Here is a 57,671-nt window from a genome sequence, read left to right on the forward strand (position 1 = left end):
TTATCTCCACCGGGAGAAACACCGTCGGCTGGTCGGCATAGCTGAATGATTGCCGCCATAAGCGGATCTGGCCCGGATGAATGTCATGCCGGCGCGCCACGTCACCAATGCGAGCCCCGGGCTCATCAGCTTCCGCAAGTATCCTCAGCTTCGCCTCGTCCGACCAACGCCGCCTGCGTTCGTTACTGGAGTGCACCCCGTTTCACCGGACAGGTCGGCTAGTTTGATTTAGCCCTGATGAACTGCCGAGGGGAAGCCATCTTGAGCGCGGAATGGGGATGGATTTCGTTATAGTCTTCGATCCATCCGTCGATGAGCCGGAGCGCTGTTTCTGCGTCTGGCAGTGCTGCGATGCGGATATAGTCCCGCTTCAGGGTTTTGACGAAGGCTTCCGACATGCCGTTCGACTGCGGACTGGCAACCGGCGTGAAGCAAGGCGTCAGATTGAGCGTCTGGGCAAATAGCCTCGTGTCCCTTGCGGTGTAAGCAGAACCATTGTCCGAGAGATGCTCGATGGCTTGTGGGGCTCGGGTGGCTGCGAACCGCTTTTCGACCGCCTCCAGCATCATGTCGCGCACGTCAGAGCCGGAGATGCCCGCGTTGGCGACTGCCGTCCAAGCGATGATCTCGCGGTCGAAGGCGTCGATGATGAAGGCGAGACGAATGACCTCGCCGTTCCAGCAGGTGAACTCCAGACCGTCCGAGCACCAGCGCAGGTTCGAGCGCATCACCATCACCTTGCCGTCGTGGAGGCGGCCCTTGCGAACGGCCGTGTGCTTCTCCAGCAGCATGGCGTGGTTGCCCATGATGCGATGAACCCGTTTGGCGTTGACGACAGGCTTATCGGCGGCTCGCCTCTCGCGATTTAGGAGCGCGGCGATCCGCCGATAGCCATAGGTTGGCCTTTGATCCACCAGCCTGCGAATGATGGGCAAAAGCTCTGCATCCTCGGCCTTGTGATAGGGGCCGCGCTGCTTCGATCTGCCTTTCAGGCGCTCGATCAGATTGGAACGGGAAACGCCGAGCGTGTCGGCGACGGCCTTCACCGGGAACCGTCCTTCGGCAACAAGATCGGTCGCGATATCCGTTTTTTTGAGTCTGCTTTGGACAGGGCTTCCCGGAGGATTTCGACTTCCATCGTCTTGCGACCGAGCATGCGCTCCAGCTCGCGGACACGATCCTCCAGCTTCTTCACTTCCGAATTGCCGACAACCGGCTCGTCAGAATCCACGGCTGCAGCACCTCCCTCACTCAAGAGCCTGCGCCACCGGTAAAGCAGATTGGGCGCAACGCCATGGCGGCGAGCGGTGGACGATACCGTCTCGCCTGGTTCGAAACTCTGCTCAATGATTGTCAGCTTCTGCTCGGTTGTCCACCGTCTACGGCGGACATCACCCGTCAGCAATTGAACGTGTCGATACTCGTTAGACATAAGCCTGTCCTCAAGCCTGTGCTTGAGCCTTTCTGCTTATGCCGACTGTCCGGTCGAAATGGGGGGCAGTTCAGTTACCGGACATGATCTCCATGCGAGCCATGAAACCTCTTTGTTCTGGTATTAATGTCAGCATTAATGCTGGTTCGAATGCCAGAACATCGCCTGATTTGCCCGATCAGCAAAAACAGCTCACCGGACGCTCACGCTGAAGGAGCATGACCGGCTGGTGCTGGCGCGGCAGATGATGATGCGCAAGCTGGAGGGACGCCGCACGTCGTCCAGGCTGCCGGAGCTTGTCGACCTTGTCATGGCGCGGCCGCTGATCTCAGCCGGGATGGTGGCGAAAACGCTCGAGGTGACGCCGCAAGGGGCAAGGCGGATCGTGCAGGAACTGGGGTTGCGGGAGATGACGGGCAGGGGGAGGTTTCGGGCATGGGGAATTTTGTAAAGGTCTTTAACCCTGCGTTGAATACTTACTGCTGTCGTAAATCACGCTGTTAAGCGGTCGGCGTATCGTTCCAACAGAAGGCGCAGGACTTGGGCGCTTGAGTAAGCCGCATACTCTTGATAGCCATCCGCTTTGTCAGGATCTGCAAAGTCACACACACCCTTGAGTGCTATGTACGAGGGCTGAGGTTCAGAGGCACCGTAGGCAGCTGCGTACAGCCCGTATATTTCCATCTCAATCCCAATCAGCTCCTGGTGCTGGTTTCTAACGTCGTTGATGATGATGCCATCGGATAGAACTGCAGAGCCAGATGCGAGCGGGCCAGGCATTATCCGACTTACGTCGGGCTTCTTCCCAGAAAAGGCTGCCCATATGGCTTCGAGCGCTGCGCGATCGCTACGTAGCTGCTGAACATGCGCACGTACTTTTGTAGGCGCAGGAATATGATGCGGGCGATGTAAGAAACGTCCAGTTTCACCGTCCCATTTTCCACTTTGAAAATCCCATGCGGGATCTGCGAAGAGCACATCGCCGAGCTGAACTTTTCCCCGCACTCCAGCACATATGCCCGTCATCGCGACGAGCTTAGGCTCAAGTTGCTGTATTATTGTGTTTGTGGCGAGTGCTGTCGCGACCATACCCATTCGGGGCAGGCATGTAGCAACTACTGAATAGCGACGAGCCCCGACTTCGAACCAGCCTTCATGGATAAAAATGGTATCGTCTAGTGGACGTGATGCGCTCCAGTTCCACGGTAGTTTTAGAACCTCCGAAAGCTCTGGTGTCTCCAACGCACATACAATAGCGACATCGACCCTTTCAACTGGCTTTGCAACGTGAACAGACTTCGACCGCACGAAAGCCACGCAATTGATTGCGCGGCGCATCCATTCATCGGTGGACCGGGAGTAGTCTAAGACTGTCCAGCACCACTCTTCAAACTGCTTCAGGGCTCCACCTGCAGCTTGTCTGTCCGCAGTTACCCCAAGTACGTGTGGAACATTGGCTATTAACTCGCCTTCTCGGATTTCAAACAGAAGATCAATTGCGTTTTGTGGGTCTTCTTCATCCTCAGGATTAAGAGGAATCAAGATATCAAGCATTATGAGGCTGTATTCACCGCCAGACAATTTAGCTCGCGCGTCTGCACATGACGTCACGATATCAACCGTATCCCTTTCAACTCCAATTAGCTTCAATTCTTGGATAAATCGGTCGTATCGCCGTGGTTGGTCATCAACGATCAAAATTCGCATGTTAGTTGTCCAGCAAGCCGAGTTCTAAGAGAGTAGCGGAGAGCGTGGTTTTCCACTCGTCATAGGTCGAATTATAGTGGAGCACAGAGCCCAGCGTTCCTTCGAACTCTAACATCCACTCTTGTCTGAGTTGTTCAAGGTCAACTGTGGTGCCGCCTTCGTGGGCGAAGCCTTCGTATCCAGTGATTATGACAACTGGACAAGAGATTTCTGCCATACGCATGAATCTAAGGATTTCGGCTCCACCGAATCCTTGAGGTCGCCCCCCGTTCTCACGGTCGCCGGCATCAAAAGTGGGCAGGGACATGTCTAATAGCATTAGGTCTGGTGTTGCATTTTCCAGAGCATCTAGGGCTGAATTCACCGACCTCGCGGCCATGATTTCGACGCTACAGCGCAGTTCTCGGAGCAGGCGTTCAATGTGCTCCCGTTTAGGAGCTTCATCTTCAACCAATAAAATCTTCGCTTGTTTAAGCATTCAGCTGTTCAATTTTCTGCAGGAGAACGGCATATGTTACCTCGAGCTGAAACCTACCGTCGGATTGGAATCCGAATTCGATTTTACCTCGATCAGATTGGGCAACAATTGCTGCAAGCTTAGCGAACCCGCTCCCGTCATCCTTGCGCGTGTGACGAGAATAGGCCCCAGTCGCTATTAGCTTTTGGACCTCATTGGCCCTTTTCGCATTCTCGGCTCGGGCGCTCGGTTTACAATCGCTGACAATACTTATTGTAAGTGTACTCGATAGGTCGTTCCATCGGGCGGATATGTCTATACGCGGAGATGAAAGGCCGGAGTGCTTCCTCGCATTTCCTAGTCCAACAAATAAAACATCGTGAACAAAAACGAGATTTGCTGCATCAAGAGAAAGATCGCCAATGGTGGTCTTAGCAATCCGCGGGCTATATCCTCTCTGGGTCGTTAAGGTCGCCTCCAAGCCGACCTCAAGTATCTGCTCTAGCGAAAATAGATGTTGGCTAGCCATCGCTCCGCTGTGGACAAACCACTGTGCGGCCTCATCCAGCTTTCCCTGCACTTCGGCTGACCGCTTCCCTACCTCGGAGTCAAACTCGAGGAAAGCTGGATCGGCTTCCCCCACCTCTCGGACTAAGGCGCGGAGTTTGTCGAATTCCTCGACGAGGGCTCCCTTTAGCTCGATCGATATAAGTTCCCTCACTCTACGGAGCGACTGTTCAAGCGAAAGCCAGAATACGTTAATCAGAAACCGAAAGAATGTTTCAATATCGAGTTCGAGTGTTAGCCATACACGTACGACAGAGTAAAGAGCGTCACTGTACGGGATGAAAAGCATCCCAGCGGGATGTTCGGAAGTCCGAACATGGAAGTACTTGTCTTTAGTATCTAGCAGGATCTCATCAAATCGTGCTGAAAAGGTTTTCAACGCCACCTCAACCGCGAGCGAACTATCAGAGTCGAGGGATTGAAATTTATTCAGCCATACTTTGTTAGCGTGATATGGACTGGTCTCTGTTTCTCGTGTGGTAATCAGGTCGCTGACTTCCAGCGGCCCGCGTATAAGACCAATGAAGGAGTGGTGCCTGACATTCTTTGCTAGATAAAAATCAAGTCCAAAGGTCGAGTTGATTAAGAATTCATCACCAGCGCGGCGGACAACGCTCATTAGTACAGCGTCAGCCTCGTTATCTGGTGAGAACGACCTGCGCGCCGAAGTTATGTCGTCCAACTCTCGCAGCACGTCCTCAAACGTTTGAGGGCCCTCAATATTGACCGGCTCCAAGTCACGGTATCTCTCGTAGTCTTCTGCTAGCTCTCTGGATGCCCACCTAACGAAGGCTACGTCTTCGACGTGAATTCTGGTCCTATCAACTATCCAGCGTCCTTCATCCAGCGCGAGGTTGTGGGAGATGAGGACAGCTTCACCCGTAAATTCTTCAGCACGTTCTGGACGAAGATCACTCAGAACCAGGTAGATTTGTTTACGTTCTTCCAGAACTTCGCGAGAGCCTGAGAAGAGGCGTGTCACATCGAGAATCTCTGGTACACAGACTTGATGCAGGAAGTAAAAAATCTCCTCGTGGTTAAGGTTTGCTGCAGAATCAGGGAGTAAACTTGGCCGGTTCACACCAAGCCTTCTCAATACCAATCCGGTTGCGAAGCGAAGCTGGGATGCTGTCTGGCTATTCTCAGTCCGGGTCCATAGCAGATGCAACGCAATTGGTGCTGCCAACGGCGCAGCAGCATTCTTATAGTCTTCCCAGGCGCAATCCTCGAGGCTTTCAACCACCGGAAACAGACTGAAGTACGCTTTACCCAGCGCACCCTCAGAGGCGACGAGCACTATTTTCTGAGACCGATCTCCAAGAGCATGCAACGCGTGAAGCAAGCTCATCTTCCAAATGGCATGCAGCGGCTTGGGCGGTTCTTCACTACTTAATATATCATATGCTTTGTCGGGGCAGCCAGTTGAAAGATAGAATATCGACGTCGCCAATCGAGACGGTGCTGCAGTATCAGCAATTTTACTGGAACCAGTAAGTGCGCGCATCCATACGGCTGAAGTTTTGCTTTGCGAAAAAATACTGCTGATAGTGGTTGCTGACGCTGTGACATCCTCAATCCCGATCGCATCGCTGTAAAGGCCTACGATCCATTGCCGCCACGCATCGTCAGGCCTTGAACGCCTCAACTGCGCAAGGAATTCACCAACTCCAGCCGCAACCGAGAGGCCGCGGAAATTCAGACAAAGCTTCGCCGCTAGGGCAGCATAGTCCCCGTTTTCGCAGTCACAAGACATCGCGGCAGCGATCCACTGATTTAGCGTTGAAACGCTCAACCCGCCTCGTGGGGATTTGCCTGAGGACGCAAGTGCAAATGCGGAGTAAATTACGTCCCAAGGATCGGTAGATGATAGCCTGCGTGTTAGTCTAATTGCGTGCCTTGTGCGACCGGACAACAATGCATCCGACAGATGCGTCGGCCGAAATGGCAGAGCCGGCGTAATTGAGGGGTTCAAAACGAGCCGCAATTTCTCAAGCCTGAAGTCTGCAACGACTATAACATCTAGACACTCACCAATGACGCCGTAGAGCTCGGAGGCACCTTCTTTTACAAGGTCTTGCAAGATGGAGACGAATGTCTCGTAAACGTCCAAGATTCCGTGACTTTGCTCTATACGCAGTATATCACTAAGCGCTGATGGTGACCGAGGAAATTCGTTTTTTAGACGATAACGCATGTAGGCACGCGTAGCGTCGTCATAATAGGAATGATTAGATATTCGCCGCTCTATATCATCCAAGTATTTAGTGATTGTGGTGCGTTCTTCATTGCGGACACTGGTGTGATATGTTGTGAAACCGAGAAGGCCGTGACGATAAACAGACCTTACCTGCGCAGAATACTTTTTCTGCTGCTCCAAACCTCCAACTTGTTGCTCTAATGCTAGCCGTAGCTGCACCGACCATAAGGTGGCTCCGTAGGCTTCGAAGAGTGTGTCTAATGCAGCTATTGCGGCAATGTAGTTTCCGTCCACCACATACCGCGTGATGATACCTTTTACGGTCAGAAAATTTTGGACTTTTTCGGCTTCAGCTCGTATGCGCTCAGCGACCCATCGGAGTTCATGCTGAAGCCCGATAATTGGCGCACGGGGTGTTATGCCAGTTAGGTTGTCATATCGAACAGGAACGTGCGTCAGATCCGGCAGCTGTGTAGACAGCATCTCCTGGGACCAGCTCAAAAAATCACGGTACTGGCCAGGCGCGAGCGACGCTCTAGCTTCTAAATACAACTCGTTCAATGCCATGCGGAAGCGTCTGCTTGGCGGCACGCTTCGCTTTTCTACGAAGCGGCTCGATCTGAACTCAGCGATGATCCCGCGGAGCCGATGCTGTTGTTGAACAAAATTCTGAGCTGAACCTGCCTCAGCCAATGTAATCGGTCGCACCATACAATTCCAACGAGAATCGATTCCGTTTATGTCTCATGGAGACCACTAGCATCTCTTGTGTTGGACCAGAATCACTAAAAGAGACGAGCGTTCTAGAGAGGAGCATTTCGATAGGTAGCCTATCCACGCTGCGCCGGTCGCCGCAACTTTATTCGGTTCACTGCCCGAGTGAGTCATCGGGGGGCACTCCACAGGGCAGTTGCGCGACGTATGCTCGGGCGACCAGCAATGGCTGAATACGCCTCCCTATCTCCATATTCGCTGTCGACCAGATTCCCGCGCCAATCCTTGCCACCAAATTGACCGAGTGAGCCGACAACTATAGAACTGTGACTGTAGGTCACCGGGGGGGATGGTCCTCCCCTGAATTGGAGTTCGGCGTTGCATATCGCTGACGGAACGAGGACGCGGCGTTACATTGACAAAAGCCTGTCACTCAGCGGCACTTACGCTATGAATACCCACACCGCTGTCCATGGCGACCTTTCCTGTGAAATCCAGGCAGACGGCGTGGTCAGCCGGTATACAGGAATTTTGCGATACAAAATGTTCGAGATCGGCCGCATCACGGCGTCGGATATCGGTCTTTTACGTTCTCAGTTTCGCGCTATTTGTGAAATGACCGACACAGGGGCTATGGTTCGTCACGGCATCATCCTGACAGGGTACCACAATCGTGATTTTAAGGGAGACGTTCTCTTAGTCGACGGCGAGTTTATAGGGGAGTGGGCATCCGATGAGTTTGAGTGGTGTCACTTCACAGGGTTTGGAAGCACTGAGGTAACCCTAAGCGCACCCTCTCCGTGGATGCTGCACGATGCAATCGCGGAATGGAAAGAGCCTGGCGATCCGTCCGGCCATGCTGCCAGTTCAGATTGAAGGTCGTAAGCGACGGTGTTGATTTAGAGGCCGATTATTGACTTCAGATCCTTCAGATCTTGCAAGAGCTCTTCGCGCATTTTCGTAGTATAGATGCGGGTGATCTTGCCCTGATTCTGACGTTCAATGATCTTTTTGAGATCGGACAGCCGATTTTTCCAGGTCATGCCATCCGTGATGAAAAAAAGGTAGGTGTCTCGACGCATAGCGTCGATGATCGCATCAAGATCACCGATTATGTCGGTCATCTTCGAACCAGTAGCCCCGTAACCCTTCACTTCGATGACGATCCTTGGTCGGCTCTTGTCGGGTACGGCGACGTCGCATTTGGCCGTTTTGCCGTCTGCACCCATGAAAGTACACCGTGTTTCGTAGCTCTCTCCGAAAACCTCTTTCACCATTGCTTCAGCGAAGTCTTCTAGGCCACGACCGCGGCGCTGGCCTTGAATGGCAGACCCCCTGCCTGACCGAAGGCGCTCGACAAGAATGTCGCTCCACACCGGTTCGTAATTAACGGTGGTGGCCATTGCCTCGCCAAGTTGAAGGCTTTCAAGTGCCGAAATGAAGGTCGCCCGGTCGGACTTGTAGCGCTTAACGCCGATTCCACCTTTGCCGAGAATCCGGGTAAGTTCTGCTTCCATGCTGTCTTTCGAAAGAGCTAGAAATAGGCGACTGCAAAGGAGGCCCCGTTCGAAATCGTCATCCAGCAATGCTTCGATGTCTGAGCGCGAGTAAGAAGCCTTCTTCGGGATCTCTGACAAGGTGGCGATCGCTTCGGCCGCTTTGTCGTCCATCCAATCAACTGCGAGTGGGCTTAGGCTATCGACGACTTCTTCCAGAGACTGGTCTTTAGACTGCATTATTGCCCCACAATCAGATACTCAACAACGTTGGCGCGTGCCACTTTGCTGTGGGTGCCAAAATGGTATCGGTGAGGCTTCTCAAAGACCGTGACTGAGCTCTTGTGCTTTCCCATCAATTCGACGAGCTGATCGAGATCTGGAAAGCCGTTTGAACTGTACGAGAGTGCGATTTTGCTTTTAGCAAAGCGGCCAAACATACGGTCAAATGCATCGACTGCCTCTTTGCGGTAGCTGAATGGCGTGTACCGCTTTGCGATCTTCTTGACCTTAGTCGTCTTATCGATAGGCAGGCCTTGCCAGTAGCAAGAGAGGCCCTCGAGAAAGTGGTATCGCTTAGTGTAGCAGTTATCGTCTGATCTCGGCACGTATGGGGGGTCTAGGTAGACGAGGTCGACCCGTTCGTTTGACAACTGGAAGATGTCGGAGCGAAGAGCCTTATTTCGGCGGCCGTTGTCGAAAACGGCATTGTTGTAAACCTCGATTTGCTCTAGGAAGTGCTCCTCGACTGACAGTCTCAGATCGCGGCGCCCATCATCATAGTGTGAGAGATCGCCGGATATTGTGAAGACGCCACGTGGCTGGCGCTTAAGGCAAGACCGAAACAAGGCCGCAAAAGCCAAAGCTTGCTCGTAGGGATCCTGCAACTGCCGAATGTTTCCCGAGATCCGGTCCAGGAATTTTAGGTCATCCCTCGTGTAAAAGACGCCATCGAAATTCTGTTCGATAAAATTATGCGCTGGGGGGGTACCATCAATCAGGCGGCGGATTGCTTTTCCATCCAAGTGCACTTTGTTGTTCGCGATTGTAGCCCGAGCGACTAAGCTCGAAAAGTTCATGAAATCGGAGGCTATCACTCGACGATCCATGGATTTGAACAGGTAGCCAACACATCCAGTGCCGGAAAATGGATCCAGAACGCTTTCAAAATCCAGTCCGTTTAAGGTCTCAAATATCCACGGCAGTAGCCGCGATTTCGATCCCATATAGCGCAGATCAGGGTAACGGCTTGCGCGGGTTGGCAATTCGTTAGGCCTCTGCACAGGTGTAGGAGCTCGAAGTGGTACAACATTAGATGCCAAGTTCACTTGGAGCCCCCCTCATGCATTGTGGTTCATTTTCAGCTGGACGGGTAGTGATAGAATCGCTCAACCGACCATAGGAATACGGTGTAGCCGATATGAGGCAGCTGATCAAAGATAGAGAACCCGTTCTGGTGGAATAGTTGAGTGACGGCGCGGGCATCTAACGCGCTGAACCATAATCCTTTTGCGGCGACATATCGCTCAGCGCGTACGATGCCCAAATGTGGCCATTTGCTGCCGCTTGCGCCTCTCCTCAACGCTCGTGAATATGCGTCACATTCCAGCCTCGCTTACCACCCAGTGGCAGCGGCGCTGCCGCTGCGAGCGGCAAGGTGTTACCCAAATACCTTTGAGCTTTGCTAATTTATTTAAGGTTGCTGTTGCGCAAGATACACTTTCACCGCTAATTGTTCAGTGAAACAAAGGTGGAGGGAAGCATGGCGGTTACGGAAGCCTTTCGCTTCGATGAAAACGCTGATCTGGAGAGCAACCTCACCAAGTTCACAACGCATCTCGGGTTGTATGACGCAGCCCTGAGCGCACAGCTCATGACCTTGTACCCGGTCCTCCGCGATGAAATCTATACGCCGTCGACCGTTTGGAATGCTATGTTCCAAGCGATCCTTGATGCGGAAGCCGCCGCCGCACGGCAAATAACTGCGCCCAAGCCTGCTGCAACTGGCGCAACCACAGCCGCGGCAGTTCCGCCCGTTGCCGGTCCTACTGGCTGGTTTCTGGAAGGTCTCAGCATTGAGGGCTTCCGTGGAATAAACAATGAGGGCAAGCCGCTTGAATTGAAGTTCAAGTCCGACAAGGTCAACAGCGTCTCCGCCGTAAACGGCGTGGGCAAGACATCCGTATATGATGCCATCCGGTATGCGATATCCGGGCGGCTGCCGTGGTTGGAAGAACTCCCTCCGGGCGATCGTGATGGTGAGTACTACCTCAATCGATTCCATCCTGCCCAGACGGCGACTATCAAGCTCTCTCTCCGCGAAATGGTGACGAACCAGCCCTGTGAAATCGAGGTCAAGCGAGACAGCTCTGGAACTCGAACGGTATCCGCATCCGGCACTTGGGATGCCAACGCCATCCTCCAGTCCCTCAATCGTGAGTTCGTGCTGCTCGATGGGCCGACCTTCCAGAACTTCATCGCGGCCAAACCCCAGGCGCGAGGCCGTACGTTCGCGGGTCTGCTGGGGCTCTCAGATTATAGCAGGATGCGCCAAGCCCTTGCAGCACTGGCAAATACGCGTGCGTTCAACAACCATTTCGGCGCGCAGGCCCATGCACAGGCCCAAGCCCACGCGCAGAAAGGCGTCAATGACGCAAGGGATGCCCTGAAACGCGACCACCTGATCCTGACAGGCAACGAATGGGGCACGATGCCGCTCGCCGATGGCCTCGCTAAGTGTTTCTCGGCACTGGAGCAGATCGGCCCGCTTAGGGTACTCTGCGCAGGCAAGACGTTCCGTGAGATCGACGTAGACGCCTGTATCGAAGCCGTCAAAGCTGCCGAGGGCGGCCCGCAACGGGAGCGCCTTGGGGAATGTGTCCGGCTCCGGCAGGAACTGGTCACGCTGAACGTGCAGGCGCCGGACGCCGAGCGCACCAAACAGCTGGCGAATGTCGCGAAGAACCGCGAGGAGGCCGTCGCCAAGACGGCCGGCGATGTCATCCTCCAGCTCTATCAGGCAGGGGCCAAGGCGCTTGAGCTGCCTGAGTGGGCGAACGCTAGTACATGCCCGCTGTGCGACAGTGCAGTTGCCCATGACCTTCACAGTCACGTCGCCACTAAGCTCTCCGCATTTACCGCGCTGGACGAAGCGACGCAGGCGGTAGGCCTCGAATGGAACGAGGGGGGCTGGGCTGACCTGACAGGACTCGAGAAGTTGCTGGAACCCGATGCCGCAAAGCGCCCTATCGCTGCACTGTCGGATACGGCGCAAAAGGGGATGCTTACCGAGGCACAGGCCAAGGACCTTGCCGTCTGGCTGGGGACGTTGCGCGAGCGCGCGGGTGCCCGGGACGCGGCGCTGGAGAAAGAGCAGCGGGAGCTGGAGAAGATCCTTCCCCAGTCTTCAGTTGAGGTAACGAAGAAGGTTGAGGCGGCCCGCCGGATGCAAGAGAGCCTCGGCAAACTCGACGCCGCACAGACTGACCTTGACCGGGAGAAGGCCCGCGCCGGCCGAGTGTCGCGTTTGAAGACATTTCTGGACCGGGCCTCGGACGATTTCGGGGCGGCAGAGGCGGCAATGAGCAAGGCTCGTCTGGCCGCCGTGGAACCTGTATTCAAGACCAACTTCGCGGAGATGTCGTTCTTCGGTGTCACGCCGGAGGTGGTCAAACGGGCCAACAGCGAGGATCTTCAGATCCGCTTGCAGGAGTTCCACGGGTTGGCCAACCTGTCACCGCAGGCGCTGTTGTCGGAAAGCTACCGTAATGCCTTCGCCATCGCGCTCTATCTTGCCGCCGCGTCACTGTACGGAGGGATGCCCAAGTTTATCGTGCTCGATGATGTGACCTCCAGCTTCGATGCGGGCCATCAGCTCTATCTCGTGGAATTGCTTCGGAAAAGCTTTGCCCGGCCGGCCAACCCGGACGGGCTGCAGGTGATCCTGCTGAGTCACGACACCATGTTGGAGAAGCTCTTCAACAAGCACACTGGCTCTGGCGTCTGGTGGCACCAGCGGCTCGAAGGCAACCCTCAGTTCGCGGTGCTGCCGCAAGCCGGCGCGGTGAACAAGGTGCGTGATCTTACAATTTCAATGCTACAGGCCGGACAGGCTGACTTTGCCAAAGAGGGGGTCCGACAGTATCTCGAATACCGGCTGAGCGATCTCATCAGCAAGCTGCGCATCCCCGTACCTGTGGACGTCGCCTTCAATGACAACAAGCAGCTGGCAGGGGAATTCCTGGGTGCGATCGACTCCGCCGTGAAACTCCACAAGGCGGGGGGATCCCTCATTCTTGAACCCGCTCAGGAGGCAGGCTTGAACGCCAACATGGCGACGATCGTTGGAAACTTCACCAGTCACTGGGGAACTGGCCAGGCTCTGGCCTTCACAGCGCCGGCGCTGCTCGGCGTCATGAACGCGATCGATCAGTATTGCGACTGCTTTACTTTCGTGCCGAATCCTGGGGATCCGCGGAAATTCTACAAATCTCTTAGCCAGAAGGTATGACGAGGAGCATAGTGTCTAGTACTGGTCGCCAGATAGGTCGCCCAGCGCTCGCGTCATGAGAATGACCAGTCTTCGGCGCCGCGATGCTCGGGCCGGTCATGGATGACGTGGCACCGCTGGCAGAACGCCCGGAGATTCCGCTGGTCATTATGACCGGGTTGTCGTCAAGGTGCGCCGTCGCCAGGTAAGCGTGTAGGGGTATGTATCATCCGGATGGTACAGACGGCAAGAAAATCCCAGGCAGTAACTTGGTCCAGAGATGGGCGGTGACAGCATCCGTTTGCTATTCTCTCTTGAGCCTCTCACCGCAGACGGTCCGCTGACGGCCCCCCTATCAGCCATTCCTAGAGCAAGGAACTGCCCGTAAACGGAAATTCGTCGCAAACTCATCGACCGAACGACGGGGTCGACGGTTCGACTCCCTTCAAGGCGACAGACTTCAGCCGGTCCTCTCCTAGCGCTTGCTTGCAACTACCGCTTCCGCTTGGATCACAAGCAGCTCAAGCTCTCGCAAATTCATACCATTAGCGGCGTTCACAAACCGGTCGATCAGACCAGTCGTTTCGGAGTCCGGCGCGTGCGCGGTTGGCACGCCCAACAACCAGTTTGGCGTTGTCCCGAGGGCCTCAGCGATCCTTAAGAGCGTCGCTAGATCCGGCTCGCGTCTCCCAGACACATAATGTCCAAATCGGCGCTCATCCAAACCGGAGCGTCTAGCAGCCTCGGCGTTGGAAATGCCCAACTGTCTGGCGCGTTCGCGAAGCTTATCTGCCAAGAGATCCATAGGAACAATATGTTCCCCAATCACCCGCTTCCGGCTATGAACGATATGGAGTGACAAGCGAACAGAATGTAGTTAAAGTGGAGCCTTCCGTTAACTTCCACTTGCGCGAGCGCAGGAGCTGCCAATGGAACTCCGCCAACTCTCCTACTTCGTTGCTGTCGCCGAGGAGCTGCATTTCGGCCGTGCTGCCATGCGAGTGAACATTGCCCAGCCGGCGCTGAGCACACAGGTCCAGGCGCTGGAGAAAGGGCTTGGGGTGCAGCTGCTGACACGCTCGACCCGGAAGGTAGAGCTGACGCGGGCAGGTGAGGTGTTCTACGATCGCTGTGTCAGAATGCTGGGGGAGCTTGATCTCTCAGCCGAGATGGCACGGGCGGCAGGAGGTGGCACCATGCGGGAAATCAGGATCGGCACGATCTATCCGGCAACGACAGGCGTGCTGCCGGCGTTCCTCGCCCGGATCGGCCGGAAGTTTCCCGATATCCGGCTGCATGTCTCGAATGGCTCAACATCGGAGATCATCCGGCAGCTGGAATGCAGCAAGCTGAACCTCGGCTTCATCCGGCCTGTCGAAAACATCGGCTCGCTGCGCTTCTTCTCGATTGCCCATGAGCGGTATCTGCTGGCGGTGCCGATGGGAAATTCGCTTGCGTCGAAGCACGAAGTGACGATTGAGGATCTGAGGGCTGAGAAGATCATCGCCTTCAAGCGGCAGAACCTCTCTTACACCGAGCGCTATTTCGCCGAGACTTTCGAGGAGCATGGGCTGAACGACAATGTCGCCTATACCTGTGACGACACCTTCTCGCTGATTTCGCTTGTGTCGTCAGGTCTTGGCGTCGGCTTTGCGCCGGAATGGACGGGAGATCTGCCGGGCAGGGATGTGGTGTTGAAGAAGGTGACCGGCGTCGATCTGAAGATCGGACTTGGCGTTGCCTGGAGCAAGGATGATCCGACGGCAGCCCGTGATGACATCATTGATATCGCAAAGACATTGGGGCGGTCGGGCAGGTGAGGGCGGTGATGGGTGGAGCTTCTTCGACGAAGCTCACGGCCCCTTCAAGCGGAACGCCATGGCCGGGGGAAGGCGGTCCCGCCTGACCCCCACTGGGGTCGCTATGCTCAGGCTCCTGCGGCTTCCCATTGTCCGGCCCTGACGTGTCGAGAATTCCCGGCGTCCCGGGCTTGGCCCGTCGCTATGCTGACGCCTCCGATGCTCTTCATTGCCTGACCCGGCTCTCGCGCAGGCGCGGCTTTGATCCGGGTCGGTGTTGCAAGAGGTGGTCGGGATTTGGCAATCAGGGAAGCAGGTCGCCCCAGTCGGGGTCCCACTGAACCCCTTCTGTCAGCTCGATGAAAATTGTTGCTTCTCCCTCGCTATGGCTGGCAGCCAGCTTGAAGGCGGCTTCGGGCTCCATCTCCTCACCAGGAAAGATCGTATCGTTCTTCGCGGGATCGACGATCTTTCGCACATAACCCCGGATCTCGTCGCCGGATGTATAGAGCTTGACGATGATCGCGTCTGGGGTGCGAACTTCAGGCTGATAGGCTTTGTAGGGCACGGTGTTCTCCTTTGTTTCGCTAATTCGGCAAAGGGCATTATGTTCCGACAACGGTGAGATGCCCTATGTCCAGGCCTCAGATGCGCCGGCGACGGGCTGCCTAGCCTGTCGGGGCGTCTGTTCTCCGTCGCTCGCAAGCAATCGCAATTGCCGAGGGCGGACCGGGCTGAACAACGGATGCTTGCTGTCAGAGCCTTACAGTCTGCAAGTGAGCTGGTGCTGCGGCCTATTCATCGGCGTGTGGCGCACCGGAGCCATCCCGGGCCTAGGGGCGCGGTGCAGGTTGCGGCTGGTCGTGAAAAGGCTGCGAGGATCGAACAGCGGTTCAACAGCCCCATGGCGGGATCGCGATGTGGCTGGGATGGGGCATCGGTTCGCAGAGAATGCTCTCGGGCCCGGTTGGGAAACTGATCCTTCGGCTTTTGCCTTAGGTCGCCTAGATCCTGATCGTGGTTGTCCCGTCGGCGGGGAGGGCAAGATCCGTTTGGGCGTTTAGCTCTCCCCGCCGAGCGTTCATCTGGTGTCTTTGAGAGTGGTATGTAGCTTTTATGGATCTCGCTTGCGGGTCCTGAAGCTTGGCTACTGCGTTGCCGTCATGCTGCAGTCTCGCGGGCGGCCCAGTTCGCACCACGACGATAGATCTCGCGCATTTGCGGTACCTCGAACTCCTTCGCCACGTGACCGAGCGACGAATAGAAGACCCGCCCCTTGCCGTAGTGCCTTTTCCAGACAACCGGCATCACGACGCCGTCGATCCACCAGGCGTGTTCACCTGTGAAGCGGGTGGTTGCGAGCACCTCGTTGGACGGGTCGACATGCATGTAATACTGTTCCGAGGTGTAAGGGAAATCCTCGATCCCCTGCATCAGCGGATCATCGGGCCGGGTGATGTTGACGGTATAGTCGATGATATTGCCGGGATGTGCGACCCATTGGCCGCCGATGATGAACTGATATTCGACGCATTCGCGAAAGGCATCGCCCGTGCCTCCATGATAGCCGGCAATGCCGACACCGTTCTCGACAGCAGCGGCGAGATTTTTTGCCTCCTCCTTCTCGATCTTCGACATGGTCATGATCGGCACGATCAGGGAAAGATCATGGATGGAGGGGTCCGCAAAGGCTTCCGTCGTATGTTCCAGATAGACCTTGAACCCATCCTCCTGCAGCAGGTCGCGGATGATATGGGCGCATTCTTCGGGCTCATGGCCACTCCAGCCGCCCCAGACAATAAGTGCTTCTCGCATGTCATAGTCCTTCCAGTGTTCAACGCGCCAGGTGGTCGTCGGTAATCGATTGAGACAAGGGCGCAGGGCGCTCGACCGTGGTCGACATCTCGATCGTCGTTCCTGTGTCGCTCGCCCGTTGGAACGCCTCCATGACTTCGAGAACATGGAGTGCCAGCTCGCCATTTGCCCGGTGCGGCCGGTCCGAGCGGATGGCATGCGCCATATCGGCCACGCCGATCGAACGGTGGTTTCCGTCTGCATAAGGGGCAGAGGTCTCCTGATGCTCGAAGGCGCCGCCTTTTTTCAGAAGCTCGACCTGTCCGCCGAAGTGATTGGGATCCGGGACGATCAACGTGCCTTCGGTTCCGTAGATCTCCAGGGGCACGTGGCGATGACCGGCGACGTCGAAACTCATGCCGATCTGCACGATCGCGCCGGACCGGAATGCCATGGCACCCGCCACATGCGTGGGGACGTGGACCGGGATCGTCTGGCCATTGCGCGGCTCACTTGTGATCAGTCTTTCCGAACGCGGGGCAAAGGCAAAGCCCGCAACCTTGGCGACCGGACCCAGCAGATTGACAAGATCCGTGATGTAGTAGGGGCCCATGTCGAGCATCGGCCCGCCACCGATCTCATAGTAGAAATCGGGATTGGGGTGCCAGCGTTCGTGACCCGGACACATGAATGTGGCCGTGCCGCCGACAGGCAGGCCCAGAACGCCGGAATCGATGATGGCGCGCGCTGTCTGGTGCGATCCGCCGAGAAACGTGTCGGGTGCCGCACCAATGCGCAGGCCGCGCGACTTCGCCGCCTCATAGAGGGATCTGCCTTCTGCGAAATTGATGCCGAGCGGCTTTTCCGAATAGGTGTGCTTGCCGGCCTCCAGCGCCTGCATGGCGACTGCGACATGCGCTTTCGGCACGGTCAGGTTGACGATGATCTCGATTTCAGGGTCATTGAGCAGATCTGCGATGCTGCGTGCGGTGAGACCAAATTCTGAAGCCCGCTGGGCGGCGAGGTCTTCGTTCAGATCGGCGAGGCCGCGTATGTCGAGGATCGGGAAGGCGGCCATCGCCTTCAGGTAAGCTGACGAGATGTTGCCGCATCCGATGATGCCGATACCAACCTTGTGCATGGATCCTCCCAGAATTCCGTTCAGGCTTGTGTTCTTGGTGCTGGTGCCGGGCCAGTGGTTCCCCAGGGCGATTCATAGAGTTCGCAGAGCGCCACGACCGCGGCACCCTGGGCCCACATCTCTTCGGCCGAGGCATCGAAAACGAGCTCGGCGATCTCCCGGATGGAGGAGGGAATGGCGGTACGATAGGCATCGGCAAGCGCATGCAGGAAGATCTCTCCCAGGGAAAGGCTGGAGCCGACGATGATGACCCGGGGAGGTCCAAACAGTGTCACGATGTTGGCGACCGCAATACCGACCGCTTCACCGGCGCGCGTGGCGGCCATGATCATGCTGTTGTCTTCGCCGGCGATCAACGCCTGGGCCATGGTCATGCCCCGCCCGAGGCGCACCGCGTCGGCGAACCGGGTCTCTTGCATGTTTGCGCCGAGGATCGCGTTTTCTCCGGCCACGGCTGCCAGACGGACCGTTTCTGAAAGGCCATTGCCCATCATCAGATCGCCGAGGTTATGGCTAAGGCCGCCCGCACCTCTGAACAGCTGTCCCCTGTGCAGGACGCCCAGACCCAGCGTCTGCTCCAGCGACACCAGAACCATGTCGTCGAGATCTCGCCCCTTGCCGAACCAATGATGAGCAAGGGTGATGGCGTGGGAATCGCTTTCGACGATCGTTGCCACGTGCAGACGATTGGTCATTTCTGCGGCGAAATCCACGTCGGGTTCGGACAGGATCGGGCTCGATCGCACCAGGCCGCTGCGGTGCTCCACAACGCCTGGAAAGCCGATGCAGACCGACGCTATGTCGTCGAGAGCCAATCCTGCGTCGACGACGCAGCGTCGGATCCCATCCTCGATGAGGTCGGCAATCACCGCAATCGGCTGGCGGTTGACCCGGATAGGCAGCGACAGCTGGGAAATGACTTCACCGCAGAAATTGGTGACGACGAACACCATGTGGTGGGCTGCAATCTTGGCACCGACGACGCGAACAGCATCGGGATTGAGCTCCAGCATGACCCGCGGCCGTCCGCGCGCTGCTGCATTGCGGATGTCCCCCTCGTGGCGTGTCAGGATGAGGCCGTCATCCAGGAGCGAGCCGGTAATTGCAGACACTGTCGTGGTCGACAGCTGCGATCGTTCGCTGATTTCGACCCGAGAAATAGGGCCATGGCGCCTGATCGTATCCAGCACGGTGAAGCGGTTGATGGCGCGCATCAGTTCCGGGTCTGCAGTCTTCATGGATGATGCGGCGCTCACGATAATTAAATTTGCTCTCCGGAAAAATAATCGGCAAAGGCCGGCCTGTGTCAATCCGCATCGGCTAAAAAATCATCATTATTTGAGTTGACAGGATGAAATCTTGGTCTGATTTTGTACGCGTTGAGGAATAAATGCGCAGCCTGGGAGGAGAAAAGGATGTCGCATCTGAGGAGGAGGGCGCCTGCTGGCGCCACAAGACTATTGGCTTTGGCCACAGCAACAGCCGTGGCGCTGACGGCAAGCATGAGTGCTGCCTCGGCGCAGACGGTCGTCAAATGGCTGCATCTCGAAACCGTCCCGGAAAACCTGAAGCTCTGGGAGGATATCGCAGCCGACTACGAGGCCCAGCATCCGGACGTCGACATACAGCTGCAGTTCCTGGAGAACGAAGCCTTCAAGGCCAAGCTCCCGACTTTGCTGCAATCGGATGCAGCACCTGACTTTTTCTATTCCTGGGGCGGTGGCGTGCTTCGCCAGCAGGCAGAAACCGGCGCATTGATGGACCTCAGCGAGGCGATCAATGCTGAAGATGGCGCCTGGGCCAAAAGCTACAAGCCGGCAGCGCTCGACGGCTTGACATATGATGGCAAGACATGGGCGGTTCCCTATCGCATGGGAACGATTGCCTTCTTCTACAACAAGGCGCTGTTCGAGAAAGCCGGTCTCCAGGCCGACACCATCACGACCTGGGAGGATTTCCTCGGGGCCGTGAAGACGCTGAAAGACGCGGGCATTACTCCGATCGCCGGCGGTGGCGGCGACAAGTGGCCACTGCATTTCTACTGGAGCTATCTGGTGATGCGCAATGGCGGCCAGGAAGTCTTCGATCGCGCGAAGAACAACGAAGGCGATGGCTTCCTCGATCCGGCCATCATCAAGGCAGGCGAGCAACTTGCCGAACTCGGCAAGCTTGAGCCGTTCCAGGATGGCTATCTCGGCGCGACCTGGCCGCAAACGCTTGGCACATTTGCTGACGGCCGGGCGGCAATCCTGCTCGGGTTCGAGCATACCGAGGCTAACCAGCGCAAGAATGCAGGCGATGGCAAGGGGTTGGAAGCCGCCAATATCGGCCGCTTCCCATTCCCGATTGTCGAAGGTGGCGTCGGCAAAGTCACCGATACGCTGGGTGGCTTGAATGGTTGGGCTGTGACCAAGAATGCCTCGCCGGCTGCCATCGACTTTCTTCGCTTCTTCACCAGCCCTGAGCAGGAACGTCGAATGGCGGCAGCCGGTGTGATCATCCCGGCGGCGGCCGAAGCTGAAGATGCTCTCAAAGACGACCTGATGCGTCAGGCGGCAGATCAGCTGGCAGCGTCCACATGGCACCAGAACTTCTTCGACCAGGACCTTGGTCCTTCGGTCGGCCGTGTGGTCAACGACGTGGCGGTTGAGATTCTCGCAGGTCAGCTTTCTTCGGAAGAAGGCGCCCAGATGATCCAGGATGCCCGCGAACTCGACTAGCGCCAACAGGGATGTCGCCGGGCAAAACCGTCCGGCGACATTCATGCAGACTGCTTGCTGGGAGGAGGCGAGGCATGACAGACACGACTGCCGGGGCGGCGGCCATCGCGCGTGCACCGAGATCAAAGACCCGTTACAAGAGCCCGACGGCAAGGGGACGTCTTCCTGTCCTGATCCTGTTTCTGCCGCCAGCGCTGCTGCTCTTCACGATGTTCGTGATCCTGCCGATGGGCGAGGCCGCCTGGTACAGTCTCTATCGCTGGAACGGCTACGGTGTTCCGACCGAATTCGTTGGCACGCGCAATTTTACGGTCCTGTTCAACAACGCCGCCTTCTCGCAGGCGCTGATCAACAATGGCCTGATCATTATCGTTTCGCTGCTTTTGCAGATCCCGCTCGCCATCTGGTTGGCGATGATGCTGGCGCACAAGATCCCGGGCGTGGTGGCGTTTCGCCTGATCTTCTTTCTCCCTTACGTGCTTGCCGATGTGGCGGCCGGTCTCATCTGGCGTTTCGTCTATGACGGGGATTATGGTCTGTTTGCTGCCATCGCCGGTTTCCTGGGCGTGGCGACACCTTATGTGCTGGCAGATCGCGATCTTGCCATCTACGCGGTGCTCGGTGTGGTCGTGTGGAAATACTTCGGCTTCCACATGATGCTGTTCATCGCTGGCCTCCAGTCCGTCGACAAGAGCGTGCTGGAGGCAGCCGAAATCGACGGCGCTACCGGCTGGCAGAAGTTCCGCTATGTCACCCTGCCGCTATTATCGTCAACGGTTCGGCTTTCCGTCTTTTTCGCCATCATTGGATCACTGCAGCTGTTCGATCTCGTGATGCCGCTCACCGGCGGCGGTCCTTCGAACTCCACGCAGACCATGGTCACCTTCCTTTATACCTACGGGGTGACGCGAATGCAGGTTGGGCTTGGCAGCGCAGTCGGCGTGGTGCTGTTCGTCATCTGCGTCACGCTGGCCTTCGGCTACAAACGGATATTCATGCGCCATGACTGACACAACGACATCCGGCCCACCGGCCACCGTAGCAACCCGCCTTTATCTCTATGTTTCGCTGACGCTTGTGGCGGCACTTGTGCTCGTCCCCCTGGTGACGACGGCTCTCGGAGGCTTCAAGTCGCTTGGCGATCTGCGTGTCAATCCGTTCGGGCTGCCGTCCGAGTGGGTCTGGTCCAACTACGGCGATATCCTGTTCGGTGAGCGCTACTGGCGCCAGATGGCCAATTCGCTTCTGATTTCATGTGTCAGCGTCTTCCTGACGGTGGTGGTGTCGGCCATGGCGGCCTTCACCTTTGCCCATGTGCGGTTCTTCGGATCCGGCTATCTGACCAACTACTTTCTGATCGGACTGATGTTTCCGGTGGCAACGGCCATTCTGCCGCTGTTCATCCGCATTCGCGACCTCGGACTTCTCGATTCCTATTGGGGCGTGATCCTGCCGCAAGTCGCCTTCGGTCTCGGCATGAGCATCCTGCTGTTCCGCAACTATTTCCGCAATTTGCCGGATGAGTTGTTCCAGGCGGCCTTTGTCGATGGTTGCGGCTACATCCGCTTCTTCTGGTATGTGACGCTGCCGCTCTCACGGCCGATCATCGCAACCGTCAGCATCGTCAGCTTCGTCAACAGCTGGAACAGCTACATCCTGCCACTGATCATGCTCAACACCGAGAGCAAGTATCCCTGGCCGCTCGGCATCATGGTCTATCGGGGCGAATTCGGCACCGAGTGGCAGCTGGTGCTTGCATTCATCACCTTGACCATCCTGCCCACGGTCATCGTCTTCTTCCTTGCCCAAAAGCACATCATCGCAGGTCTGACGGCCGGCGCCGTCAAGTCCTGAATACGGAGAGCAATATGGCTTCTGTCGAACTCAGCCACATCCGCAAGACCTATGGCGCGCTCGAGGTTATCCACGGAGTCTCGCTCTCAATCACAGAGGGAGAGTTTATTGCGCTGGTCGGGCCATCTGGCTGCGGCAAGTCCACCCTGCTGAGGATGATCGCAGGATTGGAAGACATCTCCGACGGTGAGGTGTTGATCGGCGGAAATGTCGTCAATTCGCTGACACCGCGTGAGCGCAACATCGCGATGGTCTTTCAGTCCTACGCCTTGTATCCGCACATGACCGTGGCCGAGAACATGGGCTTCAATCTCAAGCTCTCCGGAGTGGCGAAGCCAGAGATCAAGAAGCTGGTGGGCGAGGCTGCGCGCATGCTGGCACTGGAGGATCTGCTCGACCGCAAGCCGAGCCAGCTGTCGGGTGGTCAGCGCCAGCGCGTCGCCATGGGACGCGCCATCGTGCGCAATCCCGCCGTCTTCCTGTTCGATGAGCCGCTGTCAAATCTCGATGCCAAGCTGCGCGTGCAGATGCGCACTGAAATCAAGACGCTGCATCAGAAGGTGGGAACGACCTCGGTTTATGTGACCCATGACCAGATTGAAGCCATGACGCTCGCTGATCGCATCGTCGTGCTGAATGCCGGGCGGGTGGAGCAGGTCGGCACGCCGCTTGAACTCTATCGCAGTCCCGCCAATCTGTTCGTGGCGGGTTTCATCGGTTCTCCAGCCATGAACTTCCTGGATGCCACTGTCGAGGGCAATGGCGGGCTGCCGGCCGCCCGGCTGTCGGACGGCACCAGCATCCGCATCGCGGCCGGCCGCCGCGTCGAACCTGGCAAGAGAGTGCGGCTTGGCATTCGCCCCGAGCATATTCTCGTCGACACTTCAGGCGGCAGCCTGATGCGGGGAGAAACCATTGTGGTGGAACCGACAGGCGCCCAGACCCATGTGGTGTTCAGCCTATCGGGTGAACCGATCACGGCCGTCGTCGATGGCGGTTACCCGGCCCGCCATGGGATGACCTTCGAGGGCGGCGTGCCCGCCGAGCAGGTCCATGTGTTCGACAGGGAAAGCGGGATGGCTCTTTAAGGAGAGGGGGCTCTGGGTCACAGCCATCTGCCTCGCCGACATCGCATCGTCCTGTTCAGGAAAAGATCATGAAAATTTCCGCCATAAAGCCGTATATCGCTCGCGTCGGGGTGAGAAACCAGCTCGTCGTCAAGGTCGAGACGGATAGCGGCATCTACGGATGGGGCGAGTCCGGGCTGTCCTATCGGGAAAAGGCTGTGGCTGCTGCGATTGATCATTATGCCCAGTTCCTGCTTGGCAAGGACCCGATGCGCTGCGGAGCACTCTGGCAGGAAATGTACCGAAGTCAGTACTTCGAAGGCGGCCGGGTTCTGACTGCCGCCATCGCAGCCCTTGATATCGCGTTTCACGACATCAAGGGAAAGGCGCTCGGTGTGCCTGTCTACCAATTGCTCGGCGGCAAACAGCGCGATCTTGTGCCCGCCTTTGCGACGACATCCGCCGAACCGGGTGAGGCGATGGTCGAGCAGACGGTCATGCTGAAGGATGCGGGTTGGAACTGCGTCCGCTTCATTGCCGCCGGGCAGGAGAATGACGCGCATTTCGAGCCGCGCGAATCCATTGCCGTGACGGCTGAGTGGGTGGCGCGTGCGCGTCGCGAGGTCGGCCACGCCATGACGCTTGGTGTGGAGTATCACCACAGGCTCAGTGTCGCGGAAGCTGCATCCTTCTGTCAGAAGATGCCACAGGGCACGATCGATTTCATCGAAGAGGCAATTCGTGACGAGACGCCTTCGGCCTATGAGGCCTTGCGCAAGATGACGGACATTCCCTTTGCCATCGGCGAGGAGTTCTCGTCGAAATGGCAGTTCTTGCCCTATATCGAGCGCGACATCCTGCAGTTCAGCCGGATCGACATCTGCAATGTCGGCGGCTTTACCGAAGCGATGAAGGTCGCTGGGTGGTGCGAGGCTCACTATATCGACCTGATGCCGCACAATCCGCTCGGACCCATCTGCACGGCCGCTTCCGTCCATCTCGGCGCAGCTGTCCCGAATTTTGCATGGCTCGAATGCCGGCAGAGCCCGGCCGAGCAGCATTGGGGCTTCGACAACACCACCTTGTTTCCGGGGCAGGTCCAGATGGACGGCGCGTTCTACGTCGTGCCTGACGCGCCGGGGCTCGGTGTCGACGTTGATGAGGCAGAACTGGCGAAGATGCCGTTCGAATATTCCGAGCCCCCGCATCTGCGGCGTACGGACGGCTCTTTCACAAACTGGTAGCGCCTCCTGCTCGGGTGAAAACACCAGGCGCGACATCGCCGGCTGCCCATGCGCGTCATGCTGAATTCATCGGTCTATGAGACCTGGTTGGATGCTTCGCTTCGGTTTGCCCGTCTTGCGTGAGGGTAATTCGTCGCGCCATGACGGGGCCGACATGAAAAAGCCGATACTGAGCTCTTTATGGGCGCTCCAGAGTAAGGAGTATCTCGATGACATCACCACGCTGTTCCGTGCCCATGGCTTTCGCCTGTGTGGCATTCGCCTTGTCCTCATGCAGCGCTGACGGTGGCGTCACCTCTCCTGTCGCAGGATCATGCAAGCCTGAAGCCGCCCAAGGGCTGGTGGGCAAGCCTAAGCCGACAGACCAGGCCGCCATCCAGCTCACCGGCGCCAGGACGGTACGTCAGATTGCGCCGGGCGACATGGTGACACAAGATTTTCGCGAGGATCGGGTGACGATCGAGACAGATCCTGCATCCGGACTTGTTACACGAGCAAGCTGTGGCTGAATGCGGCTCTGCTTGCTTCAAAAGAAAAGGGCCAGCGGAAGCCGCGGCCCTTAAGGTGTGAAGGTCAAAACCTCCAGAGGGGAACAGCTGACGCAAGACCGGGAGGATTGGTCCAGCGTCAACTTTGACCGATATGGGCGTTCATACCCCCATGTTCAAGACTATCGAGCGCTTGGGGGGCCGGGTGAAACGGGGCTGTTGCTCCGGCAGGCTCGACCTCGCTGGCCGAAACCAGGCGCTGGGCCAGCAAATGGCGACGAAACCGAGCCTGCGTTTGACCGAGCGGTGACAGTGGGCAAGGGGCACGCCGGCGACTGCCGGACGTGCTGTGCCTGCGTACTTGCCTATCAGGTTTCAACCGACGGATAGTCGCGGTCACGCCAGTGCTGTAGCTTCGCTGCAAACTCGCGCTGAAAGGCGAGCGGGCCCGATTTCTGGAAATAGGGTTCGTCGTAGATCCCGATGAACATTGTCAGGTTCAGGAAGAAATGCGCCCCCATTTCAAAAAGCGCGACAAAATCATGGGTGACCAGCGCGTCCCGCTCCTTGTCAGTCAAGGCGTGAACGGTCGAGGCTTCCACATCATTGCCCAGAAGCTTCGGGCCAATTGATTGCTCCCAGGTCGCGACGAAGCTTTTCGGATCCTCGATATAGCGCTTCAGGTATTCCGGATCCCGGTCCACGGTGTAGAGGAACTTGTTGACGTAATATTTGCTCATGCCGCCTGCTCCTTCGGATACCAGGTGAAATATGCTTCCATCGTGTGAAAGAGGTCGAGATTGTCGACATAATCGGCGCCTTCCGGGCCGGCGATGCCGAGCATCAGAATGAAGTTCAAGAAGCCATGGGTCGCGTTACCGCTCTGCTCCATGCTCTTGTGTGTCACATTGGCGAGGATGGCGTCGATATCGCCGGCGCGAAGCCATTCGATCGCCTGGCGGTCAAAGACCGGGTCCGGTCCGGTTTCCATGAATTGACGCGGGCCACCAAGCTCGAGAGAGAGGTGACCCGTGCCGATTGCTGCCACTCGCTTGTCCGACGGATAATCGTCGATCGTCTTGCGGATTGCCCGGCCCAGATCATAGAATCGGCGGGGAGAATGAAGTGGCGGCGCGAAAATATTGGTGTAGATCGGCACGACCGGCAGATCGTTTTGCGGACGAACCGTGATGATCGGGCAGATGATCGAATGATCGATCTTCAGCTCGTTGGAGAAGGCAAAGTCGAAGTTCTGGTCCATCAGGGACTGATGCATGAAGCGTGACATGTCCTCGTTGCCCTCCAGGACAAACTTCGGAATGCCGAACTCACGCTCCTCGTTATAGAAGGTAGCATCGTAGCGAGGTGCCTTGCCGATCAGGAACTGAGGGCAGTTGTCGAGGAAGATCTGGTGAAAGTGGTCTGATCCGACCATGACGAGAATGTCAGGCTCGGTTTTCGCCAAAGTTTCTCGATAGGCCTCAATCTTGCGCTTCCATTCCGGCGCCTGAGGCATCTGCTGCTCTGGTGGTGCCGTGGTCGCTTTCAGATAGAAGGGGTGATGGGTCGACGCGAGCGTCGCTACAAGTTTGGCCAAAGTTCTTCTCCCTTAGATTGGCGGCGCTCTTGGCGCCTTACTCCCTGGCAGCCGGTTCAAGGCGGCCAGCTTTCTCACTCAGTCTGCAAAAAGATCACGATCGATCGCGGCGGCCTCAAACAGGTAGTCTCGGCTCTTCTCGATCTCGTGTCGGAGGCGGTCGATGTCGAAGCCGAGCAACTGGCCGTCCCATTTTTTCACCTTGCCGGCGACCAGCACCGCGTCGACGTTCGAACGCTCCATCAAGGTGACCACGGCGCCCGCCGCATTATTGAGGGGTGCGACATTCAGTGCGTCAGCATTCAGCAGGATGATGTCTGCTTCCTTGCCCGGCGTCAGCGAGCCGATCTTGTGATCGAGCCGCAGACCACGGGCGCCGCCGATTGTTGCGGTCCGCAAGGCATAGGCGGCGGTCGCAAGCCGCGGATAATCCTGACCGGCGAGAGCCTTCGCATTCGCCTCCATGCGCTGGAGCGTAACGAAGCTGCGCATCTGCGTGAAGAAGTCAGCCGTCATGGTGCATTCGACGTCGGTCGAAAGGGAAATGCTCATTCCCAGATCGATCGAGGTCTGCAAAGGGGGCGTCCCGTGACGCATCTGCATCTCGATGGGCACCGACAAGGAGATGTGAGCGCCGGCATCGGCTGCATGTTTCCAGCCCTGTTCGGACATCCCTGTCATATGGATGAAGATGTTGTCCGGACCGAACATGCCGCGGGCGCCAAGTTCATCGAAGACCGGCTGCATGCCAAAGGTGCCAACGACATGGAGGGCGATCGGAATGTTGAGTTCACGCCCGATCCGCCATGCCTCTTCATATCCAGGGATGTAGATCTCGCCTCCCATGACCATGGTCAAAAGCTGATCATCCGATGAAAAATGGGTCTGGTGGATCCGCTTTGCGTCAAACGGATAGGCGGACTTCTCGCCCCAACCTTCGAAATATCCCAGGACGGAACGCCGGCCGGCATCTAGCAGGCCTTCGACCGCAGCATCAGAGTGTTCGGGCGAATGATGGATCTGGCTGACGTCCATCACGGTTGTTACGCCGGCATCGAGTTGCGACAGCGATCCGAAAAGCTCGTTGATGTAGACATCGTCCGGGCGGTAGACCATCGAGAACTTCTGCAGAATGGTCTCATAGTAGTTCGAGCTCGATTCCGGGCGACCGTCATTGATCAGGATGCCGTTCGCGAGGTGACCACGTAGCGCCGTCTCGAACTGATGATGGTGGGTGTCCACAAAGCCCGGCATGACGATCTTGCCTTGCGCGTCGATGACGGCTGCACCTTCCGCTGCGAGAGCGGGGCCGACTGCAAGGATTTTCGAGCCTTCCAGCAGGATGTCGGCGCTTTCGAAATTCCCCACCTGATCGTCCATGGACAGGATCACGCCACCCTTGATCAGCGTCCTGCGTCCTGTATCTCCGATCCCTTTTGGCAGACTTGCTGCCGCTGCGGCCTGGGCGGCGGCCGATTTTGGCATGCCCTCTACCGCGCTCGCCTCGAAGCGGGTGGGGCAGGGCGATCGGGTATCTGTGTTACAAAGTCTGCACATGGCTCTTCCTCCCTGGCCGTGTTGCGTTCTTCCTCTGTCAGGTCCCGATGATCGATTGCAGGACCGGGTATCGCGTTATGGCGTGTGCTATGTGTGATGCCGCCTGTCTGAGTGCTGGCAAACGCTCGGCCACCAGCGTCTCTGGCGTAACTATGCCGGTGTAGCCGGACGTGTTCAGTGCGGCGATCGTGCGCCCCTGCACGTCGCGGATCGGGACGGCGAGCGCTGTGATCCCGTAATCAAGCTGATCGACCGTGGTGGCATAACCGTTCTCGCGGACCACAAGGATCTCTCGCTTGAGCGCTTCCGTGTCGGTGATCGTTCTTGACGTCAGGGCCCTGAGACGAACCTTTTTCAGATAGCGTTCCAGCGCTTCGTCGCTGAGCCCCGCAAGCAGGACTCGTCCCAGCGATGTGGCAAAAGCCGGATACCGCGCCCCCATGACCGCCGCTGCCCGACGGGCCCTCTGCACCGATACATGCGCGACGTAGATGACATCTTCCCCGTCGAGAGTGCCTGCCGATGAGGCGTCCCCGAATTTCTCCACCAGTTCCCGAAGTCCCGGTTGCAGAACTTCCTCGATTCGAGCTGAAAAGTAGAAGGCCGATCCAAGCGTCATGACCTTTGGCCGCAGGTGGAAGCGCTTGCCGGTTTGATTGACATAGCCCAGTGCCTGGAGCGTCAGCAGGCTTCTGCGCGCGGCAGCGGGGGACAGCCCGATGCGCTTTGCGACCTCGCTCAGGGTCATCTCCGGGTGCGAGGCGTCAAAGCTTTCGAGGATCGCAATTCCCTTGGCCAAAGCCTCGACGAACTCGGCTGGTCTTTCTGCATCCTGTCTGATCATGATCGCTGTCTCCTGCAAGTTGGTCATCCCCGTTTAGACGGGTGTTTGACCAGCAGCGCACGCCTGATGGCGGTTGCTGCCCGACAGTTGATACAATTCGCGCGATCTTCCCCATTCCTCATGGCCCCCTCACTCCCCTAGTTCGCAATCCTCTTGATTGAGGCCGAGAGCCGATCCGAGATCGCGACTTGACGACACGATAAATACTGCTAACGTCTTCGGCAAGAGGAAATTATTTCGCACAGCGAAAATGAGGAGCGTAATGCGAATAGGAAAGCAGGATAACGCCAGCACGGCGATTGCAACGTCCGACGCCGACACCATCACTGTGCGGGGGCTGGATCTTTGCGGCGACTTGATCGGTCAGATCGGCTTCACCGACTATTTCTGGTTTCTCGTGATCGGAACCCGGCCGACTGATGCTCAGCGCGCTATCCTCGATGCCTGTCTGGTGTCGATCGCTGAACACGGGCTGGTGCCCAGCGTTCAGGCGGCACGAATGACGCTCGCCGCTGGCCCAGAAGCCTGGCAGGGAGCAGTGGCCGCGGGATTGCTCGGCATGGGCAGCGTCGTCGCCGGCAGCTCGGAGGCGGCGGGGCGTTACCTAGCCAGCGTGATCGATCAGGCGGATGCCAGCGGAGCCGGACTTGAAGACGCCGTATCCAGCAGCCTCAGCGACCTGAAATCATCTCGCAAGAAGGTGCCGGGCTTAGGTCATCCTCAGCACAGTGCGGGGGATCCGAGAGCCAATCGGCTGCTTGATCTGTCCGATACGCTTGGCATCAGTGGTCGCCACGTCGAGACCCTGCGTGCACTCGCCAAGCATGCCCCCGTCATCATGGATCGCCCGCTTCCCATCAATGTTTCCGGCGCCATTCCAGCAGTCATGCTCGACGCTGGATGGCCACTGGAAGCGCTCAAGGCCGTTCCGCTTCTCGCACGCACGGCGGGACTTGCCGCGCATCTTTACGAAGAGTCTCTGCGCTCCATCGGATTCATCATGTCGCATCATGCCGATCTTGCGATCTCGTATGACGGACCGAAGGCGGGCAAGGATACCGTCGGCGGGGAGGCGCAATAGCGATGGTCAAGCTTTTGAAGGACTTCCGCGTCGTGGAGCTCGGGACCTACATCACGGGCCCTGCTGCGAGCATGCATCTGGCCGATCTTGGAGCAGACGTCATCAAAGTTGAGCGTCCCGAAACGGGCGACCCTTTTCGCGCGTTCAAGGGCGGCCTCTATTCGCCGCACTACCAGACCTACAATCGCAACAAACGCTCGATTGCGCTGGATACTACTAAGAAGGAGGATCTGGAAGTCCTTCTGGATCTGGTCGCAACGGCTGACGTCTTCATCCAGAACTTCCGGCCAGGCGTCGCAGAAAAGCTGGGCTGTGGCGAAGCCGATCTGCGGCAGGTCAATCCATCGCTGATCTATTGCGCGATATCCGGCTTCGGCCAGAGCGGTCCTTCGCGCGACCGGCCGGCATTCGACACGGTTGCTCAGGCGGCCAGTGGTTTCTTGCGTCTGGTCACTCCACCGACCAATCCCCGCGTGATTGGCCCTGCTATCGCCGACGCGATTACCGGCAAGTACGCTGCAATGGGCATCATGGCGGCCCTCCTCGAGCGGTCCCGAACCGGCAAGGGTCGGAGGCTCGATATCTCGATGCTGGAGGCGATGACACATTTCAACCTCGACAGCTTCACCCACTACTATGCGGTTGGTGAGATCATGGGCCCCTTGTCGCGTCCGGTCGTCTCGCAAAGCTATACCTTCGAGTGCAAGGACGGAAAGTGGATCGCAATCCACATGTCTTCTCCGTCGAAGTTCTGGGACGGCCTTCTTTCGGCGACTCGACAACAGGCTCTTGCTGCTGATCCGCGCTTCAGTGAACGTCTGCAGCGGATCAAGCATCAAGACGACCTGATCGAGATCTTCACGCCGATCTTCAAGACCGAGAGCCGCGATGTCTGGTGCGAGCGTCTTCTGACTGAGGAAGTGCCGCACTCTCCGGCCTATGACGCTGATGAAGCGCTCGAAGATCCGCAGGCCCGCCATCTGCGGCTGGCCGTGCCCATCACCCATCCGGAATTGGGGCAGTCGACAACGGTCAGGGCGCCATACAGCTTTGACGGCGAGCCCGAATTCGACGTCTCGCCGCCGCCCACCCTTGATCAGCATGGATCTGAGATCCGCGAGGAGTTGAAGCGCCGGCATGCCGACTAGATCGGAGAGGGGGAGGTGGTGATGAGTGAAGATGAAAACCCGAAGGCTGTCCCGGTAGAGACGGTCCTTCAAGCAAGCAAGGCAATGCTGCAAAAGCAGCTCTATGCGATCTTTACCACGCCGGCGAACGGGCTCGGCCCCGTCTTTGCAATGATGGAAGAACACCTCGAATTCCAGGTTGGACTGGAGAAGCAAGGCGTGCTTTTCGCGGCAGGGCCAATGTGGACGGACGACGGCCAAAGCTGGGAGGGCGAGGGCCTGGTCATCATACGCGCGGCATCCCGCGAAGCGGCAATCGCAATTGCCGAACAAGACCCGATGCACAGAAGCGGTGCACGGATATTTCGTGTCAGACCCTGGCTGATCAACGAGGGAGCGGTGACCGTCCGGCTCGATTATTCGAGCCAGACATTTTCGATAGCTTGAACGCAGAACTTTGGGAGGAGACCAATGCGTATTCTAGTCGGACTTTTTACAGCGGGCATGATTGCCTTGCCAAGCGCAGCAACAGCGCAAGAGACCATCTCACTGACCATTGCATCCAGCCATCCAACGGTCATTCCCTGGGTCGGCATGATGAAGACGCATTTCATGGCGCGGACGGATGAAATCCTCGCTGAGAAAGGTGAATACAAGATCGAGTGGAACGAGGCATTTGGCGGGCAGCTTTATAAGGCCAATGCCACCCTGACGTCCGTCGAGCAGGGCATCACCGACATTGGCTGGGTCTTTTCATTCCTTGAGCCTGCAAAGCTGCCGCTCAGCCAGGCATCGAGCTATGCTCCCTTTGCCACCGTCAATCCGCCCCTTCAGCTTGAAGTCATGCAGGACCTTCTGGAAAAGAACGAGGCGTTTCGCCAGGAGTGGGAACAGTACAATCTCAAGGTTCTCGGTCTCACCGGCACCGACATGTACGACATCTACACCAAGAAGCCATTGCAGGGTATCGACGACATCAATGGCATGAAGCTCTCGGCCCCGGGTGTGCTTGGGACATGGCTGCGTGGCACGGGTGCGAATGCAGTCGATGGTTCGCTGACCAGTTTCTACACAGACATCCAGACCGGGATTTCGGACGGTGTGCTTTCCCTGGCGCTGGGTGCCCTGCCGGCCAAGCTTTATGAAGTTGCGCCCTATATCAACCGGTTCGACGTTGGTGTTGCCTTCTCTGGCGCTGTCGCGATCAATCGTGACAGCTGGGACGGTTTGCCCGAGGACGTCCAGAACGCAATGGTCGAAGCTGGCAAGTATTATACCGAAGCCCATGGCAAGGACCTTCTGGAACGACACGAAATCGCGATGAACAAGATGGTGGAACTGGGGGCTACCCAGTCGCCCCCCGTGACCGTCATCAAGATGAGTGATGAACAACGAAAAGCCTGGGTCGACAAGCTGCCGGATATCGCCGGCGAGTGGGCCGCCGATCTGGACGCCAAGGGTCATCCGGCAGGCGAATTCCTCAAAGCCTACATGCAAGGCCTTCGCGATCGCGGCGAGACGCCAATGCGAAACTGGGGCGAGTGAAACGTGGCTCCTGGTATCGAACATGGAAAGGAGCAGGCGGGACGCCCGTCGCCTGCTCCGGGCAGGTCAGCCAGGCTGTGGTTGACCTTCGTCGATGGTCTGGCGGTGCTGGGGACTATTCTCATTGGCGTCCTGATGGTCATCATTTGCACTGATATCGTCGCCCGAAACGCGATGGGGTCTTCGCTTCCTCTCGTGTCTGAACTCGGCGCATTGTTGCTGGTCATGATCGTCTGCCTGCAATTGCCAGCCACCGTCAGGGCGGATCGTCTCGCGCGCACGGAAGTATTTTATATTCCCATTCGTGAGAGCCATCCCAAGTTGGGTGCTGCCTTGTCATGCGTTTTCAACTTGGTCGGATCGTGCGTGTTGGGCGCGATCGCCTGGGCAAGCTGGTCCATCCTGGCCAAGGACTATTCGAGCGGCGAATTCATCGGTGTGACCGGCATCGCCACCCTCCCGACTTTTCCCTTCCGCATCCTGATCCTGGTCGGCATCGCGGTCTCATCAATCCAGTTTCTCGTTCAGGCGATTGCCGAATTGAGGACAGTCAACTGGAGAGGGCCGTCGCATGTCTCCGATTGAAATAGGCTCGGCCGCCATCGCGGCACTTCTCGTCCTCATCTATCTCGGCATGCCGATCGGGATCAGCATGCTTGCGGTCTCTTTCGTCGGTGTCGCAGCCATTCGAGGCGAGGGTGTCTCGCTGCGCATGATGGGCGCTGTCGCAAACGACAGTCTCCGTGAATATCTGTTTGCCGTCGTTCCACTCTTCGTGCTGATGGGCCTGCTCGTGACAGTTTCGAGAGTGGGCAAGGACACGTTCGACGTATTTCAGAACCTGTTCGGGCGCATAGCGGCCGGTTTGGGAATAGCGACGGTGTTCGCCAACGCCGTTTTCGCTGCCATAACCGGCATTTCGATTGCGTCAGCAACGGTGTTCAGTCGCGTCGCCGTGCCAGAGATGGTCCGTCATGGCTACACGCGCAAGTTCGCGACCGGCGTTGTCGCAGGATCGTCGGTCCTCGGCATGCTGATCCCACCCTCCCTGTTGATGATTGTCTACGCGGTGCTCGCGGAAGAGTCCGTCGGGCGCATGTTCCTCGCGGGCCTTGGTCCAGGCCTCCTGCTTGCGTTTGCCTTCTGTGTCACGATCCTGCTTCTGGCGCGCTTCCGGAAAGACTTTGTCTTTGATGGCAATGCAGACCTGGTTGAAGCTGCACCGATGAGTGTCAAGGACGTGACGAGAAAGTCGCTGCCTATCGTCTCTCTCATCTTCATTGTCCTTGGCGGGCTCTATGGTGGCTTTCTGAATCCCACGGAAGCAGGCGCAGCAGGTGCCTTTGGCGCTCTCGTGATCGCTGCCCTTCGTCGATCGCTCAGCGGCCGAACCCTTTGGCGGCTCTTGGTCGAAACAGGGCAGATCACCGTCTCGGTTTTGTTTCTTATCCTGGCGGCAACATTCTTCAGCCGCATGCTGGCTCTTTCCGGTGTTCCGGCCGGCCTGGCTGAATTCTTTCTCGCAGGCCCGATCGGACCTTACGGCTTCCTTCTGCTCTTCCTGCTCCTGGTCATTGCGCTTGGATGTCTGATCGATTCCATTTCCATCATGCTGATCCTCTTGCCGATTGCCCTGCCGATCGCCGAAGCCGCAGGGTTCGACCTGATCTGGTTCGGGGTGCTGACCGTGGTCGCGGTCGAGGTCGGGCTGCTCACGCCGCCATTCGGCCTATCGGTCTATGTCATCAAGTCGGCCATGGATGATCCTGACCTGAGGGTGGGGGAGATATTCAGGGGAGCCTGGCCCTTCGTCTTGGCCATGCTGGTGTCGATTGCGCTCATCGTGCTGTTCCCGTCGATCGCGACGTGGTTGGCACGGCTTTAAGGATCATCTCATGAAAAAGCTGGTGTTCATCCCTGGGAGCCTTCGATCGGCGTCCGCATCGCTTGCGACAGTGTGGGCGCTCACGGAGCTCCTTGGGGAGGACGTCGACTGCGCCGTCGCAGAGCCGGGCTGCTTGCCGCATTACAATGCCGATGTGCTGAACAGTCCTGAAGTGGAGGCATTCTGCGACCAGATCACTTCCTCTGATGGACTGGTCTTTGTCACACCCGAATACAACTACAGCATACCGGGTGTTCTCAAGAATGCCATCGACTGGGCTTCTCGGCCGGCTTTGCAGTCGCCTTTCAAGGGGAAGCCATGTTTCGTCATCAGCGTCTCCGGCGGTGCCCTCGGCGGAGTTCGTGCTCAGTCGCATCTCAAATATGTGCTGAACGGCATGCTGGCGGACGTCTATACATGCCCGGAAATCGTGATCCCTAATGCCAATCAAAAGATAGCAAACGGCAGGCTCTCCGACGATGCATTCTTCAGCTTCGCAATGCCGAAGCTCAGAGCCTTTGTTGAAGCTCTGCCCTGACCCAATGCGGTGCCTGCGTGGTTGGGATGCCGATCCGCGGTCCCCGATTGGTTCACATCGGAAGAGCTGGCGGATTGTCTAGCGGCGCCGAAAACCCTCGCTCGCCGTCATGAGCTGGCGCGTATAGTCAGTCGAGAAACCGCCATGGCGCAATTGTTCGACGCTCAGCGTCTCGACGATCTTGCCGGATTTCATGACGGCCAGATTCTCGCACATATGGCTGATCACGGCCAGGTCGTGGCTGACCAAGATAAATGTCAGAGCCCGATCCTTGCGCACTTGTTCCAGCAGATTGAGGATTTCTGCCTGGATAGAGGCGTCCAATGCCGAAGTCGGCTCGTCGAGCAGAAGCACCTTTGGCTCAAGAATGAGGGCACGGGCGATGGCGATGCGCTGGCGCTGGCCACCAGACAGCTGATGCGAGAAGCGGAAACGGAAGCCGGTCCCTAGCCCCACCTCGTCCAAGGCTCGGGTTATGCGCGTTTCTACGTCGGTGAAGCCATGGATCGTGAGTGGCTCGCGCAGCAGGCGGTCTACGGTCTGGCGCGGATGCAACGAGCCGTAGGGATCCTGGAAAACCATCTGAACCTGGCGGTAGAAGTTCTTGTCGCGTTTGCGCCCCTCATACAGTTGCCCATTAACCGATAGAATGCCTGAGCTGAAGAAGTTGAGGCCAGCCACGGCCCTCAGGAGCGTCGATTTACCCGAACCGGATTCTCCCACAACGCCGAAGGAGGCGCCGTCTTCGACATCCAGATTGACACTATCGAGCGCACGATAGCCATCGAAGCTGACGACCATGTCTCGAATGGCAATTGCCGGCCTCATAGTGCCCACTCCGCCTTGCGCAACAGAACCGGCAAGGGATGCCGATCGGCCGCTATCTGCGGCAGGCATTCGAGCAGCCCGCGGGTATAGGGATGCTGTGCCTCGTGAAGCCGCGTTGCTTCGATCTCCTCCACGACCCGGCCGGCATACATGACCAGCACGCGGTCGCAGAAGGAAGAAACGAGCCTGAGATCGTGGCTGATGAAGATCAGCCCCATACCGCGATCCCGCACCAGGCCATCCAGAATAGCAAGGACTTCGAGCTGGACCGTCACGTCGAGAGCTGACGTCGGTTCGTCGGCAATCAGAAGTTCAGGGCCGCAGATCAGCATCATGGCAATCATTACGCGCTGACCCATGCCGCCGGAAACTTCATGCGGATAAAGATCAAACACGCGTTCAGGATTGCGGATCTGAACGGCTTCGAGCATGGCGAGAGCGCGACTGCGTGCCGTGGCCGAGGAAACCTTCTCGTGGGTCCGCAGCGTCTCCATGATCTGGCGCCCGACGGTCATGACCGGATTCAGCGAATATTTGGGATCCTGTAGGATCATCGCCAGTTGCTTGCCGCGCAGCGATCGGCGACGCGCCGGGTTTGCGGTCATGAGATCGGTCTCGCGGAACTGCAGCCTATCCGCCGAGATCCTGGCCTGCGGCGAGGTCAGCCCCATGATGGCTCGCCCGGTCTGCGACTTGCCGGAGCCGGATTCACCCACGATGCCGAGCCTTTCGCGCCCGAGTGTAAAACTCACACCGCGCACCGCCTCGATCAGGCCTGTACGGGTTGGAAAGCTGACGCGTAGATTCTCGACGGTCAAAAGCGCGCTCATTGGCCAGCCTCCTTCGGGTCGAGCGCATCGCGCAGACCGTCACCCAAAAGGTTGAAGCCGAGCGACACGATCAGGATGGCGAAGCCCGGCATCGCCGCGACCCACCATTGATCGAGAATAAAGCGACGGCCGGATGCAATCATCGCACCCCATTCTGGTAGCGGAGGCTGCGCGCCGAGGCCGAGGAAACCGAGGCCGGCCGCCGTCAGGATGATCCCGGCCATATCGAGGGTGACGCGGACGATGACCGAGGAGAGGCAGAGGGGCGCGATATGCGACAGCACGATGCGGGGTGGAGACGCACCCATCAGCTGCACGGCCGCGATGAAATCCGAATTGCGAAATGTCAGCGTCTCGGCGCGGGCAATGCGCGCATAGGGCGGCCAGGACGTGATGGCGATGGCAAGCACGGCATTCTCGATCCCAGGACCGAGCGCCGCGACAAGTGCCAGCGCGAGGACCAACTTGGGGAAGGCGAGGAAGATGTCGGTGATGCGCATCAGCACCCCATCGATCCAGCCGCCGGCATAACCGGCGATCGTGCCGACGATCAGGCCAACAGGCGCGGCTATGATCGCAACCAGAGCGACGACGAACAAGGTCAGCCTCGATCCGTGGATCAGACGGGAGAGAATGTCGCGTCCCTGGTCGTCCGTGCCGAGCAGATAGCCGGCGCTGCCAGGTGGCAAAAGGCGTGCGTTGCGCAGATCGCCTTGAACTGGCGAATGGGGCGCCAGAACATCGGCAAAGGCGGCGACGAAGAGAAGAGCGAGCAGGATGGCAAGCCCGGCCAGCGCCAGTCGATTTTCAGCAAAACGCTGCCAAATAAAATAGGCGCGGCCGCAGCGGGCCTGCAGGCGGGATCGCGGTTTGTCAGAGGTAAGCCAAGCCTTCCAACCCTGTTCGGATGCGGCGGAGACGGGTGTGGTCATCGGCTGCGCGTCCTCGGATCCAGAGTGCGATAAAGTATATCGGACAGGAGATTGATGCCGATAAACACGGATCCAATGACGATCGTCCCGCCGAGAACGGCGTTCAAATCGGCATTCTGTAGCGAATTGGTGATGTAGAGGCCGAGCCCCGGCCAGGAGAAGATCGTTTCGGTCAGCACCGAACCTTCGAGCAGTCCGGCATAGGAGAGCGCAATGACCGTCACCAGGGGGACAGCGGCGTTTCGAAGCGCATGAAACCAGATGATGCGGGTTTCGCTGAGCCCCTTGGCGCGTGCTGCGACGATGTACTCCTGCGCAAGTTCATTGAGCATGAAGGACCGGGTCATCCGGCTGATATAGGCCATGGAGAAATAGCCGAGCAGGCCACCGGGCAGGATTATGTGGCGAAAGAGATCCCACAACACGTCCCACTGGCGCTGCATTGTCGCGTCCAGCAGGTAGAAGCCGGTGACGGGGGTGAAGCTGTATTCGTAGACGATGTCAACTCGGCCAGGATAGGCGACCCAGTTCAGCTTCGCATAAAAGAGAAGAAGGGCCAGCAGACCAAGCCAGAAGATCGGGACCGAGTAACCGATCAGCCCGATAACACGCACCAGCTGATCTACAATCGAGCCACGCTTGACGGCGGCCAGCACCCCAAGCGGAACGCCGAAAACGGCTCCGATGAACGTGCCCACCGTCGCAAGTTCAATCGTGGCCGGAAAGACGCGGGCAATATCCTTCATGACCGGATTCGTGGTCAGCACCGACACGCCGAAGTCACCGGACAGCGCCTGGCGGACATAGATTATGAACTGATGCCAGAGCGGCAGGTTGAGGCCGAGCTCTTCACGCACGCGTTCGACCACATGCGCGGGCGCCCGGTCCCCGACGATGGCAAGTGCTGGATCGATGGGAACGACTCGACCGATGAAAAATGTCACAGCCAGAAGGCCGAGATAGGTGGTCACCACGGTGAGCACGAATTTGCCGATGGTGGTGGTGATCGCGAAGACGCGCTGCGAAGCGCGCCTTCGATCGACCTGGCTGTCAACGGGGGGCAAGGACTACTATTCCTTGCTGACCGTGTTGATATAGTTGGTGTCGAAGCTCGGCCCGAGTTTGTAGTTTTGTACCTTGCTCGAATAGCCCGCGATTTCCGTTTGCTGGAAGATCACCACGAACGGGCCGGATGCGAGCACCTGCTTTTGCAGGTCCTCGTATATTGCGGCGCGCTTGGCGGTGTCTTTTTCGAGCAGGGCGGCGGCCGTATTGGCCGACAATTCCTTCGGGTCCCAGGCATTGCGCCAGGCGAGCGTCTTGTTCGTGCCTTCGTCGGAATTGTCTGGATTGAAAGTGAAAGTCTCGGCATTCGAATTGGGATCGAAATAGTCCGAGCCCCACTGGCCGATATAGATGTCGTGCTGGCGGGCGCGGTACTTCGTCAACGTCTGCTTGCCGTCACCGGGAATGATTTCCAGCTTGATACCGGCCTGGGCAAGGGTCTGCTGGACGTTTTCGGCAATGCCGGTCACGGGCTGGGTGTTGCGGACGTCCATGGTGACGGTGAAGCCGTCTGCCAGACCGGCCTTGGCCAGCAGTTCCTTGGCCTTTGCGACGTCGAGCTCGTAGGGCTTGTCTTCCAATGCGCCGAGCTGGCCGGACGGCAGAAACGTCTGGTGGATCGTACCGATGCCCTTGATCAGGGTTTCGCCCAGAGCATCATAGTCCACGAGGTATTTGAAGGCCTCGATCACCTCGGGTTTTGCCAGGTTCGGGTTCTTCTGGTTGAGGCTGAAGTAGTAGAGCGTGCCCTTCGGTGCCGAGGTGGTTGCGATGCCGTCCTTGCTGGCTACGGCGTCGAAATCGTTGGGATCGAGGTTGCGGGCGACGTCGATATCGCCGTTTTCGAGCGCCAGACGCTGGCCGGAGCTCTCTTTCATGTAGCGATAGATGACGCGGGCGAGCTTGGCCTTTTCGCCATAGTAGTTGTCGTTGCGCTCGAGCACCACGACTTCGTTGGCACGCCATTCGCGGATCTTGAATGGACCCGAACCAGCATAGCCGGTTTTCAGGAACTCGTTGCCGAAGTCGGTTTCATATTTGTATTCCTCTGTCGGTGTCACCGGCTTGGCATTCTCCATCACCACTTTCTTGTCGACGACGGAAGCGACGGTGGCGGTCAGCACGTTCAAGACGAAGCTCGGTGCATAGGGCTTGTCGACGGTCAGGACGAAGGTCGACGCGTCGGCAGCTTTGGCCATTTCCGTCACGTTTTCGCCGTTGAGGCCGAACTGCGTCAGGAGAAAGGCCGGTGACTTGTCGAGCTTGACGACACGTTCGAACGAGAACGCCACGTCCTCGGCCGTGATAGGATTGCCGGAAGCGAAGGTGAGGTTGGGCTTCAGCTTGAAGGTATAGGTGAGGCCGTCCTCAGACACATCCCAGCTTTCGGCCAGATCGCTGACGATCTTCGACGTATCTGTCGGATCGAGCGCAACGAGCTTGCTGTAGGTGTTGGCCGTGACTTCCGCGGTCGAGATTTCGAAAGCTTCGCCTGGATCGAGCGTGATGATGTCGTCGATGGCCCAGGCCTGGACGAGCGTGTCGGCAGGTGTTGCCGCATATGCGTTGGGTGCGGTTGCGGCCATGAGGGCGAAAATTCCGCTGGTCGCCAGAAGTCGGAGGTGTCTGTCAAACATTGTCATCTTATCGTTCCCTTCATTGTTATAAAGTCAGGCGATACAGTCGTCTTGAACTGGGCGAGTGACTGGTGCCGACTAGTGCCATGGCAACAGTCCACAGCTGGCACAGACGGGTTGCTCAGTTCAGTGCTCGATGCAGGTTAGAGGCTGCAGGCTCCCATCGGGTCGCGCGTTCTCCATTGTTTTTTGCGAGTCGTCGTGTCGAGGGTGAACTTTTGCGCTGAGCCGTGAAAGCACCTCCCATGGCGCCAGCACCGCGGACAAGTTGTGTGTCACATTGAATATCGGGTCCATTAGAGTGATCCCAAGAGCTCTTCGCATTCAATATGGCCATGTCTCTCAATCGGACGCGCAAAAGTGATTTGAATAAGCTCTGCGAAGGTAGGGCCAGAAAGCCTCCGCATTCAAGTGTGAAAATTCCTGTGACGGGGATGGGGCGAGGGGGGCAATGGCAAGCGGTTTAATCGCATTCCTATATTCATATCAGCGAGCGGGCTCATCAAGCTCACTGCCCGTTTGTGCGGAACGCCATGGCCGGGGGAAGGCGGTCCCGCCTGACCCTGAAGGGTCGCTATGCTCAGGCTCCTGCGGCTTCCCTTGTTCCGGCCCTGACGTGTCGAGAATTCCCGCGTTCGCGCCCTGCGGTCGCCGCTATGCTGAACGCTCCGATGCTCTTCATTGTCTGACCCGGATCTCGCGCAAGCGCGGCTTTGATCCGGTTGGTATGGGGCGTCGGGTGCAATGTTTGCCCTGCATGCGATGGGTGCGGCCCTTGCCGCTCAGGACGGTTCGAACAGATCCCGGAACTCCGGATCCGCATAGTAGCGGATCTTGCGCGCAAGTGCAGGCCTCTGACCCTGGGCGAGCAGGATCATCGCTTCAGCCGGCAGCCGCATGATCTCGTCCGGGGTCATCAGATCTCGGGCAACGACATGCTCGCTCGACGTGATGCCGGTTGGCTTCCAGGGGAGGGTCGGATTGCTCCAGGATTGCGTGACGTGCCGTTCGTCCATGCGGCCGATGGTCCGGGCAATCAGACTTGCGGTCTCGATGTCGTTGACGCCGAATACCTGAAGTGTGCTTGCATTGGAGAGAAATGTGCCAGAGCGTTCCCCGTAGGTGGCCCGCAGTTGATGCATGTCCTGCAGGATTGGCCAGAGCTGCACGCCATAACCTGCCATCAGGCCCATGGCCCGTTCGACGGGAGCGAGATGCCCAAGCGCTGCGAACTCGTCGAGCAGATAGAGGACGGGCTTTTCCGGAATGGCGGGATCTCGCGCCATGTCGGTGAGGCTCTGGGTGATGAGCAATCTCAGCCACCGCGAATAGGTCGACAATCGATCCGGCGGCAGGACAAGGAAGACGGTCGCTGCCTGGTGTTTAAGATCGGTAAAGCGGAAGTCCGATCGCTTCAGCACCTCCACCATGCGCGGACTGTCGAGGAAATGCGTGTGGCGCTGGGCAGCGGACAAGACGCCGGCTGCCTCCCGGTCCGCCTTGCCAAGGTGACGATTGGCAGCGCGGGCAATCAGGCCGTCGGCTTCCGGCATCTGCTGCATCTGCTTCAGCAGATCTGCGAAGCTCTGCGGGTCTGCCGTGAGATGGCGGCGCAGCGTTCCCAGATGCCGCTCGTCGGGTGGAGAGGTGGCGACGATCATCAGGATCAGGCCTGCGATCAGCGCCTTTGCCTCCTCGTTCCAATGGGCTTCTCCCGCCATGCCGGGTTCATCGAAGACAAGCGCATCGGCAAGCGTGCCTGCATCTTCGGCCAGATCGAGACTGTTGGGATCGAGACGGTCGAGCGGATTGAAGGCTGCAGTCCTGAAGCCCGTGACGGCGAAGGGATCAAGGATGTAGACCGGGCCGAAGCTCAGCCGGGCGCGTGCCGTGATCCTGGCATTCTCGCCCTTGGGGTCAATGCAGATGACCGAGCGCTGACTGGTCAGGAGATTGGGAATGATCGTTCCCACACCCTTTCCGGTTCTGGTCGGCGCCATGGTGAGAAGATGGCCCGGTCCATCATGGCGCAGCAGTTTTCCCGAATGCAGGTCCCGTCCGATCAGCAGCCCGTCCTCGCTCCTGGTCAGCTTGTTCAGGTCCTTCCGCGTTGCCCATTCTGCCGTCCCATGGATCCATGAGGCACGAGCCCGAGCGAGGAAGGGAATGAGAAGTCCGATGGTCGCAGCGATCAATGGCACATACTTCAGCACATCGGGCAGAACGCGGCTCAGCCAACCGCGCTCTTCGCCAGGGTCCGCATTGTGCTGGATGATGACATCGATGCCGAGGATAATCCCGACCAGGAGATAGCCGAGGAACAGGTAGATCACGGCAAGCTTGAGGCCGATTGCCAGTAGACGAAGGCGCGTGAGGAGGGTCATGGCTGCTCCTCCCCGTCGTTGCCAGTAGAGGCATCGGGCGTGCCCGTGCTCGTTCTCATGCTCTTTTCCATGCTAGGGCCGAGAATATCGTCAAACAGTGCCCTGTCATTCTCCCGCGTCAGGAACCCGGGCAGTTCGGCGCGGAGCCAATCGTCGAGACGGCTGCTCAGATACCGTTCCGGCTGCCGTTCGATCCGGTCGAGCACAAGCGCCCCGATGAGGATCTTTCGTCTGGTGTCACGGGCTCGCTGCTCCTTGCCCAACCGCGCCACCAGTACATCCCTGCGGGCCTCGAGCTGTCTCAGTCTTTCCTGGATGCTGCGTCTCGCCATCGCCTCGTCCTTTCGAAACAAAACAACATTCGACGCGGATGGGCAAAATCGCACAAGGTACAAATTTGTTGTGAGCCGTGAGCAACGGGCGGCGAAGCCGCATCCCGGTGGCTTCCGAGCGAAGCGAAGAAAGCAACAAGGGCGCACTTACGAGTTGCTGCGCAACTCAGTGCTCAGATGACCTGAGACGTTCTGGAGACTGCGAATGGCGATCTACCATTGCAGCATGAAGCCGGTCAGCCGCGGTGGCGGCCGAAGCGCCGTGGCCGCGATCGCCTATCGCACGGCAAGCCGGATGATCAATGAGCGCGAGAACGTCTGGTATGACTTCACCCGAAAGACCGGTGTCGTGCATTGCGAGATCGTGCTGCCGGAAGGTTTGGATGCGACATGGGCGCTCGACAGATCTGCGCTGTGGAATGCGGTTGAATTCGCCGAGAAACGCAAGGATGCGCGGCTGGCACGTGAGTTCGAAGTCGCGCTTCCGCATGAGCTGAATGCGGGAGAGAGGTTGGCACTGCTGCGAGCCTTTGCCCGTGATCTTGCCGATCGGCATGGGGCAGCCGTCGACTTTGCCATTCATGCCCCGGGCGGCGACAGCGACATTCGCAACAGCCATGCCCATGTGATGATGACGACGCGCAAGGTCGATGCATCAGGACTCGGCGAGAAGACGCTGATCGAGCGGGAGAACAAGTGGCTGTTGAACCACGACCTGCCGACGTCACAGATGCAGCTCCGCGAGATCCGCCAGGCCTGGGAGACGCATGCCAACCGGGCTCTGATGCTGGCAGGCCATGAGGTGAGGATCGATCATCGCTCGCATCTGGAGCGTGGGCTGGAGATCGAGCCGACCGAGCATATGGGCGTGCATGCAAGCGAGATCGACCGCCGCGGCGGGTCTGTCTCGCGCACCCGTATCGACGAGGAGGCAGCACGGCGAAATGCCGAGCTGATCCGCGAGAAGCCAGAACAGGTGCTGGCGCTGATCACGGGCGAGAAGAGCGTCTTCGATCGTTACGATGTCGCGAGGGCACTGCACCGTTACATCGATGATGCCAGCCAGTTCCGCAATGCCTTTGCCGCGGTGATGGGATCGAAGGCTCTGGTGGAACTGCGCAAGGAGACGGCGGGTGAGCTTGCCCGGTACACGACACGCGAGATGCTGGAGATCGAACACGCCATGGCCCTGCGTGCGGATCGCATGAGCCGGCACTCACCTTCGCAGGTCGGCTCGCACGCATCCCGTAATGGGAGTGGCCATGGCGTCGATCGACATCATGTCGATCGGGCCTTGAAGCTACAGGACGACGCACTCGGGGCAATGACGGATGACTCGACCTCGCGGACAGTTGAACGGCAAAGACGAACCGTCCCTTGGGTCACGTCCCGTCACACGCCTCCTGGAGGACTGAGCGAAGAACAGCGGCTTGCTGTCCGGCATGTCACCGGTCCCGAGCGCATTGCAGCGGTCATCGGCTTTGCAGGCGCCGGCAAGTCGACCATGCTGGCGGCAGCCCGCACTGCCTGGGAGGCGCAGGGGTACCGGGTGCATGGGGCAGCCCTTGCCGGCAAGGCGGCGGAAGGCCTTGAGGAATCCTCCGGCATCATATCGCGGACGCTCGCCTCCTGGGAATACAGCTGGCAAGCGGGCAGGGCGGAGCTCCAGTCTAATGACATCCTCGTCATCGACGAGGCTGGCATGATCGGCAGCAGGCAGCTTGGCAGATTTGTCGAAGAGGTTGAGCGACGGGGAGCAAAGCTGGTGCTGGTCGGCGACCACGAACAGCTGCAGGCGATCGGGGCGGGATCGCCGTTCCGGGCGATTGCCGAGCGGATTGGTGCCGTCGAACTCTCCGAGATCCGCCGGCAGAAGGAGGACTGGCAGCGGCAGGCCTCGATTGCCTTTGCCACCCATCGAACAGGCGAGGGACTATCCGCCTATGCCGAGCGCGGGAAAGTGCACTTTGCCGAAGACAGGGACGGGGCACGCGAAGCACTGGTGCGGGATTATATGGCAGATCGGGATGCACGACCGGAGGGTTCACGTATTGCGCTGGCGCATCGGCGCGTCGATGTCCGGGCGATCAACGACGCGGTTCGATTAGCATTACAGGCACGTGGAGACCTGGCGAAAGCCGATCAGGCCATTGACACAGGAGAGCCGGGGCAGGGCAATCGGCAAGGTCACGATCAAGGGCAAGGGCAAGGGCAGGGGGCGGACAGAGCCAACCGGGAGATCATCTATCAGACCAATGACGGCAAACGCGGCTTTGCACCCGGTGATCGCATCGTGCTCCTCGAGAACAACCGGGATCTCGGTGTGAAGAACGGGATGCTCGGGACGGTGACGGCCGTCGAGCCTGACGCAATACAGGTAAGGCTCGACGGCGCCGGGCAGAATGGCGCCCGTCTCATCTCGATACCGGTCAGTAGTTACCAGAGCTTTGACCATGGCTACGCGACGACGATTCACAAGGCGCAAGGGGCAACGGTCGATTGCGCCTTCGTCATGGCATCCGCCACTATGGACCGGCATCTGACCTATGTGGCGATGACCAGGCATCGGCATGCCGTCGGGCTCTATGCAGGACGCGACGAGCTGAAGGACATGAAGGCTCTCTCGGCCAGTCTCGGGCGATCCGGCGCCAAGGAGACGGTGCTGGATTATACCGAGGCGTTTGCCGCCCGGCGCGGGCTCGCGGAGGGGATTGGCATCACCAGTGAGATCGTGATGGGCACTGCTGCACAGCGCGCTGCCGATCGGCCGGCGGCTCACTACGGCGCTTTGGGTGAGCGCGTTCGCTCGCCGTCCGAACGGCAGCCCTTGGAGGAGACTGCTCGGGTAGAGATGGGTCGTGGGCAAGGGACGGAGAATGGTCCAGCAGCCGAGGCGCAAGGCGTCAAGGTCCCGCCGCTGGTGCCGGTGATTACCCGCTACGCGCACACGGTCGAGGAGGTGGCGCTGGCAGAGGCGTCGCGGCATCTCGGCCAGGCGCTCGATGGGGTGCGTTCCGTTGGGCCCAGGGTGTTTGTTGATTCCGAACCATTTGCAGCGCTGGTCGCAAAGACGATCACTGAGCGCAAGGGTGATGTCGCTGCATTGGCGAAGGCCGTGGCCGAGCGCCCGGAGGCATTCGGTGAGCTTCGTGGTCGGGCTGGGCTCCTGGGCGAGAACCGGGATCGCAAGCATGCTCGACGTGTGGCAGACGCGCTCAGTGCTCACGTTGGATATGCGGCGCAACACTGGACGAAGCGATATGAGCAGGCGGTAGACTCCGAACAGTGGAAGCGGGAGAAGCAGGATGTGATCGAGGTGCCTGGGTTAAGTCCCCGCAGTGAAGCGATCCTCAAGCAGCTGGACGGGCTCGACTATGCGGAGAAGCCTGCGTTTTTGGAGAAGCTTGTGGGGATGCCGGAGGGAAAGCGGGCGCTGGAGGAGGCGGAGCTGATCACCGATGCAATGCGGCGGCGGTTTGGTAGCAGCGATGCGAGGGATTTGACGCCGGCGAAACTGGCGCGGGGGGATGAGGTTGGGTTGGCGCGAATGGTCGAGGTGACCCAGATAACCCATCGCGCGACGACGGCGGAGATGTTCAGGCAGGCGGAGATGGCGAGGAGCGAGAGGAGGGGGCTTGGGTTGGGGATGTGAGTTTAGGGGCCCAGGTCTTTAGGCCTTCGAGTCCAGAAGCCAGAAATGTCGTCAAGCATATAAATTCGATGCCTCCATTCCTGCAAATCACCTTTGATTTGAATGTTGCCATTGTTGATTTTATTGAGACAATTGATCGCCTCCCGTTGTAGGCAAAAGATATTGTATACATTCGGATAACTATGAAGATATAGATGCACGTGTTCAATGACGTTGCTTATAATCTCGTCTGCAAATTTGTATTCAGCGCTTATCGCAGAGTTTAAGTGATTTAGTGCAAATTTGTGACGTCGTTCGTCTCGGAATAAACGCGTGAGGTGCGTGTACGTCGCTTCGGACACTTGACTGTCCGTGGCAGCACAAAGTCTAGCTCTCTGTATTTTTTTGTATAGTATCTCAGCAGGTTCGTATCCATCCATTTCCGGATCATCAAAGTATCCAGCATTCACCCAGCTTATCCACCGATTTATTAAGGGGGTGGGGTTAAGGGCGCGCGGAAGAATTTGTTCCAAAGCATCAATTTGATAGCGTCCTGGTCCTCGATCTCGAAATAAAAGAGTAGACAATACAGATTGTTCATTTGCAGGCAAAAGAGCATCTATGTTGCAACGGAGAAAGGATTCATATCGTGGATGAAAGGCGTCAAAATGATCGTGAAATACGTTCTGCGCCCATTTCAATGCGCCGGGGTGATTGAACTTGCGGCATAAATTCATGCCGACGTTGAGCCGTTCCGCTTCTGTATCTGGCGTCGTTTCGATTATGCGTTCAACGATATCAGTCCCTTCGTTGTATGTAGATACGATATCGAGGACATTTCCCAGAATTGCAGCCGCCGAGGCAGTGGAGTTTTCCAACGCAGACCGGTAGAATAACAGCAAGTCGCCTTTCTCAATGGACGAGTTTTTGAGCACCCCTATCGTGTCCGGCTGAAGCGTACCACTATTTTTGATCTCGGTATCCGCAGCCGCAAGCAGCGGATTTCTGTTTAGGATTTCAATCTGGTCTGACCCTGCCCGTTTGGGCAGGGCAGTGGGATCGCCGCCAGAATCTTGTAAGAATTTGACTAAAAGCCGGTGCTGAATTGCGGTTCTGTCCTTCATTTTGCAAAGTGAAAAGTGATCGGTGTTGGGAATCACTATCGGATTTCCAAAGTATCTTAGGGCCGATATCTGTGAGACGATTGGGTGGGCAATTATTGAGTTGAAGTAAGGCGGTTTTTCTTCCGCTAACTCTTTACCTCGAATAAACAGATGATTGCTCTCCTTCAGGTTCAGAAACTCCCGGTCGAGATCCAGAAGCCACGAGTTCTGCTCTGAAAATCTTAATGTATCGATTTGGGTGTGCCCAAGAATTCGCGCAAAGGGGGTAAGCCAGGTTGCGTAACGCGAGCCCAGCGAGGGCGAGCCAAGCAGAAAAAGGCCCACCCGGGTTCCGCGCCTGATAAGATCAGCGGCTTGCTGTACGAGATAGCGCCTCGCGATAATTCCACCCATGCTGTGACACACAAATATTATTTCTGGTCTGTTGATAACCCCGTCCAATTGTAGCTGTTCTTTCAGGTAGTCAACGACATCACCCAGACGATACGATGCAGATGAAATTGTGGTCTTGTATGAAAAGACATGTATGCCGAAATCAGAGATGTTTATTTCTTTGGAGACCAGATCTGGCCAGTACGACCCGTTTGCATGCCGCCAGCAGGATTGGCTGTCAGACATGAGTCCATGAATAAATATTATAGCGGGTGATGTGTCCCTCCCCTTGCGGATCCGTTCTGACTGCATGAACCCTCCAATTGACAGAGTGTCGTAAAAACTCAGCTGTATTCTACCTCCTTTGCTTCAAAAAGATATTATTTTAGCAGCGGTTAAAGTAACCGCGATACTTCATCCTGTTGAGAAAGTATGGCACCCTGAATGGAAGCCGCATCTTTGCGGCCGCCACGATCAGGAATGCTGAGAAGCATTGTCATACCAAATACATCAACGAGAGGAACTGGCCTTGCCAGGGAGAATTGAGTGCCGCCCGCTGCGCTCGTGGCGATTGTCCGTTTCCTTACGGTGCAGTGCAGGGTAGTTGCTGGGAGCATGCAATGAGAGTATTTCTGGGAACCCTCGTCGCTATTCTGACGGCTCTTCCGATCCAAGCCCACGCACAGGAAGTCACGGGGCGCGCGTCAGTGATCGACGGTGATACGATCGAGATCCAGGGAAACCGGATCCGCTTTGACGGCATAGACGCCCCCGAGGCTCGGCAGCGCTGCGAGGATGCGAGCGGAAAGTTCTACCGGTGCGGCAAGGTCTCTGCTGACGCGCTCGATGCATTCCTGGCGAAATCTCGCCCCACCTCATGCAAGATCACCGGGAAAAGCTGGGACAGGCTCGTGGGAACCTGCCGCCGTTCCGATGGTGCCGACGTCAACAGATGGATGGTCCAGCAGGGCCATGCGATCGACTGGCCAAAATACAGCCGCGGCAGGTACGCTGCCGATCAGAGGCAAGCCCAGGCGCGCAGGAAAGGTTTGTGGGCCGGTCGGTTCGAATGGCCGTGTGTCGTCCGCGGCGCGAAATGCGAGTGAGGCCATGAGAAGCGCTTTGGAGATCGGCTTGCTCGCCCTGTTGATCATGGGCATTGTCGTCTCAGTTGGATTGCAGATCGCTCGCGCTTTTGGGGCGATTTAACCTCGTTTGCTCAACCTAGTGGACATGCTCGCGCTGATTGTTATGGTCGCCCCTCTACAAGGGAGGGGATCATGATCATTCGCATTTCAGTCGCCGTCGCGCTACTCGCTTCGTCTTTCGCACCGGCCGGCGCTCACGGCGGAGGCTGCCGCAAGAGTTCACCGCCGGGCCAGTGCTGTCACATGGACAGGAAGACAGGCAGCGTCCATTGCCACTAAGAATTCGGGGTTGCCCCAGACATCCCGGTAGCTACCATTCGCCTTATGCGAAAAGACGACATCCCGAGTTTTGTTTCTGAGCTGATCGATGCTGGTGCGCCGATCTGTGCGGTCGGCCGCGAACTCTATGTCATCGGCGATGTCGATCTTCCGGATGCAAAGGCGGAAGTCGTATGGGAAATCTGCAACCGATATGGTGAAAGAGATCACTTGATCCTGGAAATCGTGGCGTATCTGCGCTCTGTCGGACGGTTCCTCGACTTGTCGCGCGAAGCACTGCATTAGGTCCGAATGAGCACCAACTCATCATCCGGGAGAGGGCGCTGAAGCTGTTTCGCCTCAGGCCAAGGTGCTGTCAGCCACGTCTCAATGTCCTCTTCTCGCTTGAGGATCACCGGCATGGCCTTCGGATGAATGGGACCAACGATCCCGTTTGGCTCCGTCGTCAGGAAGCCGAAGAGATCGTCACGTGTCAGGCCGTCCTTCACCTTCCGCACGCTTTCCCACTGCGCGACCCAGATCCCGGCAAAGAATATCAGCGGTTCGGTCGCGTCGCCGGCGAACCAGGCGTTTGGCGTGGCGCCTCCTTCCTGCTTGGACGCAGGATCAGGCTCGGCGAACCGGGTGATTGGCACAACGCAACGGTTCTCAACGCCCAACCAGCGCTTCCAGTGAGAACTGGCTGTGTTGCGGATGTTCGTTGTCCCGCGATCCGGTTCGTGCTTCAGCAGGTGGTCGAAGTCGACCGGTTTGCCCTTCTCGCGCAGCTTATCCGCTCGCTTGGTCGCTGCATCGAAGAGTGCCTTCTGCGATGAGGGCATGCCCCAACGCACCATCACTGCTTCGCGCTCGCCGGCAATGTTGCGGACGATAGGCGCCATCTGGTCGGGGTAGACGTTGAGTGACGGCTCGAGATTGCCCAGGCGATCGATCGCCTTGGTCAGCGCCCGTATGGCTTCCTGGTTGGTCGTGATGTTGAAGAGGTTACACATCACTTTTCATCCTTGAAGGTTTGTTCTGCAACAATAGTTGTACCCGAGCTCTTGGCATGGATCTGTCTTGGGGGCGAACAGCAAGAGATCAGAAGCTGACAGTCTCAATCTCGCATTTACTCACCCCATTGCCGGCTAGCATCAAACGCTATTGGTCTGACATGAGCAAGGGCCGCAAAAAAAACTCACCTTTGATTGAAGTCAACTTCAATCTGTTCGCCGGCCTCGAGGCGCGGAGGCGCGGAGGCGCTCACGCGCTCAAAATGTTCCGCGGAAGCCAACAAGGCTAAATCGGATGCGTTGCACTGATCTCCGAGGATAAAGGCTTTTTCGGTCACCTCTTCGAATTGCTCCGCGTTCAAAGAACTGACGTAGCTTGGGGGCTGCGCAGGGAAAAATCCAAGCTCACGCGCCGAGTGCTGCTTCGATCACGCCTGAAATTTGTCTGGCTCGCAGGAAGTGTGATTGGACGCGCCACCTTTCATGGTTGTCAGCCGTACAGATTGGCAAACTTGCCTTGGATTCCAATGGGTCATCAGACTGTCACCTGGGCAATCGGCGACGCTCCAATCCATAGGAGAAGCGAATCCGAGTGCCGAAATTGACCGGTCGACCAAGCAATGCCGACCAGTCAGGCGCTATCCGGATTTCAATCACTACAAATCTGTCGGTTTACGAGCCGAGCAATAACGCTGATTATTGCCGTTTGGGACCGCTCAAAAGCGCTCTCGCCAATTATTGGCGCCTCCAACATGAGTGGCGGGTGCTTTCGATCTAGTTGCCGTGTTCGAATCGAACAAAGCTGGAGACTTAGTATGAAGCCGGATGTTTCTCGTGGCGTGGAGCCGCCTCTGGTCCGTTTCGCAGTTGGTCGTCTCGAGGCGGCGAGACTTCTTGATGTTTCGCCGAGTACCTTCGACACTTGGGTCAGGCAGGGATTGATGCCCAAAGGGATCAAGATCGGAAATTTGCGCCGCTGGGATGCTGGTCAGCTTCGGGCGTGCTGGTACGATCTCGTTGAGGCGAACCAGGAAGGAGATGTAGACGATGACATCGAAAACCCCTTCGACAAGACGGTTGGGTAGAGCCAGCACGCCGTTTCGCTTTTGCAGTCGCGATGTCGACCGGTTTGGCAACGCGCGTTATTACATCCGTATTCCTGGCTTGCCGAAATATCGGATGACGTCGCCCTATGTCGACGGCCAAGGCAATATTACTGCAGCCTTTGCGGAAGAGTATCATCGCGTCATTGCCGGGGATCGTGGCAGCAAGCCATTGCCGCCGATGCGTGTCCAAGAGGGGACAGTCCGGTGGCTTGTGGAGACCTACTACCGGTCAAAGCTTTTCCAGACCTATTCGGCGGCGACGAAGAACGACAAGAAGAGTGTCCTCAATCGGTATTGCGAGCTTGTTGGCAACCTGCCGTTCAAGAAGATGCGGAAGTCGGACGTCGAGGCAAGCCAGATGAAGCGCAGTCACACGCCTGGAGCCGCCGACAAACTCGTCAAGTATCTGAAGGCTCTATTCAACTGGGCAATTAAGGAAGGCATTGCGACCTTCAACCCTGCAGAGGGCGTAACAAAAATTCACAAATCAGACGGATTTCATTCGTGGAGCGAGATCGAGCTAGATCGGTTTCGAACTGTCTATCCGCTTGGAACGATGGCGAGACTGGCATTCGAGCTGATGTTGAACCTCGGTGTGAGGCGATCGGACTTGGTCAAGCTCGGCTGGCGCAACCTGATCGGCGAGCGCATCGAGTTTGTGCCGCAAAAGGGCGCGGGCAAATATGCGCAGTTCTTGAGCTTGCCGGTCACCGCAGAGCTCAACGACGCCTTGAACGCCATCACTCATGACAAACCGACCTTCCTGGTGACGGAATACGGCAAGCCGTTTATGTCCAACGGTTTCGGCAACAAGATGCGGCAATGGTGTGATGAAGCCGGGCTACCGGAATGTTCGTCACACGGACTTCGAAAGGCTTCGGCCACGATCCTTGCAGAAGCGGGTGCCACAGAACATCAGCTCATGGCCATTTTCGGCTGGTCCGATTCGAAGATGGCTCAGCACTATACGAAAACGGCCCAATCGAAGCGCGTTATCGACGCCGGTTTTGAGCGGCGGAGAAGCTACGTGGCCCGGCGAAATGTCCCACTTTCGGCGGGTCGGGAATTCAGTGAGACAATAAAAGGAGAAAATGATGGAAAAACAATGGTGGAAAGCAAAAGTGGTGGGCCCGGAGGGACTCGAACCCCCAACCAAGCGGTTATGAGCCGCCGGCTCTAACCATTGAGCTACAGGCCCAGCCCGGCGCAAAGCCGTCGGGCGGGTAATGGTCACCCCGCACCGGTCACGGGCTCTAACGCAATTTCCGGTATGCGACAAGCCTCTGCCGTATTGGCTTCACAATCACGCGTCATCACGGAAGCTGGAAGGGCATTGTGCCGGGTGAGACGAAGAGGTCCGCCGGCATTGCGGGACAAAGGACATATTCCATGCTGAAATTTACACGCGCTCTCGTCATGGCCACGGCTTTGTCGGGTTCGGTTCTCTCGACAGGTTTTGTTGCCCAAGCCGTGGCGGCTGAAGGCGAGCGTCGCGAAGCGACGATCATGGTCTCGGGCGAGGGGGAGGCGGCGATCGCGCCCGATATGGCGGTCATTTCGCTCTCCGTCGTTCGCGATGCAGAGACTGCTGGCGAGGCGCTCTCGGCCAACAGTGCCGCCATGCGTGAAGTGCTTGCCGCCCTCAAGGAGCAGGGCATTGCCGAGAAGGACCTGCAGACCACGGATTTTTCGATCCAGCCGAAATACAAGCAGGAAAACAGAACCGATGGCACCTATGAGGCGCCCGTGATCGTCGGCTACGCCGTCAGCAATGGCTTGACCGTTCGGGTTCGCGACCTTGCCAAGCTGGGTGAGATCATCGATCGGTCGGTGACGCTCGGCGTCAACCAGGGCGGTGGTATCACCTTCAGCAATGACGATCCGGAGACGGCCATCGAGGCTGCGCGCAAGCAGGCGGTCGAGAAGGCTGCCGCCAAGGCAAAGACGCTGACGGAGGCCGCTGGCGTGAGGATCGGTCGTATCGTCGAGATCTCGGAAAACTTCGCCCGGCCGATGCCGCAGATGTATGCCGCAGCGCCGATGGCAAAGATGTCGGACGAGTCGGTGCCGATCGCATCCGGCGAAAACCGCTATTCGGTGACCGTCAACATCACTTACGCCATCGAACAGTGAGCGCGCTTACCGTTGCGAGTATGAGAAAGGGCCGGTCTTCCGGCCCTTTTGTGTTTGTCGATCTCGCCTACGGTCAGACGTCGAGCGGATGCTCGGCTATCATCTTCGTCAGGCTGCCGTCTGCGGGGAAGAGCGGGATCAGGCAGGCCTGGAGCGCGTGGTAGATGTCGCCCTTGCCGGGGAAGAGGCTGTTTGAAGGCTTTCCGTCTTCCGTCAGTTCTTCGTGCCAGCCGCCGAAGTCGCGGTCGAGGCTGTTGCCCGCGATGTAGTTCCAGATCTTGCGATAGCTCTCTTCGTGGAAATCGCTTTCCTGGTGCTGGCTGAGAAAATGCGCGGCAGCGGCACCTTCGCAGAGCGGCCACCAGAGTTTTGCGCGCTTGTCGGGGGCGTTTGCCCAGTCGAGTGTGTAGAAGAAGCCGCCTATATCCTTGTCCCAGCCGAGCGCCATGGACTGGAAGAAGAGGCCGCGTGCGGCTTCCGGCATCCAGGCCTGGCGCTTGCCGCCGAGCACCCAGAGCTGCAGAAGAAGTCTCGCCCATTCCAGCCAGTGGCCCGGTGTGGTGCCGGCCGGGCGGAACATTTCGTTCGGATGATAGTAGTTGCGGTCGACCACCCAGTTTTCATCGAAATGTTCGGCGACGCGGAAGGCTTCCTCGCGGGCGCGTCGATTGATGATGAGATCTGCGATCCTCTCGGCCTTGTCGAGATAATGGCGCTCACCCGTCGCCTCAAAAGCGGCCATCAGGCTTTCGGTCAGGTGCATGTTGGAGTTCTGGCCGCGATAGCCTGGGACCGGCTGCCAGTCGGTCGAGAATTCCTCGGCGATGGCGCCGTGCTCCTCTTCCCAGAATTTTTGCTCGATCACCTCGGTGATGTCGGCCAGCATAGCGTCGGCGAGCGGATGGCCGGCGCATTTGGCTGAGGAGGCGGCGAGCAGGACGAAGGCGTGGCCGTAACCCTGCTTGGTATCGTCCGCCGCTCCGGTATCATTGGCCTGCCAGTAGTAACCGCCATTCTTCTGATCGCGGTGACGCTCCCAGAGATAGCGCATGCCGTGGTCGATAATGTCAGCGGAGCCGGGACGGCCGAGCAGATGGCCGATGGCGTAACAATGCACCATGCGGGCGCTGGCATGGATGCCACGCGCGGGGTTGTCGGTCGATAGCGGCTTGCCATCGCGCGACAGGTCGTAGAAGCCGCCCTTCGGGTTGAGCGCGGGACCTTGGAAGAAATCGAACAGGCCGTCGGCCTGTGCCAGCAGCCACTTGCGGTGATAGGGGCGGGCGCTCCAGGGGGTGGATGGCAGCTGCTGTGATTGATTTTCCGACATTTCTTCCTCCCTGGACGCATCGTTGCCGTTTCTATAGCCGATCCCTGACGCCGCTTCCACCGCCTGACCTTTGTCACGCACAGGTGGATCAAATGTTGACATAAAGATATCTTTATGTGATTTGCGGGTGTCGCATACGCAATAGGAGAGTTCGCAGATGCTCGATCAACTGTTCGGCCGCGAGGGCGCAAACCGTGACGGGGCGGAGATCCTGAAGGCGCTGCAAGAGGCAGCGCGCGAACGCATCCTGATCCTCGATGGCGCCATGGGCACCGAGATCCAGGGGCTCGGGCTGACGGAAGACGATTTTCGCGGCGAGCGTTTCCTCGGCTGCGCCTGCCATCAGCAGGGCAACAACGACCTCCTGATCCTCACCCAGCCGAATGCGATCGAAGACATTCATTTCCGCTATGCGATGGCGGGTGCCGACATTCTTGAAACCAACACCTTCTCCTCGACCCGCATTGCGCAAGCCGATTACGAGATGGAAGGGGCGGTCTATGACCTCAACCGGCATGGCGCGGAACTCGTGCGCCGTGCGGCTTGGCGCGCCGAGCGCGAGGACGGCAAGCGGCGTTTCGTCGCCGGTGCCATCGGACCGACTAACCGCACGGCGTCGATTTCGCCGGATGTCAATAATCCCGGCTATCGTGCCGTCTCCTTTGACGATCTGCGCCTTGCTTACGGCGAGCAGATCGACGGGCTGATCGACGGCGGTGCCGATCTCATCCTGATCGAGACGATCTTCGATACGCTGAATGCGAAGGCGGCGATCTTTGCCTGCGAGGAGCGTTTCCTTGCCAAGGGCATTCGCCTGCCGGTGATGATTTCGGGCACGATCACGGACCTTTCGGGCCGCACGCTCTCCGGCCAGACGCCGACTGCCTTCTGGAACTCGATCCGGCATGCGAAGCCCTTTGCGGTTGGCTTGAACTGTGCGCTCGGGGCGGACGCCATGCGCCCGCATCTGCAGGAATTGTCCGGTGTCGCCGATACTTTCATCTCGGCCTATCCGAATGCCGGTCTGCCGAACGAATTCGGCCGCTACGACCAGAGCCCGGAAGAGATGGCCGATCTGGTTGCCGGATTTGCCGAAGAAGCAATCGTCAACGTGGTCGGCGGCTGTTGCGGCTCGACGCCCGCGCATATCGCCGCCATTGCCGAGGCCGTGAAGGGCAGGGCGCCGCGTGCACCCGCCGAACACCGCCCGTTCATGTCGCTCTCTGGCCTCGAGCCTTTCGAGCTCACCAAGGACATTCCCTTCGTCAATGTCGGCGAGCGCACCAATGTCACGGGTTCGGCCAAGTTCCGCAAGCTGATCACCGCTGGCGACTATTCCGCAGCGCTCGTGGTCGCGCGCGACCAGGTGGAGAACGGCGCGCAGATCATCGATATCAACATGGATGAGGGTCTGATCGATTCCGAAAAGGCGATGGTCGAATTCCTCAACCTGATCGCTGCCGAGCCCGACATCGCCCGCGTGCCCGTGATGATCGACTCATCGAAATTCCCGATTATCGAAGCGGGCCTCAAATGCGTGCAGGGCAAGGCGGTGGTGAATTCCATCTCGCTCAAGGAGGGCGAGGAGAATTTCGTCGCCCAGGCGAAGCTCATCCGCAATTATGGTGCTGCCGTCGTCGTCATGGCCTTCGACGAAAAGGGCCAGGCGGATACCTATGAGCGCAAGGTCGAGATCTGCCGCCGCGCTTATCGCATCCTGACGGAAGAGGCCGGCTTTGCGCCCGAAGACATCATCTTCGATCCGAACGTCTTTGCGGTCGCCACGGGCATCGAGGAACACGACAATTACGGCGTCGACTTCATCGAGGCGACGCGGACGATCCGGCAAGAAATGCCGCTGGTGCATATTTCCGGCGGTGTCTCGAACCTCTCCTTCTCTTTCCGCGGCAATGAGCCGGTGCGCGAAGCCATGCATGCGGTCTTCCTTTATCACGCCATTCAGGCGGGCATGGATATGGGCATCGTCAATGCCGGTCAGTTGGCGGTCTATGAAAGCATCGATCCTGACCTGCGCGAGGCCTGCGAAGACGTGGTGCTGAACCGGCGCCGAGACGGCACCGAGCGGCTGCTGGAGATTGCCGAGCGCTATCGCGGCACTGGCGAGGCGAAGACCCGCACGCAGGACATGACGTGGCGCGAATGGCCGGTCGAAAAGCGGCTGGAGCATGCGCTGGTCAACGGCATCAC

Annotated in this window: 47 protein-coding genes, 1 tRNA gene and 3 pseudogenes (1 of these 51 running past the window's edge); 24 read left to right on the top strand and 27 right to left on the bottom strand. The window is 58.1% G+C overall.

The window, feature by feature from the left end:
• Window positions 1-196: transposase (locus tag QWE_RS25095; protein ID WP_040299895.1), on the bottom strand; the 196-nt coding region annotated here is incomplete at its 3' end.
• 22 nt (window positions 197-218) lie between these two features.
• Window positions 219-1,432, bottom strand: a protein-coding gene (locus QWE_RS09405; RefSeq protein ID WP_100220877.1) for an IS3 family transposase whose coding sequence is annotated in 2 segments (ribosomal slippage) — window positions 219-1,096 and window positions 1,096-1,432 — 1,215 coding nt in all. Because the reading frame shifts where the segments join, the coding sequence is not laid out codon by codon here.
• A gap of 208 nt (window positions 1,433-1,640) precedes the next feature.
• Between QWE_RS09405 and QWE_RS09415 the strand changes: the two are divergent.
• Window positions 1,641-1,883, top strand: a pseudogene (locus QWE_RS09415) (helix-turn-helix domain-containing protein); the annotation flags it as partial.
• A 41-nt stretch (window positions 1,884-1,924) separates the two neighbouring features.
• On the opposite strand, the gene QWE_RS09420 reads toward QWE_RS09415, so the two are convergent.
• The 3 genes from QWE_RS09420 to QWE_RS09430 are packed head-to-tail and all read right to left on the bottom strand — an operon-like array spanning window position 1,925 to window position 6,927.
• Complete coding sequence (locus QWE_RS09420) at window positions 1,925-3,139, bottom strand: 5'-methylthioadenosine/S-adenosylhomocysteine nucleosidase family protein (RefSeq protein ID WP_006725879.1); 1,215 nt, start codon at window positions 3,137-3,139, stop codon at window positions 1,925-1,927.
• 1 nt (window position 3,140) lies between these two features.
• Window positions 3,141-3,617: a response regulator gene (locus tag QWE_RS09425; protein WP_006725880.1), complete on the bottom strand. Its 477-nt coding sequence runs from the start codon at window positions 3,615-3,617 to the stop codon at window positions 3,141-3,143.
• Window positions 3,610-6,927, bottom strand: coding sequence for a hypothetical protein (locus QWE_RS09430; protein ID WP_006725881.1), 3,318 nt, complete (start codon window positions 6,925-6,927; stop codon window positions 3,610-3,612). The genes QWE_RS09425 and QWE_RS09430 overlap by 8 nt, the downstream gene beginning before the upstream one ends.
• Before the next feature lie 525 nt (window positions 6,928-7,452).
• On the opposite strand from QWE_RS09430, the gene QWE_RS09435 reads away from it, so the two are divergent.
• On the top strand, window positions 7,453-7,950 hold the full coding sequence (locus QWE_RS09435) for a hypothetical protein (protein WP_240532526.1): 498 nt from the start codon (window positions 7,453-7,455) through the stop codon (window positions 7,948-7,950).
• A gap of 23 nt (window positions 7,951-7,973) precedes the next feature.
• On the opposite strand, the gene QWE_RS09440 is transcribed toward QWE_RS09435, so the two are convergent.
• Both QWE_RS09440 and QWE_RS09445 read right to left on the bottom strand, forming a co-directional pair.
• On the bottom strand, window positions 7,974-8,810 hold the full coding sequence (locus QWE_RS09440) for a DpnII family type II restriction endonuclease (protein WP_006725883.1): 837 nt from the start codon (window positions 8,808-8,810) through the stop codon (window positions 7,974-7,976).
• Window positions 8,810-9,835, bottom strand: a complete 1,026-nt coding sequence (locus QWE_RS09445; protein ID WP_240532527.1) for a DNA adenine methylase — start codon at window positions 9,833-9,835, stop codon at window positions 8,810-8,812. Before QWE_RS09445 ends, QWE_RS09440 begins: the two co-directional genes overlap by 1 nt.
• A gap of 497 nt (window positions 9,836-10,332) precedes the next feature.
• On the opposite strand from QWE_RS09445, the gene QWE_RS09450 reads away from it, so the two are divergent.
• Complete coding sequence (locus QWE_RS09450; RefSeq protein ID WP_006725885.1) at window positions 10,333-13,080, top strand: ATP-binding protein; 2,748 nt, start codon at window positions 10,333-10,335, stop codon at window positions 13,078-13,080.
• A gap of 454 nt (window positions 13,081-13,534) precedes the next feature.
• On the opposite strand, the gene QWE_RS09455 is transcribed toward QWE_RS09450, so the two are convergent.
• Window positions 13,535-13,864, bottom strand: coding sequence for a helix-turn-helix domain-containing protein (locus QWE_RS09455; RefSeq protein ID WP_006725886.1), 330 nt, complete (start codon window positions 13,862-13,864; stop codon window positions 13,535-13,537).
• Window positions 13,865-13,988: 124 nt separating this feature from the next.
• On the opposite strand from QWE_RS09455, the gene QWE_RS09460 reads away from it, so the two are divergent.
• The gene (locus tag QWE_RS09460) at window positions 13,989-14,879 is read left to right on the top strand and encodes a LysR family transcriptional regulator (protein WP_006725887.1); all 891 of its coding nucleotides are present in this window, start codon (window positions 13,989-13,991) and stop codon (window positions 14,877-14,879) included.
• A gap of 283 nt (window positions 14,880-15,162) precedes the next feature.
• Here the strand turns inward: QWE_RS09460 and QWE_RS09465 are convergent, their stop codons facing one another.
• The 4 genes from QWE_RS09465 to QWE_RS09480 form a co-directional block, all read right to left on the bottom strand.
• Window positions 15,163-15,426: a hypothetical protein gene (locus tag QWE_RS09465; RefSeq protein WP_006725888.1), complete on the bottom strand. Its 264-nt coding sequence runs from the start codon at window positions 15,424-15,426 to the stop codon at window positions 15,163-15,165.
• Window positions 15,427-16,019: 593 nt separating this feature from the next.
• Entirely contained in the window at window positions 16,020-16,673 is a 654-nt protein-coding gene (locus QWE_RS09470) for a ThuA domain-containing protein (RefSeq protein WP_006725889.1), read from the bottom strand.
• A 19-nt stretch (window positions 16,674-16,692) separates the two neighbouring features.
• Window positions 16,693-17,793, bottom strand: a complete 1,101-nt coding sequence (locus QWE_RS09475; protein ID WP_006725890.1) for a Gfo/Idh/MocA family protein — start codon at window positions 17,791-17,793, stop codon at window positions 16,693-16,695.
• 20 nt (window positions 17,794-17,813) lie between these two features.
• Window positions 17,814-19,031 carry an ROK family transcriptional regulator gene (locus tag QWE_RS09480; protein WP_006725891.1) on the bottom strand — a complete coding sequence of 406 codons (1,218 nt, stop codon included), beginning with the start codon at window positions 19,029-19,031 and terminating at the stop codon, window positions 17,814-17,816.
• 177 nt (window positions 19,032-19,208) lie between these two features.
• On the opposite strand from QWE_RS09480, the gene QWE_RS09485 reads away from it, so the two are divergent.
• The 6 genes from QWE_RS09485 (at window position 19,209) to QWE_RS24680 (ending at window position 25,187) form a co-directional block, all read left to right on the top strand.
• Window positions 19,209-20,513: an ABC transporter substrate-binding protein gene (locus QWE_RS09485; RefSeq protein WP_040299899.1), complete on the top strand. Its 1,305-nt coding sequence runs from the start codon at window positions 19,209-19,211 to the stop codon at window positions 20,511-20,513.
• A gap of 74 nt (window positions 20,514-20,587) precedes the next feature.
• The gene (locus QWE_RS09490; RefSeq protein WP_006725893.1) at window positions 20,588-21,523 is read left to right on the top strand and encodes a carbohydrate ABC transporter permease; all 936 of its coding nucleotides are present in this window, start codon (window positions 20,588-20,590) and stop codon (window positions 21,521-21,523) included.
• Entirely contained in the window at window positions 21,516-22,367 is an 852-nt protein-coding gene (locus tag QWE_RS09495; RefSeq protein ID WP_006725894.1) for a carbohydrate ABC transporter permease, read from the top strand. The genes QWE_RS09490 and QWE_RS09495 overlap by 8 nt, the downstream gene beginning before the upstream one ends.
• 14 nt (window positions 22,368-22,381) lie before the next feature.
• Window positions 22,382-23,455: an ABC transporter ATP-binding protein gene (locus QWE_RS09500; protein WP_006725895.1), complete on the top strand. Its 1,074-nt coding sequence runs from the start codon at window positions 22,382-22,384 to the stop codon at window positions 23,453-23,455.
• 68 nt (window positions 23,456-23,523) lie between these two features.
• Window positions 23,524-24,678, top strand: a complete 1,155-nt coding sequence (locus QWE_RS09505; protein WP_006725896.1) for a mandelate racemase/muconate lactonizing enzyme family protein — start codon at window positions 23,524-23,526, stop codon at window positions 24,676-24,678.
• Between the two features lie 209 nt (window positions 24,679-24,887).
• Window positions 24,888-25,187 carry an I78 family peptidase inhibitor gene (locus QWE_RS24680; RefSeq protein WP_083872881.1) on the top strand — a complete coding sequence of 100 codons (300 nt, stop codon included), beginning with the start codon at window positions 24,888-24,890 and terminating at the stop codon, window positions 25,185-25,187.
• A gap of 347 nt (window positions 25,188-25,534) precedes the next feature.
• Here QWE_RS24680 and QWE_RS09515 read toward each other — a convergent pair whose 3' ends face one another.
• The 4 genes from QWE_RS09515 to QWE_RS09530 all read right to left on the bottom strand — a co-directional run bounded on the left by QWE_RS09515 (window position 25,535) and on the right by QWE_RS09530 (window position 29,164).
• On the bottom strand, window positions 25,535-25,906 hold the full coding sequence (locus tag QWE_RS09515) for a hypothetical protein (RefSeq protein WP_006725898.1): 372 nt from the start codon (window positions 25,904-25,906) through the stop codon (window positions 25,535-25,537).
• A complete protein-coding gene (locus QWE_RS09520) occupies window positions 25,903-26,763 on the bottom strand; it encodes a DODA-type extradiol aromatic ring-opening family dioxygenase (protein ID WP_006725899.1) in 861 nt (286 codons plus the stop codon). Before QWE_RS09520 ends, QWE_RS09515 begins: the two co-directional genes overlap by 4 nt.
• A gap of 78 nt (window positions 26,764-26,841) precedes the next feature.
• Window positions 26,842-28,248, bottom strand: a complete 1,407-nt coding sequence (locus QWE_RS09525; protein WP_006725900.1) for an amidohydrolase family protein — start codon at window positions 28,246-28,248, stop codon at window positions 26,842-26,844.
• 109 nt (window positions 28,249-28,357) lie between these two features.
• A complete protein-coding gene (locus QWE_RS09530) occupies window positions 28,358-29,164 on the bottom strand; it encodes an IclR family transcriptional regulator domain-containing protein (protein WP_040299903.1) in 807 nt (268 codons plus the stop codon).
• 262 nt (window positions 29,165-29,426) lie between these two features.
• Here QWE_RS09530 and QWE_RS09535 point away from each other — a divergent pair, with 262 nt between their 5' ends.
• Genes QWE_RS09535 through QWE_RS09565 form a run of 7 tightly spaced genes read left to right on the top strand, consistent with a single transcriptional unit; the run spans window position 29,427 to window position 35,340 of the window.
• Complete coding sequence (locus QWE_RS09535; RefSeq protein WP_006725902.1) at window positions 29,427-30,245, top strand: citryl-CoA lyase; 819 nt, start codon at window positions 29,427-29,429, stop codon at window positions 30,243-30,245.
• Window positions 30,246-30,247: 2 nt separating this feature from the next.
• Complete coding sequence (locus QWE_RS09540; RefSeq protein ID WP_006725903.1) at window positions 30,248-31,393, top strand: CaiB/BaiF CoA transferase family protein; 1,146 nt, start codon at window positions 30,248-30,250, stop codon at window positions 31,391-31,393.
• A gap of 21 nt (window positions 31,394-31,414) precedes the next feature.
• Complete coding sequence (locus tag QWE_RS09545) at window positions 31,415-31,819, top strand: YciI family protein (RefSeq protein ID WP_006725904.1); 405 nt, start codon at window positions 31,415-31,417, stop codon at window positions 31,817-31,819.
• Window positions 31,820-31,843: 24 nt separating this feature from the next.
• Window positions 31,844-32,917, top strand: coding sequence for a C4-dicarboxylate TRAP transporter substrate-binding protein (locus tag QWE_RS09550; RefSeq protein ID WP_006725905.1), 1,074 nt, complete (start codon window positions 31,844-31,846; stop codon window positions 32,915-32,917).
• A gap of 3 nt (window positions 32,918-32,920) precedes the next feature.
• A complete protein-coding gene (locus QWE_RS09555; protein WP_052018134.1) occupies window positions 32,921-33,502 on the top strand; it encodes a TRAP transporter small permease subunit in 582 nt (193 codons plus the stop codon).
• Window positions 33,489-34,802, top strand: coding sequence for a TRAP transporter large permease (locus QWE_RS09560; protein WP_006725907.1), 1,314 nt, complete (start codon window positions 33,489-33,491; stop codon window positions 34,800-34,802). Before QWE_RS09555 ends, QWE_RS09560 begins: the two co-directional genes overlap by 14 nt.
• Before the next feature lie 10 nt (window positions 34,803-34,812).
• Window positions 34,813-35,340 (top strand): NADPH-dependent FMN reductase, encoded by a 528-nt coding sequence (locus QWE_RS09565; RefSeq protein WP_006725908.1) that lies wholly within the window; start codon window positions 34,813-34,815, stop codon window positions 35,338-35,340.
• A gap of 78 nt (window positions 35,341-35,418) precedes the next feature.
• On the opposite strand, the gene QWE_RS09570 is transcribed toward QWE_RS09565, so the two are convergent.
• From QWE_RS09570 to QWE_RS09600, 7 genes are all read right to left on the bottom strand, one after another.
• Window positions 35,419-36,168, bottom strand: a complete 750-nt coding sequence (locus tag QWE_RS09570; protein WP_006725909.1) for an ABC transporter ATP-binding protein — start codon at window positions 36,166-36,168, stop codon at window positions 35,419-35,421.
• The gene (locus QWE_RS09575; RefSeq protein WP_006725910.1) at window positions 36,165-36,998 is read right to left on the bottom strand and encodes an ABC transporter ATP-binding protein; all 834 of its coding nucleotides are present in this window, start codon (window positions 36,996-36,998) and stop codon (window positions 36,165-36,167) included. Before QWE_RS09575 ends, QWE_RS09570 begins: the two co-directional genes overlap by 4 nt.
• Window positions 36,995-37,930 carry an ABC transporter permease gene (locus QWE_RS09580; protein WP_006725911.1) on the bottom strand — a complete coding sequence of 312 codons (936 nt, stop codon included), beginning with the start codon at window positions 37,928-37,930 and terminating at the stop codon, window positions 36,995-36,997. The genes QWE_RS09575 and QWE_RS09580 overlap by 4 nt, the downstream gene beginning before the upstream one ends.
• Window positions 37,927-38,994 carry an ABC transporter permease gene (locus tag QWE_RS09585; RefSeq protein WP_006725912.1) on the bottom strand — a complete coding sequence of 356 codons (1,068 nt, stop codon included), beginning with the start codon at window positions 38,992-38,994 and terminating at the stop codon, window positions 37,927-37,929. Before QWE_RS09585 ends, QWE_RS09580 begins: the two co-directional genes overlap by 4 nt.
• Before the next feature lie 6 nt (window positions 38,995-39,000).
• On the bottom strand, window positions 39,001-40,581 hold the full coding sequence (locus tag QWE_RS09590) for an ABC transporter substrate-binding protein (RefSeq protein ID WP_420804552.1): 1,581 nt from the start codon (window positions 40,579-40,581) through the stop codon (window positions 39,001-39,003).
• 833 nt (window positions 40,582-41,414) lie between these two features.
• Window positions 41,415-43,016 carry a type IV secretory system conjugative DNA transfer family protein gene (locus QWE_RS09595; protein ID WP_006725914.1) on the bottom strand — a complete coding sequence of 534 codons (1,602 nt, stop codon included), beginning with the start codon at window positions 43,014-43,016 and terminating at the stop codon, window positions 41,415-41,417.
• Window positions 43,013-43,348 carry a hypothetical protein gene (locus QWE_RS09600; protein WP_006725915.1) on the bottom strand — a complete coding sequence of 112 codons (336 nt, stop codon included), beginning with the start codon at window positions 43,346-43,348 and terminating at the stop codon, window positions 43,013-43,015. Before QWE_RS09600 ends, QWE_RS09595 begins: the two co-directional genes overlap by 4 nt.
• A gap of 205 nt (window positions 43,349-43,553) precedes the next feature.
• Between QWE_RS09600 and traA the strand changes: the two genes are divergently transcribed.
• Window positions 43,554-47,000 (top strand): Ti-type conjugative transfer relaxase TraA, encoded by a 3,447-nt coding sequence (traA, locus tag QWE_RS09605; protein ID WP_006725916.1) that lies wholly within the window; start codon window positions 43,554-43,556, stop codon window positions 46,998-47,000.
• A gap of 2 nt (window positions 47,001-47,002) precedes the next feature.
• Here the strand turns inward: traA and QWE_RS24380 are convergent, their stop codons facing one another.
• Window positions 47,003-48,787: an esterase/lipase family protein gene (locus QWE_RS24380; protein WP_006725917.1), complete on the bottom strand. Its 1,785-nt coding sequence runs from the start codon at window positions 48,785-48,787 to the stop codon at window positions 47,003-47,005.
• Window positions 48,788-49,095: 308 nt separating this feature from the next.
• Here QWE_RS24380 and QWE_RS09615 point away from each other — a divergent pair, with 308 nt between their 5' ends.
• Entirely contained in the window at window positions 49,096-49,581 is a 486-nt protein-coding gene (locus QWE_RS09615) for a thermonuclease family protein (protein ID WP_006725918.1), read from the top strand.
• A 366-nt stretch (window positions 49,582-49,947) separates the two neighbouring features.
• Entirely contained in the window at window positions 49,948-50,187 is a 240-nt protein-coding gene (locus QWE_RS09620; protein WP_006725919.1) for a hypothetical protein, read from the top strand.
• On the opposite strand, the gene QWE_RS09625 is transcribed toward QWE_RS09620, so the two are convergent.
• Window positions 50,184-50,894 carry an SOS response-associated peptidase gene (locus QWE_RS09625; RefSeq protein ID WP_006725920.1) on the bottom strand — a complete coding sequence of 237 codons (711 nt, stop codon included), beginning with the start codon at window positions 50,892-50,894 and terminating at the stop codon, window positions 50,184-50,186. The genes QWE_RS09620 and QWE_RS09625 overlap by 4 nt on opposite strands.
• An 815-nt stretch (window positions 50,895-51,709) precedes the next feature.
• On the opposite strand from QWE_RS09625, the gene QWE_RS09630 reads away from it, so the two are divergent.
• Both QWE_RS09630 and QWE_RS25725 read left to right on the top strand, forming a co-directional pair.
• Window positions 51,710-51,979, top strand: coding sequence for a helix-turn-helix transcriptional regulator (locus QWE_RS09630; RefSeq protein WP_006725921.1), 270 nt, complete (start codon window positions 51,710-51,712; stop codon window positions 51,977-51,979).
• 601 nt (window positions 51,980-52,580) lie between these two features.
• A pseudogene (locus tag QWE_RS25725) lies at window positions 52,581-52,922 on the top strand (tyrosine-type recombinase/integrase); the annotation flags it as partial.
• A 200-nt stretch (window positions 52,923-53,122) separates the two neighbouring features.
• Here the strand turns inward: QWE_RS25725 and QWE_RS09640 are convergent.
• Window positions 53,123-53,198, bottom strand: a tRNA-Ile gene (locus QWE_RS09640).
• A gap of 191 nt (window positions 53,199-53,389) precedes the next feature.
• On the opposite strand from QWE_RS09640, the gene QWE_RS09645 reads away from it, so the two are divergent.
• Window positions 53,390-54,133: an SIMPL domain-containing protein gene (locus tag QWE_RS09645; protein WP_006725923.1), complete on the top strand. Its 744-nt coding sequence runs from the start codon at window positions 53,390-53,392 to the stop codon at window positions 54,131-54,133.
• A 73-nt stretch (window positions 54,134-54,206) separates the two neighbouring features.
• Here the strand turns inward: QWE_RS09645 and QWE_RS09650 are convergent, their stop codons facing one another.
• Window positions 54,207-55,463, bottom strand: coding sequence for an AGE family epimerase/isomerase (locus QWE_RS09650; RefSeq protein WP_006725924.1), 1,257 nt, complete (start codon window positions 55,461-55,463; stop codon window positions 54,207-54,209).
• Between the two features lie 157 nt (window positions 55,464-55,620).
• Here QWE_RS09650 and metH point away from each other — a divergent pair.
• Window positions 55,621-57,671: pseudogene (metH, locus tag QWE_RS09655) on the top strand (methionine synthase); its annotated part runs 685 nt beyond the window's last position; the annotation flags it as partial.

Source organism: Agrobacterium albertimagni AOL15, assembly GCF_000300855.1.
In the GTDB taxonomy this organism is placed as follows: domain Bacteria; phylum Pseudomonadota; class Alphaproteobacteria; order Rhizobiales; family Rhizobiaceae; genus Allorhizobium; species Allorhizobium albertimagni.

What these genes read in the sequence shown, in the direction of transcription:
- QWE_RS09420 (WP_006725879.1), bottom strand. Translation starts at nt 3,139, where the DNA reads ATGCGAATTTTGATCGTTGATGACCAACCACGGCGATACGACCGATTT.
- QWE_RS09425 (WP_006725880.1), bottom strand. Translation starts at nt 3,617, where the DNA reads ATGCTTAAACAAGCGAAGATTTTATTGGTTGAAGATGAAGCTCCTAAA.
- QWE_RS09430 (WP_006725881.1), bottom strand. Translation starts at nt 6,927, where the DNA reads ATGGCATTGAACGAGTTGTATTTAGAAGCTAGAGCGTCGCTCGCGCCT.
- QWE_RS09440 (WP_006725883.1), bottom strand. Translation starts at nt 8,810, where the DNA reads ATGCAGTCTAAAGACCAGTCTCTGGAAGAAGTCGTCGATAGCCTAAGC.
- QWE_RS09450 (WP_006725885.1), top strand. Translation starts at nt 10,333, where the DNA reads ATGGCGGTTACGGAAGCCTTTCGCTTCGATGAAAACGCTGATCTGGAG.
- QWE_RS09455 (WP_006725886.1), bottom strand. Translation starts at nt 13,864, where the DNA reads ATGGATCTCTTGGCAGATAAGCTTCGCGAACGCGCCAGACAGTTGGGC.
- QWE_RS09460 (WP_006725887.1), top strand. Translation starts at nt 13,989, where the DNA reads ATGGAACTCCGCCAACTCTCCTACTTCGTTGCTGTCGCCGAGGAGCTG.
- QWE_RS09470 (WP_006725889.1), bottom strand. Translation starts at nt 16,673, where the DNA reads ATGCGAGAAGCACTTATTGTCTGGGGCGGCTGGAGTGGCCATGAGCCC.
- QWE_RS09475 (WP_006725890.1), bottom strand. Translation starts at nt 17,793, where the DNA reads ATGCACAAGGTTGGTATCGGCATCATCGGATGCGGCAACATCTCGTCA.
- QWE_RS09480 (WP_006725891.1), bottom strand. Translation starts at nt 19,031, where the DNA reads ATGAAGACTGCAGACCCGGAACTGATGCGCGCCATCAACCGCTTCACC.
- QWE_RS09485 (WP_040299899.1), top strand. Translation starts at nt 19,209, where the DNA reads ATGTCGCATCTGAGGAGGAGGGCGCCTGCTGGCGCCACAAGACTATTG.
- QWE_RS09490 (WP_006725893.1), top strand. Translation starts at nt 20,588, where the DNA reads ATGACAGACACGACTGCCGGGGCGGCGGCCATCGCGCGTGCACCGAGA.
- QWE_RS09495 (WP_006725894.1), top strand. Translation starts at nt 21,516, where the DNA reads ATGACTGACACAACGACATCCGGCCCACCGGCCACCGTAGCAACCCGC.
- QWE_RS09500 (WP_006725895.1), top strand. Translation starts at nt 22,382, where the DNA reads ATGGCTTCTGTCGAACTCAGCCACATCCGCAAGACCTATGGCGCGCTC.
- QWE_RS09505 (WP_006725896.1), top strand. Translation starts at nt 23,524, where the DNA reads ATGAAAATTTCCGCCATAAAGCCGTATATCGCTCGCGTCGGGGTGAGA.
- QWE_RS24680 (WP_083872881.1), top strand. Translation starts at nt 24,888, where the DNA reads ATGACATCACCACGCTGTTCCGTGCCCATGGCTTTCGCCTGTGTGGCA.
- QWE_RS09515 (WP_006725898.1), bottom strand. Translation starts at nt 25,906, where the DNA reads ATGAGCAAATATTACGTCAACAAGTTCCTCTACACCGTGGACCGGGAT.
- QWE_RS09525 (WP_006725900.1), bottom strand. Translation starts at nt 28,248, where the DNA reads ATGCCAAAATCGGCCGCCGCCCAGGCCGCAGCGGCAGCAAGTCTGCCA.
- QWE_RS09530 (WP_040299903.1), bottom strand. Translation starts at nt 29,164, where the DNA reads ATGATCAGACAGGATGCAGAAAGACCAGCCGAGTTCGTCGAGGCTTTG.
- QWE_RS09535 (WP_006725902.1), top strand. Translation starts at nt 29,427, where the DNA reads ATGCGAATAGGAAAGCAGGATAACGCCAGCACGGCGATTGCAACGTCC.
- QWE_RS09540 (WP_006725903.1), top strand. Translation starts at nt 30,248, where the DNA reads ATGGTCAAGCTTTTGAAGGACTTCCGCGTCGTGGAGCTCGGGACCTAC.
- QWE_RS09545 (WP_006725904.1), top strand. Translation starts at nt 31,415, where the DNA reads ATGAGTGAAGATGAAAACCCGAAGGCTGTCCCGGTAGAGACGGTCCTT.
- QWE_RS09550 (WP_006725905.1), top strand. Translation starts at nt 31,844, where the DNA reads ATGCGTATTCTAGTCGGACTTTTTACAGCGGGCATGATTGCCTTGCCA.
- QWE_RS09560 (WP_006725907.1), top strand. Translation starts at nt 33,489, where the DNA reads ATGTCTCCGATTGAAATAGGCTCGGCCGCCATCGCGGCACTTCTCGTC.
- QWE_RS09565 (WP_006725908.1), top strand. Translation starts at nt 34,813, where the DNA reads ATGAAAAAGCTGGTGTTCATCCCTGGGAGCCTTCGATCGGCGTCCGCA.
- QWE_RS09570 (WP_006725909.1), bottom strand. Translation starts at nt 36,168, where the DNA reads ATGAGGCCGGCAATTGCCATTCGAGACATGGTCGTCAGCTTCGATGGC.
- QWE_RS09575 (WP_006725910.1), bottom strand. Translation starts at nt 36,998, where the DNA reads ATGAGCGCGCTTTTGACCGTCGAGAATCTACGCGTCAGCTTTCCAACC.
- QWE_RS09580 (WP_006725911.1), bottom strand. Translation starts at nt 37,930, where the DNA reads ATGACCACACCCGTCTCCGCCGCATCCGAACAGGGTTGGAAGGCTTGG.
- QWE_RS09590 (WP_420804552.1), bottom strand. Translation starts at nt 40,581, where the DNA reads ATGGCCGCAACCGCACCCAACGCATATGCGGCAACACCTGCCGACACG.
- QWE_RS09595 (WP_006725914.1), bottom strand. Translation starts at nt 43,016, where the DNA reads ATGACCCTCCTCACGCGCCTTCGTCTACTGGCAATCGGCCTCAAGCTT.
- QWE_RS09600 (WP_006725915.1), bottom strand. Translation starts at nt 43,348, where the DNA reads ATGGCGAGACGCAGCATCCAGGAAAGACTGAGACAGCTCGAGGCCCGC.
- traA (WP_006725916.1), top strand. Translation starts at nt 43,554, where the DNA reads ATGGCGATCTACCATTGCAGCATGAAGCCGGTCAGCCGCGGTGGCGGC.
- QWE_RS24380 (WP_006725917.1), bottom strand. Translation starts at nt 48,787, where the DNA reads ATGCAGTCAGAACGGATCCGCAAGGGGAGGGACACATCACCCGCTATA.
- QWE_RS09615 (WP_006725918.1), top strand. Translation starts at nt 49,096, where the DNA reads ATGAGAGTATTTCTGGGAACCCTCGTCGCTATTCTGACGGCTCTTCCG.
- QWE_RS09620 (WP_006725919.1), top strand. Translation starts at nt 49,948, where the DNA reads ATGCGAAAAGACGACATCCCGAGTTTTGTTTCTGAGCTGATCGATGCT.
- QWE_RS09625 (WP_006725920.1), bottom strand. Translation starts at nt 50,894, where the DNA reads ATGTGTAACCTCTTCAACATCACGACCAACCAGGAAGCCATACGGGCG.
- QWE_RS09630 (WP_006725921.1), top strand. Translation starts at nt 51,710, where the DNA reads ATGAAGCCGGATGTTTCTCGTGGCGTGGAGCCGCCTCTGGTCCGTTTC.
- QWE_RS09645 (WP_006725923.1), top strand. Translation starts at nt 53,390, where the DNA reads ATGCTGAAATTTACACGCGCTCTCGTCATGGCCACGGCTTTGTCGGGT.
- QWE_RS09650 (WP_006725924.1), bottom strand. Translation starts at nt 55,463, where the DNA reads ATGTCGGAAAATCAATCACAGCAGCTGCCATCCACCCCCTGGAGCGCC.